The sequence below is a fragment of the Devosia sp. Micro-HW1 genome (genome assembly GCF_056341075.1).
This window is the reverse complement of sequence record NZ_CP094375.1, coordinates 1,873,816-1,930,664: the sequence shown is the minus strand read 5'-3', so window position 1 is coordinate 1,930,664 and position 56,849 is coordinate 1,873,816. Positions and strand designations below refer to the sequence as shown.

Annotated in this window: 54 protein-coding genes, 1 tRNA gene and 1 pseudogene (2 of these 56 only partly in view); 28 read left to right on the top strand and 28 right to left on the bottom strand. The window is 62.4% G+C overall.

Annotated features, from left to right (window positions below; genetic code table 11):
• The 5 genes from MQW79_RS09175 to MQW79_RS09155 all read left to right on the top strand — a co-directional run.
• Positions 1–1,066 carry the 3' portion of a hypothetical protein gene (locus MQW79_RS09175; protein WP_476588129.1) on the top strand. The gene continues 83 nt to the left of window position 1, outside the view, so the window shows 1,066 of its 1,149 coding nt (coding positions 84–1,149); the start codon falls outside the window, past its left edge; its stop codon occupies positions 1,064–1,066.
• A gap of 65 nt (positions 1,067–1,131) precedes the next feature.
• Positions 1,132–2,442, top strand: coding sequence for a Tol-Pal system beta propeller repeat protein TolB (tolB, locus tag MQW79_RS09170; RefSeq protein WP_476588128.1), 1,311 nt, complete (start codon positions 1,132–1,134; stop codon positions 2,440–2,442).
• A gap of 363 nt (positions 2,443–2,805) precedes the next feature.
• A complete protein-coding gene (locus MQW79_RS09165; protein WP_476588127.1) occupies positions 2,806–3,372 on the top strand; it encodes a fasciclin domain-containing protein in 567 nt (188 codons plus the stop codon).
• Positions 3,373–3,527: 155 nt separating this feature from the next.
• On the top strand, positions 3,528–4,016 hold the full coding sequence (gene msrB, locus MQW79_RS09160) for a peptide-methionine (R)-S-oxide reductase MsrB (protein WP_476588126.1): 489 nt from the start codon (positions 3,528–3,530) through the stop codon (positions 4,014–4,016).
• 47 nt (positions 4,017–4,063) lie between these two features.
• Positions 4,064–4,783, top strand: coding sequence for a type 1 glutamine amidotransferase (locus MQW79_RS09155; RefSeq protein WP_476588125.1), 720 nt, complete (start codon positions 4,064–4,066; stop codon positions 4,781–4,783).
• A 1-nt stretch (position 4,784) separates the two neighbouring features.
• Here the strand turns inward: MQW79_RS09155 and yihA are convergent, their stop codons facing one another.
• The 4 genes from yihA to rpmH all read right to left on the bottom strand — a co-directional run bounded on the left by yihA (position 4,785) and on the right by rpmH (position 7,878).
• Positions 4,785–5,429 carry a ribosome biogenesis GTP-binding protein YihA/YsxC gene (yihA, locus tag MQW79_RS09150; RefSeq protein WP_476588124.1) on the bottom strand — a complete coding sequence of 215 codons (645 nt, stop codon included), beginning with the start codon at positions 5,427–5,429 and terminating at the stop codon, positions 4,785–4,787.
• A 65-nt stretch (positions 5,430–5,494) separates the two neighbouring features.
• The gene (gene yidC, locus MQW79_RS09145; protein WP_476588123.1) at positions 5,495–7,327 is read right to left on the bottom strand and encodes a membrane protein insertase YidC; all 1,833 of its coding nucleotides are present in this window, start codon (positions 7,325–7,327) and stop codon (positions 5,495–5,497) included.
• Positions 7,324–7,728: a ribonuclease P protein component gene (gene rnpA / locus MQW79_RS09140; RefSeq protein ID WP_476588122.1), complete on the bottom strand. Its 405-nt coding sequence runs from the start codon at positions 7,726–7,728 to the stop codon at positions 7,324–7,326. The genes yidC and rnpA overlap by 4 nt, the downstream gene beginning before the upstream one ends.
• Before the next feature lie 15 nt (positions 7,729–7,743).
• Positions 7,744–7,878, bottom strand: coding sequence for a 50S ribosomal protein L34 (gene rpmH, locus MQW79_RS09135; RefSeq protein WP_086470424.1), 135 nt, complete (start codon positions 7,876–7,878; stop codon positions 7,744–7,746).
• Positions 7,879–8,095: 217 nt separating this feature from the next.
• Between rpmH and MQW79_RS09130 the strand changes: the two genes are divergently transcribed.
• From MQW79_RS09130 to MQW79_RS09120, 3 genes are all read left to right on the top strand, one after another.
• Positions 8,096–9,538 (top strand): FAD-dependent oxidoreductase, encoded by a 1,443-nt coding sequence (locus tag MQW79_RS09130; protein ID WP_476588121.1) that lies wholly within the window; start codon positions 8,096–8,098, stop codon positions 9,536–9,538.
• Positions 9,539–9,601: 63 nt separating this feature from the next.
• Positions 9,602–11,029 carry a sensor histidine kinase gene (locus MQW79_RS09125; RefSeq protein WP_476588120.1) on the top strand — a complete coding sequence of 476 codons (1,428 nt, stop codon included), beginning with the start codon at positions 9,602–9,604 and terminating at the stop codon, positions 11,027–11,029.
• Positions 11,030–11,153: 124 nt separating this feature from the next.
• A tRNA-Arg gene (locus tag MQW79_RS09120) sits at positions 11,154–11,230 on the top strand.
• Between the two features lie 502 nt (positions 11,231–11,732).
• Here the strand turns inward: MQW79_RS09120 and MQW79_RS09115 are convergent.
• Positions 11,733–11,939, bottom strand: a pseudogene (locus tag MQW79_RS09115) (recombinase zinc ribbon domain-containing protein); the annotation flags it as partial.
• The gene (locus MQW79_RS09110; RefSeq protein WP_476588119.1) at positions 11,936–12,322 is read right to left on the bottom strand and encodes a recombinase family protein; all 387 of its coding nucleotides are present in this window, start codon (positions 12,320–12,322) and stop codon (positions 11,936–11,938) included. The gene MQW79_RS09110 and the pseudogene MQW79_RS09115, both read right to left, overlap by 4 nt.
• Positions 12,323–12,598: 276 nt before the next feature.
• On the opposite strand from MQW79_RS09110, the gene MQW79_RS09105 reads away from it, so the two are divergent.
• From MQW79_RS09105 to MQW79_RS09095, 3 genes are all read left to right on the top strand, one after another.
• The gene (locus MQW79_RS09105) at positions 12,599–13,444 is read left to right on the top strand and encodes a sugar phosphate isomerase/epimerase family protein (protein WP_476588118.1); all 846 of its coding nucleotides are present in this window, start codon (positions 12,599–12,601) and stop codon (positions 13,442–13,444) included.
• Between the two features lie 94 nt (positions 13,445–13,538).
• Entirely contained in the window at positions 13,539–14,717 is a 1,179-nt protein-coding gene (locus MQW79_RS09100; protein WP_476588117.1) for an AraC family transcriptional regulator, read from the top strand.
• A 105-nt stretch (positions 14,718–14,822) separates the two neighbouring features.
• On the top strand, positions 14,823–15,935 hold the full coding sequence (locus MQW79_RS09095; protein ID WP_476588116.1) for a Gfo/Idh/MocA family protein: 1,113 nt from the start codon (positions 14,823–14,825) through the stop codon (positions 15,933–15,935).
• Positions 15,936–15,947: 12 nt separating this feature from the next.
• Here the strand turns inward: MQW79_RS09095 and MQW79_RS09090 are convergent, their stop codons facing one another.
• The 3 genes from MQW79_RS09090 to MQW79_RS09080 are packed head-to-tail and all read right to left on the bottom strand — an operon-like array spanning position 15,948 to position 19,472.
• Entirely contained in the window at positions 15,948–16,769 is an 822-nt protein-coding gene (locus MQW79_RS09090; protein ID WP_476588115.1) for an alpha/beta hydrolase, read from the bottom strand.
• Between the two features lie 10 nt (positions 16,770–16,779).
• Entirely contained in the window at positions 16,780–18,237 is a 1,458-nt protein-coding gene (locus MQW79_RS09085) for an NAD-dependent succinate-semialdehyde dehydrogenase (protein ID WP_476588114.1), read from the bottom strand.
• Positions 18,238–18,251: 14 nt separating this feature from the next.
• Positions 18,252–19,472 carry an iron-containing alcohol dehydrogenase gene (locus tag MQW79_RS09080; protein WP_476588113.1) on the bottom strand — a complete coding sequence of 407 codons (1,221 nt, stop codon included), beginning with the start codon at positions 19,470–19,472 and terminating at the stop codon, positions 18,252–18,254.
• 118 nt (positions 19,473–19,590) lie between these two features.
• On the opposite strand from MQW79_RS09080, the gene MQW79_RS09075 reads away from it, so the two are divergent.
• Positions 19,591–20,283 carry a GntR family transcriptional regulator gene (locus MQW79_RS09075; RefSeq protein ID WP_476588112.1) on the top strand — a complete coding sequence of 231 codons (693 nt, stop codon included), beginning with the start codon at positions 19,591–19,593 and terminating at the stop codon, positions 20,281–20,283.
• 77 nt (positions 20,284–20,360) lie between these two features.
• Positions 20,361–20,951 (top strand): DJ-1/PfpI family protein, encoded by a 591-nt coding sequence (locus MQW79_RS09070; RefSeq protein WP_476588111.1) that lies wholly within the window; start codon positions 20,361–20,363, stop codon positions 20,949–20,951.
• A gap of 127 nt (positions 20,952–21,078) precedes the next feature.
• Here MQW79_RS09070 and MQW79_RS09065 read toward each other — a convergent pair whose 3' ends face one another.
• The 9 genes from MQW79_RS09065 to MQW79_RS09025 all read right to left on the bottom strand — a co-directional run bounded on the left by MQW79_RS09065 (position 21,079) and on the right by MQW79_RS09025 (position 30,019).
• On the bottom strand, positions 21,079–22,146 hold the full coding sequence (locus MQW79_RS09065) for an ABC transporter ATP-binding protein (protein ID WP_476588110.1): 1,068 nt from the start codon (positions 22,144–22,146) through the stop codon (positions 21,079–21,081).
• Positions 22,146–23,255 carry an ABC transporter ATP-binding protein gene (locus MQW79_RS09060; RefSeq protein ID WP_476588109.1) on the bottom strand — a complete coding sequence of 370 codons (1,110 nt, stop codon included), beginning with the start codon at positions 23,253–23,255 and terminating at the stop codon, positions 22,146–22,148. The genes MQW79_RS09065 and MQW79_RS09060 overlap by 1 nt, the downstream gene beginning before the upstream one ends.
• Positions 23,248–23,445, bottom strand: a complete 198-nt coding sequence (locus MQW79_RS09055; RefSeq protein ID WP_476588108.1) for a hypothetical protein — start codon at positions 23,443–23,445, stop codon at positions 23,248–23,250. Before MQW79_RS09055 ends, MQW79_RS09060 begins: the two co-directional genes overlap by 8 nt.
• A 50-nt stretch (positions 23,446–23,495) precedes the next feature.
• Positions 23,496–24,455, bottom strand: coding sequence for a carbohydrate ABC transporter permease (locus MQW79_RS09050; protein WP_476588107.1), 960 nt, complete (start codon positions 24,453–24,455; stop codon positions 23,496–23,498).
• A 1-nt stretch (position 24,456) separates the two neighbouring features.
• Complete coding sequence (locus MQW79_RS09045; protein WP_476588106.1) at positions 24,457–25,359, bottom strand: carbohydrate ABC transporter permease; 903 nt, start codon at positions 25,357–25,359, stop codon at positions 24,457–24,459.
• Positions 25,360–25,419: 60 nt separating this feature from the next.
• Positions 25,420–26,733, bottom strand: coding sequence for an ABC transporter substrate-binding protein (locus MQW79_RS09040; protein ID WP_476588105.1), 1,314 nt, complete (start codon positions 26,731–26,733; stop codon positions 25,420–25,422).
• 232 nt (positions 26,734–26,965) lie between these two features.
• On the bottom strand, positions 26,966–27,709 hold the full coding sequence (locus MQW79_RS09035; RefSeq protein ID WP_476588103.1) for a TetR/AcrR family transcriptional regulator: 744 nt from the start codon (positions 27,707–27,709) through the stop codon (positions 26,966–26,968).
• A gap of 177 nt (positions 27,710–27,886) precedes the next feature.
• Positions 27,887–28,879 carry an Ldh family oxidoreductase gene (locus tag MQW79_RS09030; RefSeq protein ID WP_476588101.1) on the bottom strand — a complete coding sequence of 331 codons (993 nt, stop codon included), beginning with the start codon at positions 28,877–28,879 and terminating at the stop codon, positions 27,887–27,889.
• A gap of 909 nt (positions 28,880–29,788) precedes the next feature.
• Positions 29,789–30,019: a hypothetical protein gene (locus MQW79_RS09025; RefSeq protein WP_476588099.1), complete on the bottom strand. Its 231-nt coding sequence runs from the start codon at positions 30,017–30,019 to the stop codon at positions 29,789–29,791.
• A gap of 160 nt (positions 30,020–30,179) precedes the next feature.
• Between MQW79_RS09025 and MQW79_RS09020 the strand changes: the two genes are divergently transcribed.
• The gene (locus tag MQW79_RS09020) at positions 30,180–31,001 is read left to right on the top strand and encodes an HlyD family secretion protein (protein ID WP_476588098.1); all 822 of its coding nucleotides are present in this window, start codon (positions 30,180–30,182) and stop codon (positions 30,999–31,001) included.
• Positions 31,001–32,971 (top strand): glycosyltransferase family 2 protein, encoded by a 1,971-nt coding sequence (locus MQW79_RS09015; protein WP_476588097.1) that lies wholly within the window; start codon positions 31,001–31,003, stop codon positions 32,969–32,971. The genes MQW79_RS09020 and MQW79_RS09015 overlap by 1 nt, the downstream gene beginning before the upstream one ends.
• Positions 32,972–32,976: 5 nt before the next feature.
• On the opposite strand, the gene MQW79_RS09010 is transcribed toward MQW79_RS09015, so the two are convergent.
• Positions 32,977–34,056, bottom strand: a complete 1,080-nt coding sequence (locus MQW79_RS09010; RefSeq protein ID WP_476588096.1) for a cache domain-containing protein — start codon at positions 34,054–34,056, stop codon at positions 32,977–32,979.
• A gap of 190 nt (positions 34,057–34,246) precedes the next feature.
• Positions 34,247–35,194 carry a sodium-dependent bicarbonate transport family permease gene (locus MQW79_RS09005; protein ID WP_476588094.1) on the bottom strand — a complete coding sequence of 316 codons (948 nt, stop codon included), beginning with the start codon at positions 35,192–35,194 and terminating at the stop codon, positions 34,247–34,249.
• Positions 35,195–35,295: 101 nt separating this feature from the next.
• On the opposite strand from MQW79_RS09005, the gene MQW79_RS09000 reads away from it, so the two are divergent.
• The 3 genes from MQW79_RS09000 to MQW79_RS08990 all read left to right on the top strand — a co-directional run bounded on the left by MQW79_RS09000 (position 35,296) and on the right by MQW79_RS08990 (position 37,894).
• Positions 35,296–36,183, top strand: a complete 888-nt coding sequence (locus MQW79_RS09000) for a LysR family transcriptional regulator (protein WP_476588093.1) — start codon at positions 35,296–35,298, stop codon at positions 36,181–36,183.
• 216 nt (positions 36,184–36,399) lie between these two features.
• Positions 36,400–36,885 carry a TerB family tellurite resistance protein gene (locus MQW79_RS08995; RefSeq protein WP_476588092.1) on the top strand — a complete coding sequence of 162 codons (486 nt, stop codon included), beginning with the start codon at positions 36,400–36,402 and terminating at the stop codon, positions 36,883–36,885.
• Positions 36,886–36,919: 34 nt separating this feature from the next.
• Complete coding sequence (locus MQW79_RS08990; RefSeq protein ID WP_476588208.1) at positions 36,920–37,894, top strand: TerC family protein; 975 nt, start codon at positions 36,920–36,922, stop codon at positions 37,892–37,894.
• A 394-nt stretch (positions 37,895–38,288) separates the two neighbouring features.
• Here the strand turns inward: MQW79_RS08990 and MQW79_RS08985 are convergent, their stop codons facing one another.
• Complete coding sequence (locus MQW79_RS08985; RefSeq protein ID WP_476588091.1) at positions 38,289–39,446, bottom strand: HPP family protein; 1,158 nt, start codon at positions 39,444–39,446, stop codon at positions 38,289–38,291.
• Positions 39,447–39,721: 275 nt separating this feature from the next.
• On the opposite strand from MQW79_RS08985, the gene MQW79_RS08980 reads away from it, so the two are divergent.
• Entirely contained in the window at positions 39,722–40,459 is a 738-nt protein-coding gene (locus MQW79_RS08980) for a class I SAM-dependent methyltransferase (protein ID WP_476588089.1), read from the top strand.
• 339 nt (positions 40,460–40,798) lie between these two features.
• On the opposite strand, the gene MQW79_RS08975 is transcribed toward MQW79_RS08980, so the two are convergent.
• From MQW79_RS08975 to MQW79_RS08965, 3 genes are read right to left on the bottom strand one after another with little or no spacing between them, the layout of a single operon-like run.
• Positions 40,799–41,551: a hypothetical protein gene (locus tag MQW79_RS08975; RefSeq protein WP_476588088.1), complete on the bottom strand. Its 753-nt coding sequence runs from the start codon at positions 41,549–41,551 to the stop codon at positions 40,799–40,801.
• Complete coding sequence (locus tag MQW79_RS08970) at positions 41,544–42,536, bottom strand: Gfo/Idh/MocA family protein (protein WP_476588086.1); 993 nt, start codon at positions 42,534–42,536, stop codon at positions 41,544–41,546. Before MQW79_RS08970 ends, MQW79_RS08975 begins: the two co-directional genes overlap by 8 nt.
• Positions 42,533–43,504: a Gfo/Idh/MocA family protein gene (locus MQW79_RS08965; protein ID WP_126148574.1), complete on the bottom strand. Its 972-nt coding sequence runs from the start codon at positions 43,502–43,504 to the stop codon at positions 42,533–42,535. Before MQW79_RS08965 ends, MQW79_RS08970 begins: the two co-directional genes overlap by 4 nt.
• 118 nt (positions 43,505–43,622) lie before the next feature.
• On the opposite strand from MQW79_RS08965, the gene MQW79_RS08960 reads away from it, so the two are divergent.
• The 8 genes from MQW79_RS08960 to MQW79_RS08925 all read left to right on the top strand — a co-directional run bounded on the left by MQW79_RS08960 (position 43,623) and on the right by MQW79_RS08925 (position 52,369).
• On the top strand, positions 43,623–44,348 hold the full coding sequence (locus MQW79_RS08960) for a FadR/GntR family transcriptional regulator (RefSeq protein ID WP_067458795.1): 726 nt from the start codon (positions 43,623–43,625) through the stop codon (positions 44,346–44,348).
• Between the two features lie 20 nt (positions 44,349–44,368).
• Positions 44,369–45,955, top strand: coding sequence for an ABC transporter substrate-binding protein (locus tag MQW79_RS08955; protein ID WP_476588085.1), 1,587 nt, complete (start codon positions 44,369–44,371; stop codon positions 45,953–45,955).
• A 69-nt stretch (positions 45,956–46,024) separates the two neighbouring features.
• Positions 46,025–46,984 (top strand): ABC transporter permease, encoded by a 960-nt coding sequence (locus tag MQW79_RS08950; protein ID WP_126148576.1) that lies wholly within the window; start codon positions 46,025–46,027, stop codon positions 46,982–46,984.
• 1 nt (position 46,985) lies between these two features.
• The gene (locus MQW79_RS08945; protein ID WP_476588084.1) at positions 46,986–47,870 is read left to right on the top strand and encodes an ABC transporter permease; all 885 of its coding nucleotides are present in this window, start codon (positions 46,986–46,988) and stop codon (positions 47,868–47,870) included.
• 17 nt (positions 47,871–47,887) lie between these two features.
• The gene (locus MQW79_RS08940) at positions 47,888–48,805 is read left to right on the top strand and encodes a dihydrodipicolinate synthase family protein (RefSeq protein ID WP_476588083.1); all 918 of its coding nucleotides are present in this window, start codon (positions 47,888–47,890) and stop codon (positions 48,803–48,805) included.
• A gap of 2 nt (positions 48,806–48,807) precedes the next feature.
• Entirely contained in the window at positions 48,808–49,815 is a 1,008-nt protein-coding gene (locus tag MQW79_RS08935; RefSeq protein WP_476588082.1) for an ABC transporter ATP-binding protein, read from the top strand.
• Positions 49,815–50,783, top strand: a complete 969-nt coding sequence (locus tag MQW79_RS08930) for an ABC transporter ATP-binding protein (protein ID WP_126148580.1) — start codon at positions 49,815–49,817, stop codon at positions 50,781–50,783. Before MQW79_RS08935 ends, MQW79_RS08930 begins: the two co-directional genes overlap by 1 nt.
• A gap of 20 nt (positions 50,784–50,803) precedes the next feature.
• Complete coding sequence (locus MQW79_RS08925) at positions 50,804–52,369, top strand: putative N-acetylmannosamine-6-phosphate 2-epimerase (RefSeq protein ID WP_476588081.1); 1,566 nt, start codon at positions 50,804–50,806, stop codon at positions 52,367–52,369.
• A 253-nt stretch (positions 52,370–52,622) separates the two neighbouring features.
• Here MQW79_RS08925 and chrA read toward each other — a convergent pair whose 3' ends face one another.
• Entirely contained in the window at positions 52,623–53,990 is a 1,368-nt protein-coding gene (chrA, locus tag MQW79_RS08920; RefSeq protein ID WP_476588207.1) for a chromate efflux transporter, read from the bottom strand.
• Positions 53,990–54,811 (bottom strand): chromate resistance protein ChrB domain-containing protein, encoded by an 822-nt coding sequence (locus MQW79_RS08915; RefSeq protein ID WP_046110321.1) that lies wholly within the window; start codon positions 54,809–54,811, stop codon positions 53,990–53,992. Before MQW79_RS08915 ends, chrA begins: the two co-directional genes overlap by 1 nt.
• Before the next feature lie 387 nt (positions 54,812–55,198).
• Between MQW79_RS08915 and MQW79_RS08910 the strand changes: the two genes are divergently transcribed.
• Positions 55,199–55,300, top strand: coding sequence for a hypothetical protein (locus tag MQW79_RS08910; protein WP_407931798.1), 102 nt, complete (start codon positions 55,199–55,201; stop codon positions 55,298–55,300).
• A 6-nt stretch (positions 55,301–55,306) separates the two neighbouring features.
• Here MQW79_RS08910 and MQW79_RS08905 read toward each other — a convergent pair whose 3' ends face one another.
• Together MQW79_RS08905 and MQW79_RS08900 are read right to left on the bottom strand one after the other, a co-directional pair.
• Positions 55,307–56,491, bottom strand: a complete 1,185-nt coding sequence (locus MQW79_RS08905; protein WP_052732090.1) for an MFS transporter — start codon at positions 56,489–56,491, stop codon at positions 55,307–55,309.
• A 22-nt stretch (positions 56,492–56,513) separates the two neighbouring features.
• Positions 56,514–56,849, bottom strand: partial view of an ArsR/SmtB family transcription factor gene (locus MQW79_RS08900; RefSeq protein ID WP_046110301.1) — the 3' portion only. Its footprint extends 327 nt past the window's final position; the window shows 336 of its 663 coding nt (coding positions 328–663); its start codon lies off the right edge, out of view; the stop codon is at positions 56,514–56,516.

Here is a 56,849-nt window from a genome sequence, read left to right as displayed (position 1 = left end):
CCTGCAGCCGACGGTGCAGTCCATTGCCGTCGATCTGGTGCCCATTGAGGAATATTCCAATATCCGCCTGGGCCAGCTCGACAGCGAAGTGGTCGAAACCGATACGCCGTCGGTGGTGGAATCGGATGAGCCCGCTGAACTTGCCCAGCCCACGGGCAATACGCAGGATAACCAGGTGACGCCCTCGCCGGCGGATGTGCCAACGCCGGCCCCCGTTACCGAGACCGCGCCGGCCCCCGAGGCCGAACCAACGCCCGAGCCGGAGCCCGAGCCCGAGCCAACACCGGAGCCGGAACCAGTCCCCGAACCAGAGCCCACGCCAGAGCCGGCCCCTGCGCCGGTTGCGCTGCCGCAGACCCGTCCGCAGGATCTGGCCCCGGCGCCAGAGCCGGAGCCGGTTCCTGAACCTGCGCCCGTACCGGAGCCCACCCCTGAGCCCGAGCCGACGCCGGAACCAGCGCCGACGCCTGAGCCCGAGCCCACGCCGGAGCCGACCCCAGAGCCAACGCCGCCGCAGGTCAACGTGGCGCTGCCGACCTCGCGTCCGGCTGATCTGGCACAGGTGCGTGAACAGGCCCAGGCTGCCGAACGTCGTCGTCGCGAAGAGGAAGAGCGTCAGCGTCAGGCCGCAGCGGCCGCGCAGGCTGCGCCGCCGACCCAGATCAGCTCGGAAACGGCCGATGACATTTCCTCGATCATCAACAATGCGCCCACAACGGGTGCGACGACCGGTCAGGGCGGCTCGCCGACGCTGGGCGATACGACCGGCACGTCTGCGCGCTTGAGCCAGACGGCCATTGATGGTCTGGTGGCCAAGATCAAGACGTGCTGGAACCTGCTGCCGTCGGACTTCAATAGCGGCATGAATGTCACCCTGTCGGTGAGCATGAACCGCGACGGCAGCGTCAACGGCATCCCGCAGATCATCGCCAGCGACAGCTCGGCGGGCGGGCAATCGATTGCCCGTGCCGCCCAGCGCGCGGTGGTCCAGTGCGGACCCTATTCCATGCTCTCGGCCGACGCCTATGATGAATGGCGCCAGATCGAGATCGAACTCAGACCCTGACCTTGAATTCGCCTTTGTGCTGGCCAAACTGCGGCCAAACGGCAAGACCGGAGAGATCTAGACCCATGACCCTGATGACGCGACGCACCGCGCTCAAGCTTGGCCTGGCTGGCGGCGCTTTGCTGGCCACGGCCCCCATGTCCTTGGCGCAGCTGCGCATCGTGGTGGAGGGCGCCAATTTCCAGCCCCTGCCCATCGCGATTCCTGACTTCGCCTCGTCCGACCCGACTTTCGGGCGCGAAATTGCCGATATCGTGCGCAACAACCTGCGCCGGTCCGGCCTGTTCCTGCCGCTCGATCCGGCGTCGCTGCCGGTGCAGGTGGGCGACGTCAACGCTACGCCCGATTTCAACATCTGGCGCACGGCCAATGTCGATGGCGTGGTGATGGGCGCGGTGGAACGCGGCGGCCAGATTTCGGCGCAGGTCCGCGTCTGGGATACGCAGCAGGGCGCGCAGGTGGTGGGCAATAGCTATGCCACCGATCCCAATTCTGCCCGCCGCATCGGGCACCTGGTCTCCGACGCGATCTATTCGCAGCTTTCGGGCGGCACCGGCTATTTCGATACGCGCGTGCTCTACGTGGCCGAAAGCGGCCCCAAGGCCAACCGCGTCCGGCGCCTCGCCATCATGGATCAGGACGGGGCCAATGTGAGCTATCTCACCGATGGCCAGTCCATGGCGCTGACCCCGCGTTTCTCGCCCAATGGCGACCTCGTCACCTATATGAACTTTGCCGAAGGCAATCCGCAGGTTTATCTGCTGCAGCTTTCGACCGGGCAGCAGCAGCGGCTCGCAAATGTCGGCGCCATGACCTTTGCGCCGCGCTTCTCGCCCGATGGCGGCACCGTGGCTTTCTCGGTGGAGCAGGGTGGCGCGACCAATATTTATGCCGTGTCCACCGGTGGCGGTCAGCCCATGCAGCTGACCTCGGGCGCGGCGATCGATACGTCGCCTTCGTTCTCGCCCGATGGCAGCCGCATCATTTTCGAGAGTGATCGTGGCGGCTCGCCGCAAATCTACATGATGGGTGCGGGCGGCGGAAATGCGCAGCGCATCAGCTTTGGCCAAGGCAGCTATTCGACTCCGGTCTGGTCCCCCAGCGGCGATCTCATCGCCTTTACCCGCCAGTCGGGCGGGCAGTTCCATATCGGCATCATGGCCCCCGACGGGTCGGGCGAGCGCCTGCTCTATTCCGGCTACCACGCCGAAGGGCCGACCTGGGCCCCCAATGGCCGCGTGATCATGTTCTTCCAGGATCCGGGCGGCAATGACGGCCCGCGCCTGATGAGCGTCGACATCTGGGGCCGCGCCGCCCAGACTGTGGCGACCGAAAGCTATGCATCCGACCCGTCCTGGTCCGGCCTCAGGGGCTAGGCCGGGCAGGTACACGGCCATAGTTTTATGATGATCTAGACTTGCAAAACCCTCGGGCTATCCCGAGGGTTTTTCGATGAAGCGCATTGCCGGTTCAATTGTTTGGGCATTGGAACCAACGCTCGCTGAAGCGCTTCATACGTGCCCGGACTCACAATGGATCACTGCGGATTTTTTTGTTTGGCGAAGGCTGTGGTGCGGCTTCAAACCGTGCTTAGACCATTGTTCTAAAAGAATAAAACGCTGCCGAAAAAATTACGGTGCCATTGAAACCGGGCCCGAAACTGATTGCGCCGAGGCTCCGTATCTTCCTTCGACCCTACCGCGAGTAGGGGTGAAATTTACACAGGAAGGAACTCTCAGATGACTCTTTCGCTTCGTGCTCTCTCTGTTGCCGCCGTTCTCACTCTTGGTTCGCTGTCAGGTGCTGCCGTCATCGCCCAGGACGCTCCCATGGTAGGCGGCGCCGCCATGCCGGCCACCAACAACATCATCGAGAATGCCGTGAATTCGGCCGACCACACCACGCTGGTTGCTGCCGTGCAGGCTGCCGACCTGGTCGAGACGCTGTCGGGCGAAGGCCCGTTCACCGTGTTCGCGCCGGTCAATGCCGCCTTTGAAGCGCTGCCCGCCGGCACTGTCGAAGGCCTGCTGGCTCCCGAAGCCAAGGACCAGCTCACTGCCGTCCTGACCTATCACGTCATCGCCGGTGACATTCACTCGGCCGACCTCGTCAAGATGATCGAGGACAATGGCGGCGAGTACAAGGCGGCAACTGTCCAGGGTGGCGAGCTGACCTTCAGCCTCGACGGTGACAATGTGGTCATCACCGATGCCAATGGCGGTACTGCCACGGTGACCATTGCCGACGTGGACCAGTCCAATGGCGTGATCCACGTCATCGACGCCGTTCTCCTCCCGGCCATGTAACCAAAGCCTGCTCCGAACCGAATAAGCAGGCAAACGGGGCCTCCGCGTAAGGCGCTTCCATTATGCGGAGCCCCATCTCGACGTGACCTGGCGGGCCCTGGCCTGCTATGGTCACGTTGGCTTTTCTGTGATGCCTCAATTGGTGGAGATGCCAGATGCGCTTCAATCGTCGAAACGTGCTGATTTCGGGCTCAATGCTGAGCCTGGGCGCCCTGCTGGGCCTGGGGCGTGCTGCCCAGGCGGCAGAGGAGCAGTTTCCCTTCTCGCTCAGTGACGAGGAATGGCAGGCCAGACTTACGCCGGAGGCTTATCAGGTGCTTCGCCACGAAAATACCGAAAGGCCCTTCACCTCGCCGCTCAATGACGAAAAGCGGGCAGGTGTGTTCCACTGCGCCGGGTGCGACCAGCCGCTATTTGACGCCGCCACCAAGTTCGATAGCGGTACGGGCTGGCCAAGCTTTTACGATTATATCCCGGAAAGCATCGGTACCAAGGAAGACACCTCGCTATTCATGACCCGGATCGAAGTGCATTGCGCCAATTGCGGCGGGCACCAGGGCCATGTCTTCGAGGATGGCCCCGCCCCGACAGGCCTGCGTTATTGTATTAACGGGGTTGCGATGAGGTTCGAGCCCGCGGCTTGATTGGCTTCCTGCGAGTCCGATATGCCAGAAGCATAGAGGATTCCTAAATGAAGCTCACCATCATCGAAGTCGGCAAGGTTCCCGATCCGCTCAAGGACCGGTTCGTCCCCTACACAGTCATGTTCCGCGAAATGTTCGCCTCGACCGGCCACGCCTTTGACTATGAGGCCGTGCGGGTGCTGGATGGCGAGGCGCTGCCGGATCCGTCGACGCTGGAGGGCATTGCCATTACCGGTTCGTCTGCCGGCGTCTATGAAGACCATGACTGGCTGCCACCACTGCGCGACTTCATCCGCAAGGCCTATGGCGCCAAGACGCCGATGGTGGGCATCTGCTTCGGCCACCAGGTGATGGCTGACGCTTTGGGCGGCGATGTCCGCAAATCCGAGAAGGGCTGGGGGCTCGGCCGGCACAATTACCGTGTCGTCAACCGGCCCGACTTCATGAGCCAGGCCCCCGACAGCGTCAGCGTCATCTGCTCGCATCAGGATCAGGTGATCGTACCGCCCAGGGAGGCGCAGGTGATCCTGGCGTCCGATTTCACCCCCAATGCGGGCCTGCACTATGCCAGTGGCGCAGCGCTGAGTTTCCAACCGCATCCTGAATTCGACGATCCCTATGGTGCGGCGCTGGTCGAGTTGCGACGCGGCCGGGCCGAGGATGCCGTCATCGAGACGGCCCTGGGCTCGTTCACGGTGGCATCTGACAGTGCCCGGCTGCGAGATTACGTCGCCCGTTTCATGATCGAGGCGGACGCGCGGCGCTAGCTCAGCTTTCGAGCAATAGCGCGATCTCGGAGCGCAGATGGGTCAGGCCGTCGCCTTTTTCGCTCGAGGTCAGTATGACGTCGGGATGGGCGGCCGGACGCTTGGCAATCGCCGCGCGGGTCGCGGCAATATTGGTCTCGAGCTCCCTGGCCGAGGGCTTGTCGATCTTGGTGAGGACGATCTGGTAGCTCACCGCGGCGCGGTCGAGCTCGTTCATGACCGAGAGGTCGTTGTCCTTGGGGCCGTGGCGGCTGTCGACCAGCACATAGACCCGGCGCAGCGTGGCGCGACCGGTGAGATATTGGTGGATCAGCGCAGTCCAGGCCTTCACCTTGGGTTCGGGCGCCTTGGCATAGCCATAGCCGGGCATGTCTACGATGCGCAGGTTCTCGCTCTGGCTTTCGAAGATGTTGAGCTCCTGGGTGCGTCCGGGCGTATTGGACGTGCGGGCAAGGCCCGACGTGCCGCACAGGGCATTGATCAGGCTCGATTTGCCCACATTGGAGCGGCCGGCAAAGGCGATCTCGACCCGATCCATGGGGGGCAGGTCGGCGAGCTTGACGCAGCCTTTCACGAAGAGGAACGGCCGGGCGAACATCAGGCGTCCGCGCTCGAGGATGTGGGGCGAAAAGTCGGGCTGCGTCATGGTGTGTTCCCACAAAGAGGAAGCCCGCCGGCAGAGCGGCGGGCCTTTGGACTTGCTGGTGCGGCTTAGCTCTTGGTCGGCTCTGCCGGCTTTGGCTTGCGGCGGAAGCTGTCCATGATGTTGCCGAACAGGTTCACCTCGACCCCGTGGCGCTTCATGATGAACCATTGCTGGGCAACCGAAAGGGTGTTGTTCCAGGCCCAGTAGATCACCAGACCCGCCGGGAAGGTGCCCAGCATGAAGGTGAAGATGACGGGCATCCAGTTGAAGATGGCGGCCTGGGTCGGATCCGGCGGCGGCGGGTTGAGGCGCATCTGCACCCACATGGTGATGCCCATGATGACCGGCCAGACACCCAGGTGCAGGAAGCCACCGATCAGCGGCAGGGCGGTCGGATCCCACGGGATCAAGCCGAACAGGGTGAAGATATTGGTCGGATCGGGCGCTGCAAGGTCCTGGATCCAGCCGAAGAAGGGTGCATGCCGCATCTCGATGGAGATGAAGATGACGGTGTAGAGCGCGAAGAACACCGGGATCTGGATGAGGATGGGCCAGCAACCTGAGAGCGGATTGATCTTCTCTTTCTTGTAGAGCTCCATCATCGCCTGCTGCTGGGCAGCGCGGTCGTCCTTGTAGCGCTCCTGCATGGCCTTCATTTCCGGCTGCACGCGGCGCATGGCGGCCATGGAGGCATAGGAGCGGTTGGCCAGCGGGAAGAAGAGGCCCTTGACGATGACGGTCACGGCCAGGATGGCGAGGCCAAAATTGCCCAGAATGCCGTAGAGCGTGACCAGCAGCCAATGCATGGGCTTGGTCAGGAAGTGGAACCAGCCCCAGTCGATCAGGAGGTCGAGGCGGTCAAAGCCATAGCTTTCCTGATAGGCGTTGATGACATTGTCTTCCTTGGCGCCGGCAAAGACGTAGGATTCGTGGGTGACGGTGCCACCAGCAGGGACCATGACCGGCTGCGTTTCCACATAGCTGGTCTGGTAGACATTGGTGCCATTGGGCTGGCTGAACGAGAAGCGCGCATTGATCGCGGCGTCTGGCTTGGGCAGGACAGCAGTCGCCCAGTATTTGTCGGCCATGCCGAGCCAGCCGCTGGTGGACGCCCAGTCCACCTGGCGCTCGTTCTGCAGATCGGAATACTTGCGGGCCACATAATTGTTCGAACCCAGCACGCCGATCGGGCCTTCATGCTGGATGAAGAAGTTCGCCACCTGCGGGTTGCCATGGCGGACAACGCGCGAATAGGGGAACAGGGCCACGTCGCCGGTGCCGGTATTTTCAACCGACTGGGTGACGGTGAAGAGATAGTAGTCGTCGATGGCGAAGGTGCGGCGGAAAATGAGGCCGGCGCCATTGTCATAGACCAGGGTGACCGGGGTGGTTGCGCTCAGCGTGGCGTTGTCGCCTTCGACGGCCCAGACGGTCTGGCTGTCGGGCACGGCGACGGTCGAGCCGCTGGCAGCGGCCCAGCCCTGTTCGACGAAATAGGCGTCGGCGAGACCTGCGGGCTTCAGGAGCGTGACAATGGGTGAATCCGGCTCGACGGTTTCCTGATACTGGCGCAGCCGCAAATCGTCGATGCGCCCGCCGGTCAGGTTGATGGAGCCCTCAAGGTCGGCCGTGGCGATCGAAACGCGCTCGCTGGCTGCCAGGGCGGTGTCCACATCGGCAAAGCTCTGCTGTGCACCAGCGACCGGAGCGGCGGCAGTACCATCGGCATTGGTCGCGGGGACGGCCAACTGTTCGGCATCGGCCTGCTGCTGGGCGGCGATCTCGGCCTGGCGCTGGGCCTGTTCGAGCTGCGGTCCGGCAATGAAGAACTGCCAGCCGAACAGCACGATCATGCTGAGCACGACGGCGAGGATCACATTGCGATTGTCAGAGTTCATGGTCTCGGTTTCCGTTGGCCGCGGCCTGGGGTATTTCGATTGTCGCCTGACTTTGTGTCATGCACACGAGCGATGAGGCTCGAAAGATCAGCCACCATTCTGTCGAAGGGCTGGCTGAGGGCTTCGCGTCGCGCCAAGAGCACATAGTCATGTCCGGGCACAAAGTCACGCGCACAAGCTGCCGCAGCCGCGCGCAGGCGGCGCTTCATGCGATTGCGTTCGGGCGAATTGCCGACTTTCTTGGTGACCGTAAAGCCGACGCCCGGCTCTTGTTCGGGCGCGGCGATGGCCTGCAGCCCAAACGCAGAGCGCCCGGCGCGATTGCCCCGGGCGGCTCTCAAAAACTGCGAGCGCCGCTTGAGGCGGCGCAATGCTTTCGGTTGGGAGAGATCGGCCGTCATCCGGCCAGGTTTCCCTTAGGCCGAGAGCTTCTTGCGGCCGAGCGCGCGGCGGCGGTTCAGGATGATACGGCCGTCCTTGGTGGCCATACGGGCACGGAAACCGTGACGACGGGCACGCACGAGCTTGGAGGGCTGGTATGTACGCTTCATGACATCAGACCGCGCTACCGCACGGTTCCTCTAGTTTGGTGCTGCTTGAAAGCAGAATTGGTGACGACGGCGGACAGATGCACCGTCTTCCGGTTGGTGGCGTCTATAGGGAAAAGAGTCTCCCAAGTCAACGCGCCTTGGCACCCAGAACACGCGGGCGGGGACAGTTGTCAAGCACGGCTTTCCCCCGCATAAGAGCAGCATTGGTTCAGGCCCCATGGCGGATATGGCTGAGATATCACGACCCGAGCTCTGCATCGTGGGTGCAGGCGCGCTGGGAATAGCACTGGCGCAGCATGCTCGACGGCTCGGCGCTGGCGTTACCCTTGTCGATCGCGGTGCCGCCGAGCCGGGCGATGGGCCGCAGCGGGCCGTGCGAGTTGCCGCGCTGGTTGCCAGCGCTTCCCTCGCACAGGCGATGCGCTCTGGGCCGGCACTGGGCCTGGGCGCCGGCGATCCAAAGATCAGTCTCAAGGCCGTGCAGGAGCGGGCCCGGCAGGTTGCGGCCGAGCGTGCGCCGCTCGACAGCTGGGAGCGCCTGGCCGGCCTCGGAATCGATATTGTGTCCGGGCCCACGCATTTCAGTGATTCCTCTACCCTGGTGGTGGGTGATACAAGCATCAAGGCTGGCGCCTACATTCTGGCGGTCGGCAGCAATGCTGTGGTCCCAACGGTTCCCGGCCTCGACATGACCGACCATTTTACTGTGGACGGATTGCTCGACAATACCCGCAAACTGACGCACCTGCTGGTGATCGGCGCCGATGCGGAAGGGCTTGCTCTGGCCCAGGCCTATGCCCGGCTGGGTTCCGAAGTCACCGTGGTGCCGCAGGGCGACGCGTTGTCGGACTATGACATCGAAACGGCCAGCATCTTGCTGCAGGCCCTGGCCGACGATGGCATACGGGTGCTCGACGGTGCCAGGGTGCGCCATATCCAGCCGCGCTCGCAGGGCATCGGTGCCGCCGTGGACTTGGCCGATGGCGGCGAACTGGCGCTGGATCTTTCACATGTGCTGGTGGCTGACGGTCGCGCGGCGAGCCTTGGTGGGTTAGGATTGGAAGCCGCAGCCATCCGGCCGTTGCGCGGGCAGGTCGGCCGCTACGCTACCGGGACGACGGGACAGACGAGCAACCGCCGGGTGCGGGTCGTGGGAATGGCCGCCGGCATGGAGCAGTGGCAGCACGCGCTCTCGCACGGCCGTTCGGTCGTCGAAACCCTGTTGATCGGCGCGCCACGCCATCGCCCCTCGGCGCAGCCCAAACTCATCCTGACCGAGCCGGCACTGGCCCAGATCGGTCGATTGCCCCCGGATACGACCAAGCTGGCCCCGGGCCACGTGCTGACCCGGTGCGGATTGGGCGAGAATGACATGGCACGGGCGCGTGGCGACACTCGTGGCCTGACCAAGGTGCTTACGGACGCAAAAGGGCGTATTCTGGGAGCCAGTCTGGTGGGGCCAGGTGCCGCAGACATGGCAGGCATGCTCGCTCTGGTCATGGATCGCGGCCTGCCTCTGGACGCGCTGGCCGACGTGCCGCTGCCCCATCCGAGCATGATGGCCAGCATTGTTGCGCTGGGGGAAAACCGCCTGGCCGGGCGCGCCGTATCTTCCTGGGAACGGCGACGCGGGGCCATAAGGCGGCTGGTTGGTTTCTAGAGGGCGCCCTGGCAAAGCAGATTCTGCCTGACGGCGCGCGGCGAACGGCATAGGATTGGGGCAATGAAAGATCAGCCCATCGTCATGACCGGTCGGTTTTCGGGCCTTTCGAGCAAACTGATCGCCACGATTATCGGGGTCATCCTGTTTGTCGAGGTCGTGGTCTATCTGCCCTCGCTCGCCAGTTTCCGCACCAGTTGGCTGGAGGACCGCCTGCGCGTCGGTATCGTCGCCGCGCGTGTGCTCGACGCCGTGCCCGACGTCATGGCGCTGCCGCGCAACCTCACCGACCGCTTGCTCAATTCGGCCGACGCCTATGCCATCGTCTATCGGCGCGAAGGCCAGAGTCAGCTGATCGAATTGACCGATCCGGTCATACCCGACGACGTGGTGACCGCCGACCTGCGCCTCAGCGACCTGCCCACCCAGATCTGGGGCGCGCTCGACACCCTGTTTGCCGGGCCGGGACGGACCTTGCGGGTCGTGGGGGCCGGCGACATGGACGAGAGCCTGGTCGAGCTGTTGATGTCAGAAACCCCGTTGCGGCGCGACATGCTGGATTACTCCCGGTCCATCGCCCTCGTGTCGCTCGGCATCGCGGCCGTGACGGCCTTTGTGCTTTATGTCCTGGTGAGCCGCCTATTCATTGATCCGGTGCTTCGCCTGACCGGCAATATGCTGGCTTTCCGAAAATCGCCGGAAAATGCGGCGCTGATCCTGGCGCCGTCGAGCCGCCGCGACGAGATCGGCATTCTCGAGCGCGAGCTGTCGGCCATGGAAAGCGATCTGTTTTCCATGCTGCGCCAGCGCCGGCACCTGGCCGATCTCGGGCTGGCCGTGGCCAAGATCAACCACGACCTGCGCAACACGCTTGCCTCGGCGCAATTGCTCTCCGACCAGGTGGCGACGCTTGATGATCCAAAGGTCCAGCGTCTGGCGCCGCGCCTTGTCAACACGCTCGACCGGGCCATCGGCTTTGCGCAATCGGTGCTCGATTATGGGCGGGAGACCGCTGCCGTGCCGCGATTCGCGCCGGTTGCGCTGCGATCGGTGGTGGAGGAGGCGGCGTTTGAGGCGCGCGTCGCCGGCAATCCCGCTCTCGAATTCACCAATGCGGTGGACGAGGACCTGATCGTGGACATCGATGCGGGGCAGATGGGGCGCGTGCTGGGCAATCTGCTCAAAAATGCCCGCGAAGCGCTGGAAGCGGCACATGCCGATACCGGCGGACCGGCCATAGAAGTCAGCGCCACGAGCGACGAAAACCAGGTTGTGCTCTCGGTCAGCGATAACGGGCCAGGCCTGCCAGCCCGGGCCCGCGACAAATTGTTCGTGGCTTTTGAAGGCTCGGCGCGACCAGGAGGGACCGGGCTGGGACTGGCCATTGCGCGGGAAATCGTTGAGGCGCACGGAGGTGAGCTGGTTCTGGGCGAACAGAAGCAGGGGACGCGATTTGACATCCTGCTGCCGCGTTATCGGGCTTTGACATGATCCATACACAAAATTCGTCAGGACCCGCTTGCAATGGTCAGGACGCCCATGTATGGGTTGCCCCGCTTCGATCGGAAGCGCCAGACGCACCGATCCAATGAAGCCTGCCGCATAGTCGGCCTGCGCGCCCGTAGCTCAGCTGGATAGAGCACCAGACTACGAATCTGGGGGTCAGGAGTTCGAATCTCTTCGGGCGCGCCATTCCTGTATAAAACTGCGAACACTGTTTGCTGAAAAAGTGCCCTCCGCGATTGAGCGATGGAGGCTGTGGGTGCTGCCCACGACAATGACGCGTTTTTCTCCCACGATAACCCACGGTCCTAAGGTAGTTGCGGCGCAGGACAGGGTCGGCATTCCGCAACTTCTCCTTGAGAGTCCTCGAGAATGCCTCGATTTTTTCGGGATGGAGGTGAGCAACAGGAGCAGCTTGCGCCTCCGCCCGTGCGATTGTGGCGTCGATCTTGGTTTTCTGGGCCCGCAGCTCCTGAATGCGTGCCGAGAGGCTCTCATCGATGCCCAGGTCACCCGTTTCGGCAAGGCGATAGAGGTTGCCGATCGCCGACTCGATCTTTGTGCGCTCCGATCGCAGGGTGGCTAACCGATCATCGACATTGCCAGCGAACGCAGCACGGCGTGCGATTAGCTTATCCAGCAGAATATGGATACGCTCGGGCGGCAGGACGCGCTCCTCCACCGCATCAAGAATGAGACTATCCAGATGCGGCATCGCGATGCGGATGCCCCGGCAGGCGCTGGTGCCCTTTTGCGCCCGGTTCGCACAGGCGTAGTAGGTGTAGACCTTACCGCTCTTGGACGTGCCGGTGGACATGGTCATGCCCCCTCCGCAATGCTCGCAAGTGGCGAGGCCGGTGAGAAGGACCGGACCAGTGACGGCGCGCGGCGGCGTCACCCGCGGGTTGTTATCCACCAGCCTTTGCTGCACCGCCTGGAACTGGCTCTCATCAATAATAGCCGGACCTTGAACTCGACGATCTCGCCCTTGGCGTGCTTGCCCCCGTTAGCGGAATTGCGGATCGAATAGCGGCCTCGGCCGATATAGATCGGATTGGTCAGCAGCTTGTGGAGCGGGCCGACGCCAAACTGTCCGCCCCTACGGGTCTGGTAGCCGCGCTGGTTGAGCCAAGCGGCGATGGCGGTGACGCCAAGTGGTGGGGTGCCGCCTGCAGGATTGCCTCGGAGGTAGAGATCAAAGATCAGCCGGACGAGTTCGGCTTCCACCTCGTCGACGGCCAACACCTTCTTGATCTTAGCGCCACGCTGTTCTGCAGCCACTGCTTTGTACCCAACCGGGGGGGGTGGAGCCGTTCCAGAAGCCCTGCTGCGCGTTCTCGCGCATGGCTCGCGTCACGTTCTTGGCGTTTTCAACCGACGTGTGCACAACCGTCCAACAGTTGTTGATGATGTGGGCCGGCATGGGCGCCCAGCACCCGGTCACAAATCTCATCTTTTTTGCGCGAATACTCATTTACTGCGCGTGCCACGAGCGACAGACAGGAGAAGCAGGGACGCCATTCTGAGCGGCCACCTGTCTAAGCGGGAGGAACGACAGTGAAGATCGGTGCGAACACCTTTATTTGGGCCTCGCCGTTTGCGACTCGCGACTTCGGTCTGATCCCCAAGATCAAATCCATGGGCTTCGACATTGTCGAGGTCGCAGTGGAAGACGCGTCACTGATAGATGTCCCGGAGTTGCGCAAGATTGCCGAGGGCGAAGGGCTGTCCATCACTATCTGCGGCGCCTTTGGCAACACACGCGACATCTCCAGCGATGACCCCGATATCCGTCGCAATGGGGCAGCGTATATTGCGGAGTGTCTTCGACTGACGGAGGCGGCAGGGAGTTCTCTATTTGCCGGGCCGGTTTACTCGGCGGTCGGCAAGACCCGCGTCGTCTCTGCGGAGCAGAAGGCCCGCGAACGGGACTGGTGCGTGAAGACCCTGCGGGATCTGGGCCAGATGGCTTCCGATGCCGGAGTGACCATCGGTATCGAACCGCTCAACCGGTTCGAGACGGACATGATCAATACTGTCGATCAGGCCCTGGCATTGATCAGCGAGGTCGGCCATCCCGCCTATAAGGTGCATATCGACACGTTCCACGCCAATATCGAGGAAAAAAGCATCCCTGACGCCATCCGCCAGGCGGGCAATCTGCTGGGTCACTTCCACGCCTGCGAAAACGACCGTGGCACACCGGGAACCGGGCATGTCGATTGGCACGGTATCCGCGATGCATTGCGGGATGTGGCCTATGCCGGTCCTGTCGTCATCGAGTCCTTCGCGCCCGGGAACGTGGAAATTGCCAAGGCGGCGGCGATCTGGAGACCGCTGGCTGCTTCCCAGGACGATCTGGCGCGCGATGGGGCCCGTTTCCTGCGCCAGCTGCTTGGCTAAGCCCGGCGTGAAACGGGTAGGCATTTGACCCATCCGGCGTATAGTGCGCCGTGCTGGGGCGTCGGCCTCATGCCGGTCGGGGGGCGAGGGAAGCTTGGTCGACGAGATCAGCGTGGCGGTGATTGTCGAGACATCCAACGGCTATGCTCGCGACATCCTTCGCGGCATTCACGACTATGCCCGGTCGCGCCGATGGTCACTGTACCTGACCGAGCATGGCCGACACGAAATCGACGAGTCCTTTGCCGGCGGCTGGCAGTTCGACGGCATCATCGCGCGAATTGAAACGGAAAGCATGGCTCGGATCATCAGCGCCATGGGGGTGCCCACCGTTGATGTCAGTGCAGCGCGGCTAGTCCGCGGCATTCCCTGGGTCGAGACCGACGACGAGGCGATCACGCGCCAGGCGCTTGAGCATCTGCGGGACTGCGGACTGCAGAACTTCGCCTTCTTCGGAGACCCTTTCTACAACTGGTCGATCTGGCGGCAGGAGGCTTTCGAGCGCATCCTGGGCCATTCCGATCCCTCGAGGTCGTCCATCTTCAACCTGCCGGTCCGGACAGAGCCGGCGGTACGCTGGTGGACGCAACGGGAGGCCATTCGGGCCTGGCTCGACAGCCTGCCAAAACCGGTCGGCATCTTTGCCTGCTATGATGGCTGCGGCCAGCAATTGCTGGAAATCTGCCGGTATTACGAGATCAGGGTCCCCGACGAAGTTGCCGTCGTGGGCGTCGACAATGACGAACTGCTGTGCGAGCTCACCACGCCCCCCATGTCCAGCATCGTGCCCAATGCGTTTCGAACCGGGGTCCATGCGGCCAGTGTCCTTGACCGCATGCTGAATGGGGAAATGGTGCCCGCGCACAAGCATTCCATCGCCCCGGTGGGGGTGCGCAAGCGGGTGTCGACGGATGTGCTGGCCGTCACCGACAGGCATGTTGCCGAAGCGGTGGCCTTCATTCGCGAGAACGCGCACAAGAATATCGGGGTCGATGACGTGCTCAGTTGGGTACCGCTTTCGCGCCGGGTTCTCGAGGCCCGCTTCCGCAAGGCGCTCAACCGTTCGCCGCATCAGGAAATCCTGCGCGTCCGGACGAACAGGGCGCGCGAACTCCTGCTCGAGACCGACATGCCCCTGTCCGAGATCAGCGCTGCGCTGGGCATCGAGCATCCGGAATATCTCAGCGTCTTCTTCAAGAAAGAAACCGGCCTCACGCCCCGAGAATATCGCGATCAGGTCCGGGCCCGCTCTGTGCCCAGGAGCCCCGACTGACGGCCGGCCGGTTGCGACCGGGAAATATCTCAAGAATTTTGCGCGAATGCTCATGGTCACGCCCGGCGCGGCGGCAATACTGGCCGCCAGCAAAGGGAGGGGATCATGGACAAGGTGCGCGTAGGGCTGATCGGGCTTGGGTTCGGGGCGGAGTTCATCCCAATCTACCAGGCCCATCCCAGGGCCGAGATTGCCGCGATATGCCAAAGATCAAGGGCCAGCCTTGACGAGATCGGGGACCGGTTTGGCATTGCGACCCGCTATACCGATTATCGCGAAGTATTGGCCGATCCCAATGTGGACTTCGTCCACATCAACAGCCCCATACCGGACCATGCGCCCCAGTCCATCGCGGCCCTCAAGGCCGGCAAGCATGTCATGTGCACCGTGCCGATGGCCACCAGCGTGGAGGAAGCGAAGGAAATCGTCGGCCTGGTTCGGGAGACCGGCCTTAAATACATGATGGCTGAAACCGTGGTCTATAGCCGCGAATACCTGTTCATCAAGGACCTTTACGACAAGGGCGAACTGGGCCGCATCCAATACCTGCAGGCATCACATCCGCAGGACATGGAGGGGTGGCCGGACTACTGGAAGGACATGGTCCCGATGCACTATGCCACCCATGTCGTCAGCCCGCTGCTGGCGCTGGTCGGCGGCATGGCGGAGTATGTCAGCTGTTTCGGCTCGGGCACCGTCAATGACGAGATCGCCCGCCGCTCCGGATCCCGTTTTGCCGTCGAAAGCTGCCATATCAAGATCCGCGATTCCGATGTTGCCGCCCATGTCTGGCGCTTCCTGTGGGACACGGCGCGGCAGTATCGCGAGAGCATAGATGTCTATGGCTCCAGGAAGTCGTTCGAATGGGAACTGATGACCGGAGAACAACCGGTGCTCCACACAGCCAAGCGGCCGGAACCCGAAATCGCCGAGCGGGTCGAGGTACCCGATTTTGCTCATCTGCTGCCCGAGGAAATCCGCAAGTTCACGCGGGCCTTCGTCGATGCGGACCACCTCTCCTTCGTTCAGGGTGGAGGGCATGGCGGGTCACATCCGCATATGGTCAATGAGTTCGTCAATGCGCTGTTGGAAGACCGCGATCCGTTCCCGAATGCGGAACAATCGGCGAATTGGACATCGGTCGGCATCTGTGCCCACCAGTCCGCGCTCAATGGTGGCCAGATCGTTCAGGTGCCCGACTTCGGCAAGCGCCAGTAGCCGTTGCAGGCGCTAGCGTGTGCCGCCCAGCAGCTCTGCAAGGTAGCGGCCAGTCAATGAATAGGGCACGCCCAGGTCACGAACGCTGTCCATGTGGTTACGGTTGACCACGATCCGCTGGGACACCGCCAGCCCCTGGGCGGACAGCTTTCGCGAAAAGCTGTTGGCCTGTTCGTGGAAGGGTGCGGTCTCCTTGGCGCCGACCAGCACGGTGACATTCGTCGCAGCGTCGAACTGCTTGTTCATGGGCGTGAAGGACACAACCTCTTCATTGGTCAGGGCAATCTCGTCCTTGAGGAATGACTTCTGCAGCGGTTTGAGATCATAAAGCCCCCCCAGCAGCAGCGCAGAACGAACCCGACTGGGACCCCGATCCTGCATGAACAGGGTGGTCGCCAGATGTGCGCCCGCTGAATGACCACTGATGGTCAATCGATCCGGGTCGCCGCCATGCCGGTCAATGTTGTCCAGTACCCATTGCTTGGCGCGGCCGACCTGGTCCACCAGGGTTGCCATGCGCACGGACGGCATCAGGACGTAGTCAACGATGACAGCGATGGCGCCAGCGGCGGTGACGGTATCGGCAACCAGCGAATAGTCGTTCTTGGAAAAAGCGCGCCAGTAACCGCCATGGATGAACATGTGGACTGGACGCCCCGTCGCATTGCCCGCCGGAAAAAACAGGTCGAGCTTTTCCGAGGGCCCGTTGCCATAGGCGATATCGGCCTGCATCGGGACCCTGGCGCGCGTAGCGGCACTGCGGGCGACAATGTCGGCGACGATGTCGTCGAAGTTGGCGACATGCCCACGTATTCGAAATGCGTCGGTCTCCATGGCCCTCTTCCTAGAAACTGGTGGCGATGTATTTCGCCTCCATGAACTCAGCGATGCCGTGATGCTGTCCACCTTCGCGCCCAAGTCCACTTTGCTTCACCCCGCCAAATGGAGCGGCTGGGTCAGAGACCAGGCCGCGATTAAGTCCGATCATGCCTGCTTCCACGGCGCCCGCCACGCGCAGGCCCTTCGAGAGGTCACGCGTGTAAATGTAAGCGGCGAGCCCGTATTCGGTGTTGTTCGCCCGCGCGACCACCTCCGCCTCGTCGGCGAAGCGATAGATTGGCGCCACGGGCCCGAAGATCTCCTCGACGGCCATTTCTGCATCGTCGGTGGCATTGGCCAGAACCGTAGGCGGGTAGAAGAAGCCGGGCCGATTGGGCCGCACGCCCCCGGTCACGACCTCAGCGCCCTTGGCAATGGCGTTCTCGACCAAGCGCTCGATTTTTTCCACGGCCTTGCGCGTGATCATCGGCCCGCATTCGGTTTCGGTCGCCGCGCCAGGGCCGACATGCAGGGCCTGCATGCGCTGTGACAGACCAGCAACGAAGGCGTCGTAGATGCCCGATTGCACATAGAGCCGGTTGGCCGCCGTGCAGGCTTCTCCGGCATTGCGCATCTTGGCGACCATCGCGCCATCGAGCGCGGCATCGAGATCCGCATCGTCGAAAACAATGAAGGGTGCGTTGCCGCCCAGTTCCATGGCGCAGGAAATGACGTGCTTGGAAGCCTCCGCCAGCAGCGCGCGGCCCACGCCGGTCGACCCGGTAAAGGACAGCTTGCGCACGCGCGGATCGGCAAGGATGGCCGCGGTCAGCGGACCGGGCGTGGTGGTGGTCAGCACGTTGACGACACCAGGGGGGACGCCTGCCTCCTCGTAAAGCTGCGCCAGCGCATAGGCCGTCAGCGGCGTTTCGGATGCCGGCTTGAGGATGACAGTGCAGCCGGCGGCGAGCGCCGGCGCGATCTTGCGTGTGGCCATGGCGGCCGGAAAATTCCAGGGCGTGATCATCAGGCAGATGCCGATGGGCTGGTAGTCGACGACGATACGATTGGTGCCTGCAGGCGCGGTGCCGAACTCGCCAGTGATGCGCACCGCCTCTTCGGCGTTCCAGCGGAAGAACTCGGCGGCATAGGCCACTTCCCCGCGGGCGTCTCGTAGCGCCTTGCCGTTTTCCAGCGATATGAGAGTGGCGAGCATTTCAGAGCGTTCGGTCATCAGGTCGAAGCACCGACGCAGGATTTCCGATCGCTTGCGGGGCGGTGTATTGCGCCAGCCGGGTGCAGCCTTCGCCGCGGCGGCGACCGCAGCCTCGGCGTCAGCCAGTGTCGCATCCGGCACCGAAGCAAGGACGGTTTCGGTAGAGGGATCGATGACGTCGATTGTCGCTCCGCCACTGGCATTCCGCCATTGCCCGCCTATGTAGAGCCCGCGGGAAGCCGCCTTGAGGTCTGGTGTGGTATTCATGTGCGTTGTTTCCGTCATGCCGCTGCACCCGCCATGTCGCCATCAAAAGCGGCGCGGAGCAGGGTCTTCATGCTCTGCAAATCGATCGGCCGGGCGTTGTTCTTGATGAGGCGATCAATACCGAGGGCCTGTTCGGCAGCCCAATCGAGCTTGTCCTCGGGCAGGCCCAGCCTGGACAGCGTCGGGGCGATGCCGATGGCACCAAACAGGCGCGCAACGGCGTCGACGGCGCCTTGAGACCGCTCTTCTACCGTGCCCCCGTCAATGCCGAGGGCGGTGCCGATTTCGGCCATTTCGGGCAGGCTCGCGGTGCGGTTGTAGGTCATGACGTAGGGCAGCACGCAGGCGACGCCCAAGCCGTGGGCGGTATGAGTGAGGGCGCCAACGGGATATTGTATGGCATGTGCCGCTGCCGTGCCGGCTGTGCCAAAGGCGCAACCGGCCGCCATCGCGGCCAGCATGACATCGGCACGGGCCTCGGCATTGCCACCGTCCTTGACGGAAGCTTCGAGGCTGCGGCCGAGCAGCCGGATGGCCAAGAGGGCATAGTGGTCGGTGAGCGCATTCTTGCCGATGAACACGTGCTGCTGGGCCAATGCGGCGCTTGCGGGCCGGCGCACCGCCGTGAACGCTTCAATGGCGTGCGTAAGCGCATCGGCTCCGGCGATTGCCGTCAACCCAACCGGGCAGGTCAGCGTGAGGTCGGGGTCGCAGATGGCAGCCGTGGCGATCAGATGTGGGCTCGAAATGCCCACCTTGAGTGTCCGCGCGGCGTCCGAAATCACTGCGACGGGCGTCACCTCGGAACCGGTGCCCGCGGTTGTCGGCACGGCAATGATGGGCAGTACCGGGCCGGGAACCTTGAACTCGCCGTAATAGTCGGTCAGCAGCCCGCCATGGGTCAGCAGCAGGGCGGCACACTTGGCCATGTCCAGACAGGAGCCGCCACCTATGCCGATCACCATGTCGGGGGCAAAGCCACGTGCGGCCTCGACACAGGCGGCAACGGTCTCGCTGGGAACGTCGGGCTGAACCGCGTCATGAATCAGCGTCTCGATCCCCGAGGCGCGCAGGTCCGCCATCATCTCGGCGAAGTTGGACGTGGATGCAAAGCGTTCATCGGTGCAGACCAGAGCCCGCCGGCCCGACTTGGCGGCAACCGCGCCCAGCGCATGACGCTGTCCAGTGCCAAACAAGATTTCCCCCGGCAGCCTGAGCACGCCAAACAGCCCCATGACACGGTCCTCCGCCCGACCCGCCCTATTCCCGATATAGGATCGTATAAGATATAGTATTGTCGGCTCGACACCATCCTGCTAGATCATCGGTCATGTCAAGAGGCGAGCCGCAGTCATGAAATCGACGGAGATCAATCAACCAGGCCTGGCACCGGCAGGGTTCTCACGCCCCAGCAGCCTGGCGGGCAATGTCTATGACGCGATCTTTGCGCAGCTCATGTCCCTCAAGATCGCGCCCGGGGCCCGGATTACCGTCGACACACTGGTGCGGGAGTTCAATGTTTCGCACACCCCGATCCGCGAGGCTCTGGGCCGGCTGGAGGGCGAGGGCCTGGTCGTGCGCGCCCACCTCGTGGGCTATCGCGCCGCGCCGCAGGTCAGCCGGGAACGCTTCGACGAGCTCTACGAACTGCGCCTGATGCTGGAGCCGGAAGCGGCGGCCAAGGCGGCGGCACACATGGATGAGGCGGGCCTGAAAGCATTGCAGCAACTCGCCGGGGTCATGGCGGACGACGACGGGGCCGATGAACAGCTGCGATATTCCGATTTCGCGCGGCAGGATGCCGAATTCCACGACAAGATCCTGGAGATGGCCGGCAATGGGCTGATGCGTGATGTCCTGCGCATGCAGCACACGCATTTTCACATCTTTCGCCTGATGTATCACCGGCTGGTGACCGTGGAGGCCCTGGACGAGCACGAGGCCCTGCTGGACGCGTTTCGGCGCGGCGATCCTCAGTTGGCGCGCGAAGCCATGCTTGTTCACATCCAGAATTCGAGGACCCGGCTTCTGCCGGCTTTCGCCTGACCTGACCAGATATGCATCACACCTTGCGATGCACACACTGCGTTTGCCGAATGATCTGAAACAAGGAGGAACAGAGAATGGCTGGCAAGAAGATATTGATGCTGACCGGTGAGTTCACCGAGGAATATGAAATCTTCGTCTATCAGCAGGGCATGATGGCGGTCGGCCATACGGTCCATGTGGTGTGCCCGGACAAGAAAGCCGGCGACCGCATCAAGACATCCCTGCACGACTTCGAGGGCGACCAGACCTATACCGAAAAGCTGGGACACTACGCCGACATCAACAAGACCTTCTCCGAGGCCTTGGCGCAGCTTGACCAGTATGACGCGGTTTATTGTGCCGGCGGGCGCGGGCCGGAATATATCCGGACCGACAAGCGCATCCAGCAGATGGTCAAGCATTTCCACGATACCAAGAAGCCCATTTTCACCATCTGCCATGGCGTGCAGATCCTGATTGCGGTTGATGGTGTGGTGCGCGGCAAGCGGGTGGGCGCGCTGGCCGCCTGTGAGCCGGAAGTCACCTTGGCCGGCGGCACCTATGTCGATCTGTCGCCGACGGACTCGCTGATCGATGGGAACATGGTATCCGCCAAGGGCTGGACGGCACTGGCCGCGTTCATGCGAGATTGCCTCAAGGTTCTCGGCACTGAAATCCGGCACTGACCTTCCACCAGCGACCAACATGTCGTTCGGCTCCCCGGTGGTTTCCATCGGGGAGTTTCATTTGTTCTGAATATTGGCGCAGAGAGCGCGACCGGCCCGCCCGCAGGCGGCGCCGGCCTTTTCGACATCAGCTCGCGTGGCGCAGATTGAGGCCGCTCTGGGCGTCGAAGAGCACCACCTTGTCGGCATTCCAGGAGAAGCGGACCTCGTCGTCGATGGCCAACTGGGTCTGACTTGGCACGGTGGCGTGAACCAGGTTGTCCCCCGAGCGCAGGGTGACAATCTTGGCAACGCCATGGTTTTCTACGTCATGGACGCGTGCCGAAACGGGAGCCCCGGATTCGAGGAACACGTCTTCGGGGCGAATACCGAAGGTGAGCGGCTGCGATGCCGCCATGCCGGCAGCATAGGGCAGACGCTGGCCGCCGGCCATGATCGCCGAACCATCGGCCAGCGTGCCATGGAGCAGGTTCATCGGCGGTGAACCGACGGCCCTGGCCACGAATGTGTTGACCGGATTGTTGTAGATCTCATGCGGGGTGCCGACCTGGACCAGGTGCCCATTGTTGAGCACGCCGATCTTGTCGCCCATGGACATAGCCTCGGTCTGGTCATGCGTGACGAAGAGGAAGGTCGCGCCGAGCTTGACCTGCAGGTTCTTCAGTTCCGTCCGCAAGGCCTCGCGGAGCTTGGCGTCGAGTGCTGAGAGAGGCTCGTCCATCAGGAAGACACGCGGCTGCCGCACGATCGCCCGACCGATCGAGACACGCTGCATCTCCCCGCCCGAGAGGCGGTCGACCTTGCGGTCCAGCAGGTGTTCGATGCGAAGCGTCTTGGCGACACGGGCAATCTGCGCATCGATTTCGGCCTGCCCCACCTTGCGGATGGGCGACTTCAGCGGAAAGGCAAGATTTTCCCGCACCGTGTAGCGCGGATAAAGTGAATATTGCTGGAGCACCAGCGCCACGTCGCGCTCGGCTGCGCCCCATTCCCCCACGTCCTGACCATCGATGAAGATCTGTCCCGCCGTCGGCTTTTCGAGTCCGGCCACCAGACGCAACGTCGTGGTCTTGCCGGCGCCGGTCTGGCCCAAAAGCACGAAGAATTCGCCATTGGCGATTTCGAGATTGAGGTCCTTGAGGGCAGCGTGGTTTCCAAAGGACTTGGAGATGCCCCTGAGTTGAATATGTGCCATCAGAACCTGATCCCCAGCGAACGTCCGGTTTTGGTGTCGAAGAAATGCGCCTGGGCCGGATCGATGCGGACCCAGACCTTCGCGCCCGATCCGGGAACGAAGCCGCTGTTGGTCCGAGCGCGCAGCACGACGTCGCCGGCATCGAGATCGACAATGTCATGCGAGCCGAGCGGCTCGATGATACCGACGGTTACCTCGGCATAGCCTGGCTGCGGGTCACGCGAAAGCAGCACACCCTCGGGACGGACGCCTAGCTTGAGGCCGTTCCGGTCGGCTCCGGCTTCGGCCAGTTTGCCCGACAGGGCCGCCGGGAAGGCGAACTCAGGCCCCGACCCTCCAAGGCGGATGCTGATTTCAGCTGTGTCGCCCATTACGGTCGCGTCGGCGATATTCATCACCGGGCTCCCCACAAACTGCGCAACGAACAGGTTTGCCGGATAGCGGTAAACCTCGTCGGGACTGCCGACCTGCTGGAGCAAGCCCTCATTCATGACCACGATGCGGTCAGCCAGGGACATGGCCTCGACCTGATCATGGGTCACGTAGATGGACGTGGAGCCATTCTCGACATGAAGGCGCTTGAGTTCCACGCGCATGGTTTCGCGCAGCTTGGTATCGAGCGAACCGATCGGCTCGTCGAGCAGGATGGCCTTGGGCCGGCGCACCAGTGAGCGGCCGATGGCCACGCGCTGCATGTCGCCACCGGATAGTGCCGAGGGCCGCCGGTTGAGCAGACCGGTGATCCCCAGTGACGCCGCCACGGACTTGACCGTCGCGTCGACCGAGGCCCGGCTTTCGCGCACTGCACGAAGCGGGAAGGCCATGTTTTCGTAGACCGTCAGATGCGGATAGAGCGCGTAGTTCTGGAACACGAAGGCCACGTCACGCTCGGAAGCATGGATGTTCTGCACCGCTTTGCCATCGATCAGGATTTCGCCCGCGTCGATGTCTTCCAGCCCGGCAATAGCCCGCAGCGTCGTGGTCTTGCCGCAGCCCGATGGCCCGAGGAACACGACGAACTCGCGATCCTTCACCGTCAAGCTCACATCGCGGATCACGTGGACGGGGCCGAAGTGCTTGTCGATATTGCGCAATTGTATTTCAGTCATGTGCACCACCTGAGGCCACGGCCTGGGACACGGAAACCGGTCCGGTGTCGTCCTCGTCCACTGCCGGCTCCGGCGGTGGAATGTGAACGGATACGTTGAACGCGATCAGTCCCACCAGCATCACCAGCACGCTCCAGGCATGCAGGAAGCCGATCCAGGGCTGGCACAGGAATAGGATACCAGCCACCATCAAAGCGATGGATCCAGGACCAAAGTACTTTTTGTTGAACTCTCGGCTGATCATTTGCGAATGGCACCAAAGCTCATCCCGCGCAGCAGATGATTGCGGAGCAGGAAGGTGAAAATGGCGACCGGCAGGAGGAACAGCACAGTTCCGGCCGCGATCACGGTCCAATCCTGCAGGCCGGTACCGACCTGGCTGGGAATGAACGGAGGCGCGGTCTGGGCCCTGCGGTTGGTCAGGATCAGCGCGAACGCATATTCGTTCCACGCCGTGATGAAGCAGAATACCGCCGTCGCCGCGATGCCGGTGGCGGCTTCGGGCAGCACGATCTTGAAGAAGGCCTGCATGCGCGTATAGCCATCGACCAAAGCCGCTTCTTCGTATTCCTTCGGGATCTCGTCGATAAAACCCTTCATCAGCCAGACGGCGAATGAGACGTTGAAGGCGGTGTAGAGGATGATGAGACCGATATGGGTGTCATTGAGCCCGACCGCCCGATACATCAGGAACATCGGAATGGCGACCACGATGGGTGGCAACATTCGGGTCGACAGGATGAAGAACAGAAGATCGGCCTCTCCCTTTACCCTGAAGCGCGAGAAACCGTAGGCAGTGATCGTCCCCATGGACACGGCCAGCAAGGTCGAGGTCACTGCGATGATGAGCGAATTGACGAAACGGTCCGGATAGGCGGAGTAGACCACTTCGCCATTGCCGTCGCGCGACAGCCGCTCGCCGCCGTCGAGGATCAGCTTTTCCCACCAGGGCGCCGCCTCATAGACTTCCGGATCGACCGGCGTGGTCAACTGGGCCCGCTTGGTGAACAGCTTCACGAAAGGCGCAATTGTTGGCTCGAACGACACGGTGGGTGGCACCGACGTCGCCAGGACAAGCGGCTTGAAGGCTGTCGAAGTGATCCAGTAGATCGGCGACAGAAAGATCAGTGTGACGACGATGACGGCTGCGATTGCCAGGCGATTGCCGAGCCGTCCGGCCTTTGTTGAAACGACGGCCATCCTAGCGCTCCTTCGCCTTGTTCAAATACTTGACGTAAATGTTGGTGATGCACAGCACCATGATCAGGATGATGTAGGCCAGGGCCGAGGACGGACCGGTCTGCCACTGCTGGAAGGCCATCTTGTAGAGGCGGGACGAGATCAGCTCAGCCGCCGGCTGGCCGGTCATGACGAAGGCGATGTCGAAGGTCTTGAAGGCCTCCATGGTGCGGAAGATCACAGCGATCAGCAGGATCGGGGCGACCAGTGGCAAGGTGATGCGGAAGAAAGTGTAGAGCTTGCCGGCCCGGTCAATGGACGCCGCTTCATAGAGATGCTTGGGCACGGCAGAGAGACCGGCCAGCGACAGGAGCATGACGAAAGGCGACCACATCCAGATGTCGGTGATGGCCACCGCATAAAGCGCCAGATTGGCATCGCTGAGCCAGGCCACGGGGCCCAGGCGCAGGGCATGGTTGAGAATGCCCCAGGACGGGTCGTAGATCAGCTTCCAGAACAGCCCCACCACGACCGGCGAGAGCATCATCGGCAGCATCAGCAGCGTGGTCAGCAGGCCCTTGAAAGGCAGCGGCCGGTTGAGCAGCAGCGCCAGGCCGAAGCCAACGACGAACTGTCCGGTCACCGAGACGATCACGTACCATAGCGTTGTCGAAAAGGTCCGCCAGATCACCGGGTCGGCGAGAACATCCATATAGTTCTTCAAGCCGACAAAATTGACCTCTGCCTTGCTCGATGCCCGGAAGTCCGTGAAGGAATATCCGAGCGAATAGAGCAACGGAAAGACGTTGAATATGATCAGGAATGCCACCGTGGGAATGACGAAGACGTTCCGGATGGTGGTATCGCTCCATCCACGAGACGCGGCACGTGATTTTGGATCGAGCGTGGTAATGAGAGTGGTCAAAGCCGGGTCCCCCGATGGGCAATGACCGGGGGGAGGTTGCCGATCCCCCCGGCAGATCGCTTACTTGGCGTCGTAGCCAGCCGCCTGCAGGGTCTCAACCCAGGTCGCAGACAGGTTGTCCATGACTGTCTTGGCGTCACCTTCGCCGTTGACCACATAGGGGTAGAAGGCGTCGGCGGCTTCGGTCAGCAGCTCGGCATATTCTGGCAGAGCCCAGAAATCGCGAACCTTGAACATGGTCTGGAAGAAGGCTTCGTTGAACGGCGTCGCGTTGCGGAACTCTTCCGATTCAAGGATGGCGGCGTGGGCCGTGTAGCCACCCAGTTCGGCCCAGCGCTTCTGGGTGTCTTCCTTGACGAACCATTCCAGGAATTTCATCGCCTCTTCCTGGTTCTGGCTGTAGGAGATCAGCGAGATACCCTGACCGCCCAGAGCGGCGAAGTCGTCGCCACGCGGACCGGGCGGGTTGGCAAAGAAGCCCATGTTTGCCGCATGCGGATTGGTGGCTTCGTTGACCAGAGAGGGGAAGAACGCGAAGAAGTTCATGCCCATCGCCACCTGGCCCTGTGCCATGGCGGTGTTGACCTCGGCAAAGAACGAATTGCCCCAGCCCGGAGGGCCGAAGGTGAAGAGCTTGCGATAGTCCTCCAGCGCTTCGATGGACTCCGGCGAGTTGACCAGGCCGGTGACCTGGAAGTCTTCGTAGTCACCAAAGGACCCGCCATAGGCAAAGACGGAGTTCTCGACCCCCATGACGATGGCGTCGCCCTGGTTCTGCGAGTAGATGGCAGCGCCGTAGCGGTTTTCATCGGGACGATGGAAGAATTCAGCAATGTCGATCAGTTGCTTGAAGTCGCTCGGGACAGCCAGGTCGTATCCGTACTTTTCCTTGAAGGCGGCCATTTCGGCCGGGTCTTCGAACCAGTCCTTGCGGTAGGCCCAGCCCAGCGCATCGCCCTCCAGCGGCACCGACCAATAGGTGCCCGACCCGCCCGGATATTCCGAATAGTACTGCATGGTTGCCGGAGCCATGACTTCGGTCAGGTTGTGCTCGTTGATAAAATCGGTCAGGTCCACATAGTGGCCGCCGGTCGAGGCAGCACCCAGGAACTGGCTGTCGCCGACAACCAGGTCATAGGCCGAGCCCTGGGCGTTGAGTTCGGTGAAGAGCTTGGTTTGGAAATCGGGCCACGGCACCGTCTCGACGGTGACGGCCACGCCGGTTTCGGCCTGGTATTCGTTCACCAGTTCCTGCAGATAGCTCGCCGGGTCCCATTCAGCCCACAGGATCGTGAGCTCCTGGGCCTGGACGGCAAAGCCGCCCATGGCCGTCAGGCTGACGCCGGCCAGTAGTCGAACCATAGTCTTGCGCATTTATGATCTCCCTCACATGCACAGTTCTCGCTCGTGAGCCAGCAGAGTGTTCCGCGTCTCACCGGATGCCGATCGATCTGAGCCTCATGCCCCCCCTTGATCGTCATCCCCTCCCTCACTGGGTCGCAGGCTGGCACCGATGTCTCGGACCCTCATGCCTCCCCGTCATCTGCGCTCCAGCATTGGTCAGGCTGCCCCGCCATTGCGGTGCAGGAGCCGCTGTGTGCACAAATTAGTCGCCCGTCTTCCGGACGGGTGTTGCTGACACATCTTGCGTGTGTTCGGCTGTCTTGTTCGCGGTCGACGACTTCACCGCCCCTTCCGCTTCAGCGGCATTGACCAGCGCTTTGGCGGCCCATTGAGCCACGTCCTCCGCCTGGCTTTGGTCGAGCCCCCAGATGTCCTTGAGGACGTTCAGGACCTCGACACCGAACACCAGGGACAGGGCTTGGGCCAGTCGCAGCTGACGATCATGCGGCAGTGTCTCTCCAAGCGGTGCCGTCGCCTGCATCAGCAGGTCCACGCGATGGCCACGCGTAAACTGGGGTTCGCTGCCCAATGTGCCCGCGCGCCTTTGCGCCCATTGTTCGAGCGAGAGCCGCAAGGCAGCCTTGAAGGTGGCCTCGAATTCCTCGATGCGGGGCATCGCTGTCCTGAGCAAATCGGCGACCCGATCTTGGACGCCCGTGCCGCGTGGCGCCCATTGCAGGATCGGACCGATCGCCTCGTCCACAACGGCATGAACCAATGCTGCCTCGCTGGGAAAATAGCGATAGGCAGTCGCTCGAGATACGCCTGCACTCTTGGCCACCCCCGCCACCGAAGGCGTGTGGCCGGATTGCATGAGGTTGACCGCAGTATCGAGCATCAGACGTCGCGTACGCGTCTTCACACCGCTTTCGGCGGCGGTGGGCGCTACATTTCTGGCTCTGGGCGGTTGTGAGACGGTCATATCAATATGATACACGCGTCGCATTTTTAGGCAATTGTCTATTTGCGTGGCTGAACGGCACGACCTTCAGGCGATGAGACTGCTGGGTCGAGGCCGGTTTTTCCGATCATTGCCCAGGTTCGCCTAAGCGTATGGTGCGGCCGACGCGGCTTTACTCTACCCCGGCAGCCAGGGTGGGCCGGCGCCCTTTGGCCACATTTGCTATGTGCCGATGTGGAGCGACATACTTTGCAGGTCCTGCCAAACGCTGTCGGCAAGTTGGATGCCATTGCGGAGTCGATCAGCGCGGCAGGCCCTGCCGCGTTCCCCCGGTATCAATACGCGATCGAAACCCGCCGCCGGCTCAGCGTCACGCAGTTGCCTGAGGTAGTCCGCCAGCATTGCACTGGGACCATCAATGACGATGAACAGGTCGCCCTTGTTGCAAAATTCGTTGGAATCTAGTGTGCCGTGCACGGACCGCCCCAACGCGGCACCAGCAAGACTCGATGTAAGGAGTCCAAAGGCCAAGCCGAGTGCATAGCCTTTGGCACCGCCAAATGGCGCGAGAGACCCAGACTTTGCGGCTTCCGCATCGGTCGTCGGTTCACCACGTCCATCCAGTGCCCATCCCGGCTCCAGCGGCTCGCCGCGAAGGGCGCGGTCGTGAACCTCGCCCATGGAGACAATGCTGGTGGCCGTGTCCATTACAAAAGGCTCACCCCCTGTTGGCACGCCAATGGCAATAGGGTTCGTGCCCAAAAGTGCTGCACGCCCGCCCCAAGGATGGACAAGGGCCTCGCTCGTAGAGAAGACCAGGGCCGTTTGGCCCGCTTTTGCCACCCGCTCTGCATAGAAGCCGAGCATGCCGATGTGATTTGAGTTGCGCACCGCCGCCAAGGCGATTCCCGTGCGACGCGCCCGCTCCGTAATCAAAGTCAGGGCCTGCTCAGCAACGACCGGGCCAAGGCCATTCTGCCCATCGACATCAAGAAACGCCTCCCGGCGCCACGAATGCCTGCCCGCCGACTGGGGGTCGATGACACCATTCTCAATGCGCTCGATGATCCGCCGCAGCCGCAACAGTCCATGCGAGGGCACGCCGCGCAATTCTGCCTCCATCAAGACGTCGGCCTGCAGGTACGCCGAATGCTGTGGGACCCCGACATTCTCCAGGATGCCGGAACACATCCGGTGCAAAAACTCGGAATCCAAATGCGGCACCTGATATCCTATAGGATATTGGATAATTTCCGATAGTGGTGGCGCGCGGACCGCGATGTCAAGCTGAAGCGCATTCCCAAGCGGCGACTATCCAACTGTCAGTCGGGCCGGAACATTGACCCCCTATCGGCATCCAATGTTGCACTCCTCATAGCGATGACGAGCGACACGCACGCGCCCAATCCTCGTTGAGATGGCAGCTTTCTGGAAATGCAAACTCTGGTCTCAATGTCTGGTATGGGGCGCGTTTCTGCCTGGGAGGTGTCGACCCGTTCTCGTCATTCGCCCGAGTCTGGGCGAATGGCAATGTCTGGCCCAGAACTGCTAGTCAAATTACGATCCCAATTGCCCGATTGCCCCGGCAAAACCAACGTGTCGGTACTGCACACGCCAGCAGTCATACTTCCTGATATTGCGTATTTAAGAATCGCCGACTCTTGGTGAAGGATGCGACGACGCTTCTTTCCAACTCACCGTACCAGACCTCCTTGCGGAAGTGTTCCACGCGGTCAATGTTCAGGGTGAGAATGTACTGCCGGTCGTCCTCGAAAGGCGCACGAGTGAGTAGGGACTCGAGACTGCGCTGGAGGGTATCGTTGTCCACGTCGAAGATGTTGTCGTGCACCAACAGGCCGGGATGCCTTCCATCAGTCCGGGTGGACTCGGTTTCTGGCGTGGCAGAGCTATTGGGATTGTCACGCGTATTTGGCGCCTAGGGTTAACGGACATCGGGGATCGTCAGTTAAGAGCGCATTCGCAGGTCATTCCAGACCATCCTGTTTGCGCCCCAATTCAGCCATTGGAGGCCTTGAACAGGCAGCCCAAAACCGGACGCTAAATCAGCTGGCGGCAACAATAGCGGCCGGCAGTGCTGCGCTGATCAGTATTCCGGAACTGCGGCTAGGAGCTTTCCTCGGTCCGCGTCGTCCGAACGGCGCGCCAGCAGATTTCAGCGATTGCGGCCGCGATGGTGACTCCGGTCAGCTTGAGGAACACCCCGAATTCTTGGCCTTCAAGCCACTCCGGGCCGCCGCTAGACGCCACGCGGAGACACAGGGCGCCGAAGACAGCCACGATGATGGCCGCGAGAATGCAGGTCATAAGGAATTCGGACTTCTGGACACGCGGCAAGACGGACTACTCCCAACAGCCCGCTCACTCTGTCACTGGCGGATTGCCGGTCCATCAAATGGATTGCTCCAATTTTATCAGTGTCTGCAAGTCATCGTTCAATACCCCTTGCGAGGGTGGCACGGGGCTCGCAGGACAGAATCAGTCAAAGGAGACTGCCTTGAAGTACGCGCTGCGTATCGTGGGCCTGTTGGCCATTATTTTCGCCCTCTACATCATTGTGGGCGAGCAATTGGTGGGGTCCAGCGGCAACGCTTATGTCAACACGCGGCTTGCCACCTTGCGAATGCCCCTAGAAGGTACAATTCAAATTTCGACAGCCCCAGTCGGCGGCCGGATTTCTGCGGGTGAGGTTGTTGGTACGGCAACACAACAACGAAACGACAATAGTGAAATCGCCTGGATTCTCGATGGCCGGCTTCAGGCCGCTGCCGATCTGCGAGCCTATGAGGCGGATCCAGAAATCTCACCTGTGGTCCTTGATCAGGCGCTTGAGCGGTTGAAGGCATACGAAGAGGCTCGGGAGGCTATGCGCGGTCAGCAGGTTGCCGCCAGCTCTGCCGCACTACGTTCGCCGGTCACGGGTGTAATCTGGAGCCTGGCCGCTCATAGTGGAGGGTATTTGCCCAGAGGCGAGCCTTTCGCGCGAATTGCCGACTGCGAGGCGTTATTCGTTCACGCCACGGTCGATCAAAGGCTCTACAATCAGTTGCAGCCGGGTGACGTGGCACAGTTCCGATTTCATGATGGCGGCGTTGCGGAGATGACGATCAGCCTGCTCGCCGGCACGGGGCCGCGAACCGTCTATGAAACGCTCGCGGTTAATCCGACCATCCGCCAAATGGAGGGATACGCGGTGTTTCTTGAGGGCGTATTGCCTGGCTCTGGCGGTTCTTGCCCCATCGGCAAGAGTGGTCGCGTGGTCTTTAGCGAGGGTCCAGCAAACTGGCTCGGTGAGCTTCTCAGCGGGATCGGCCTCTGATGCCCGTCCTGCCCGAATGGCTCGTTGTTCTTGCACCCAGCATTCTGCTGGTGGGTGTGGCTGTCAGTATCTTGCCGTTCTTCCGCCGTGAACTTGTTCCTGTTCGCATTATTGTCGCGATTGCGGCTATTGGGTTCAGTCTTCGCTATCTGTTCTGGCGCATGACGGAGACCTTGGCAGACCCAGGATGGACACTCGATGCGTTCGCCAGTTGGTCGTTCTTTGCCATCGAGGCGGGCACGGTTGTCTCGAGCATTTCCGCCTTCATCCTTTTGTCGCGGCACCGCAACCGCACACCCGATGTCGACGCATTGTTGGCCAGCTCTACAGCACCTACGGAAGAAGTGGCCGTCTTCATTGCCACTTACAATGAGGAATGGGCGGTTCTTGAGCGGACGATCATTGGTGCGATGGCCTGCGATCATCCGAACAAGACCATCTATGTTCTCGATGACGGCCGGCGTGAATGGCTGGCGGAGGCTTGCCGCAAGGCTGGGGTCATTCATATCACGCGGCCGGACAACCGGGATAGCAAGGCCGGCAACATCAACCATGCCCTTGGCATGTTACGAGCCGGAGGTTGTCCGCCGGCCTTTGTCGCCGTGCTGGATGCGGACTTTGTCCCTCATCGCGATTTTCTGCGACGAGGTCTGGCGCTTTTCGCCGATGCAAAGGTCGGACTGGTCCAGACGCCGCAGCACTTCTTCAATCCCGACCCCATCCAGCACAATCTTGGTATCAGCCGATCCTACCCCGACGAGCAGCGCTTCTTTTTCGATTACATGCAGCCCTCGCGCGACGCCTGGGGGCTAGCCGTGTGTTGTGGTACCTCCTCGATCGTGCGCTGGTCTGCACTCGAGGAGATCGGCGGCTTTCCTACCGCGAGCGTCACTGAAGATTACCTTCTGACCTCCACCCTTGCTTTGCATGGATACGCCACGGTCTATCTCAACGAGCCGTTGAGCGAGGGCCTTGCGCCGGAGGGGCTGAAGGAATACATCACGCAACGGGCTCGCTGGTGTCTTGGGTTGATGCAAATCGTCCATAGCCACGCCGGCCCATTCAGTCGCGAAAAACTGCGCTGGCGAGACCGCTGGAGCATTCTGGATTCGGCGGCCTACTGGCTGACCACGTTCCCATTCCGGCTAGCCTGCATCCTGTTTCCACTGCTCTACTGGTACTTTGGCGCCATCGTGGTGGACGCCAAAATGACCGACATCATCTACTATTTCGTGCCCTATTATCTTGCGACGATGATCTTCCTGAACTTTGTCTCGGTGGGCATGTTCGTCCCTATCGTCAATGACATCAGCCAATTGGTCGGCGCCTGGGACATCACCCGCGCCGCCCTAACCGGCTTGGTCCGGCCTCGTGGTCATGCGTTCAAGGTAACGATGAAGGGCGGAGCCCGAGGGGGCATAGTAGTGCAATGGACCATTATGCGTCGCTTTGTTCTTCTCTTTGCCCTGACGGTAATTGGGCTTTTGATTGGCCTGGTCTCAAATGAACTGTTTGATGCACGCGCCGGTGAGGGGAAAGCGGTGATCCTGTTCTGGACGCTCTACAATCTCTTCGTTCTGGCGGGCACCATGTTGGTCTGTGTGGAACTCCCACGAACCTCTTCGATCCTGCGCATGCGGCCCGAACGCGTGCTTGTCAAAGCTGGAGACCGAGAATGGAACACTTGGCTCGAGGATATTCATCAGGAAGCAGTTCGCCTGCGCGGCTTGACGCTACCTCTGGACACGGAATTCCAGATGAGCGTTGCCGGGGTGGGGCAATTCGGTGCGCGCGTCAGGCAGTCGATTGGCGCGACAGTGGAGGCCGACATATCTATGACCGCCGACCAGCGGGAATTGCTGGTGGAAAAGCTGCACACGCAAAGCGGCGCGCCTGGTACGGGTGCGGTGACAATGGCGGGCATGGGCGCGGGGCTGCTCAGGCGCGTGATTGCTGGTACGATCCGATAGCGAAATCAGCGCCGGTCAGTGGCCGCATCCGACTGCAGCCGTGCGAGAACTTCTGAAAGCGTCTGGACTTCCTTGAAGCGCCGGTGTTCACGGACATAGTCGGTTGGCTCGCCCTTGACCTCCGCCAACAAAGCGCCGGCGATGCGGCGCAACGGACGGATGATGCCACCCGAAATCAATGAAAATAGTGTTGCGATGAACAGGGTGGCGAGCACAGCACCCAGCGCCAGTTGCGTCTGGAAGCGTTGCTGCGGGCCAGAAAGCAGGGCAGGGTCGAGGCGTGCGACGAGGCCCCATCCGAATGGTGGAAGCGAGCCGTAAGCGAGGTCCGGCACCGTGAAGGATTGGTACTCCTGCCCGTCCGGCCAGGTTTCCTCAAACACCGCACGGACACCCCGTCGCGCGGCCAAAATGGAATTCATCTCTGCCGTCCGCTCCTCGATGGCCGCAGTAGAAAGGACGATCGTACCGTCGCGGTTGACGATAAACACGTCGAGGTCGAGCAGCTGTGCAGCCTCCTCAACCAGCGTCCTCACCCAGCGCCAATTTACGTGCGCCCCCAGCACGGCGATGACTTCGCCGTCCGCGCTGCGGATCGGCGCAGAAAAGTCGACGAACCGAAGCGGTTCATCGCCTTCCGGCTGCATAAGCCGTGCCAGAAGGACCGCTTCATGCACGTCACCCGCAAACGGAGCGATCAGTCCCTGCTGAAACCATGGTCGCTGCGCAACATTTTCTCCGAGCAGCATGCCTCGGCTACTAGCGAGAATGGTTCCATCCGCCGCAGCCACGCCGAGCCAGGACAGTTTTTCGTCCGTGCTGCCCATGGCATCTATCATTTGCTGCAGTTTGTCCGCGTCGCTGAGGTCCTGGATGGTCTCAGCTGACCTTTCAATCTGCCGCCACTCCTCGTAAAGACTGCGCGCCAGGAAAGCTCCAAGCGCCTGTGATCTGACCCTGACCGCTGTTTCCGCCGTCTCTGAGCGATAGGTATCGAGATTTGCTGTTGCCGCCAAGGTGAGCACTGTGAGCGCCAGAGCCGAAAGCAGGCCCACGATCAGGGTAAGCAAGGTGCGCAACTGCATCGGCGATTCTCCTTTGCCATCTGGACAATGTCTCAACCGAACCCGGCAGGACAAAGGGCGCAGGCCGCGCTTGGTTAGCAAAGAATGAACGCCGTTTAGTGCTGTCAGAAACGCGCCCCAAATTGGACGTTCATAACCCAGTAGAGCGTGCCTGAAATCAGCCGCTCCGAATCCTGATCATCGTGGACCTTTAAGGTAGAAATCCTGCGAGTCCGGTTAGCAGCGGAATTGCAACAAGAACGTTAAAGGGGAAGGTGACGGCAAGGGACATGGTAAGAGGCATGCCGGGATCGACCTCAGGCAGTGCCATCCTGATGGCGGCCGGCGCTGCTATATAGCTGGCGCTGCCCGCAAGGATGGCCAGCGCGGCGGCAGAGCCGGCATCGAGTCCGATGCCCATGCCGATCAAAAGGCCGACCATGCCATTGGTAACAGCGAGCGCAATTGCTAGGACGACGAGCCTTGGCGAGACGCCGCCGGTACCTGCCAGATGTCGCCCCGCTACGAGGCCCATGTCGAGCAGAAACAGGCAGAGTATGCCACCGAACGCTCCCTCGAAGACTGGGCGAACCGGCTCGAAACCTGTGGGCCCCGCAATGAGCCCAATGATGAACCCGCCCGCCAGCAGCAGGATCGAGCCATCGCGCAGGGTGTGGGAGACGTGCTGCCCCAATCCATGCGTCTGGATGCTCGAGGCGCGCCGGGCCAGCCACAGGCCAACCAGAATGGCTGGAGCCTCCATGAGGGCCAGCACCGCAACCATGAAGCCGGCGACCTCAAGTCCGGCCGCTTCCAGTGCTGCAACACCGGTCACGAAGGTGACCACAGACACGGACCCATAGTGCGCGGCGACGGCCCCGGCGTTCATCCTGTCGAGCCGGCCCAGTCGCCTTACGGACCAATATGCCGGAAACGGAAGAAGGAGGCTGAGCGCCAAACCCGCGATGCCGGCCAAGATGAGTTGGGGCGTAAAGCCACTGTCGGCTACCTGCACCCCACCTTTGAGGCCAATGGCCGCCATCAGGTAGATCGCGAGCGCCTTACCGATTGCTTCGGGGATTTGCAGATTGCTGCGGAGCAGCGCCGCAAACAGGCCCAGAGCGAAGAACAGGATTGCGGGCGAGAACAGACTTTGCATGACGAGACCGGACGTGGGTTCAGGGTGGGAGCCGCTCTAGCGCAAAGCTTTCGTTCGATAAAATTCATTGAATAAATAGAAGCATTCTCTAAAACCGAACTATGTCCTCGCTGAACTTCCATCATCTGCGTTATTTCCTGGCCGTGGCCAGCGAAGGCAACCTGACCCGCGCGGCGCATAACCTGTCCGTGTCGCAGTCTGCACTATCCACGCAGATCCAGACGCTTGAGGCCCGACTAGGTCACGCCCTGTTCGAGCGAGTGGGACGGCGCCTGGTGCTGACAGAGGCGGGGCGGATCGCCCGCGACCATGCCCAGGCCATATTCGACATGGGCGAGGACTTGCTGACAACGCTGCGAGTGGGGTCCGGGCGCCGTCAGGTGCTAAGGGTGGGTGCCCTTGCGACATTGTCGCGCAATTTCCAGATCGACTTCCTGCGACCCTGTCTCGGCCGTCCTGACCTCGAGGTCGTGCTGACATCAGGCAGCCTGGTGGAATTGACCGGCATGCTGCGCCGGCTGGATCTCGATGTTGTCCTCTGCAATACCGCACCCGGTACCGGCTATGCCGATGGCCTTGTGGCCCATCGGCTGGCGCGGCAGCCGATCAGCCTCTTCGGTTCTCCGGCAATTGTCTGCGCGGCGACAACCCCTGCCGAGGCGCTCAGGGCCCATGGTGTGATCCTGCCGACCGGTGCCAGCAATATCCGCACCGAATTCGATGCGCTCTGTGCCCGCCTCGATATCTTGCCGTCAGTGGTGGCCGAGGTGGACGACATGGCCATGCTGCGCCTCATGGCCCGCGAGGCCATCGGCCTTGCTCCCCTGCCGGCAATCGTCGTGCGCGACGAACTCGATGCCGGCAGCCTGCGCGAGGTCGTCCGCCTGCCGGGCATCGAAGAAACCTTCTATGCCCTCACTTTCCAGCGACAATTTCAGAGCCCAGTGGCCGAAGAGCTGATCGCCGCCGCCTCGCCTTGGCCGGCGTGACGAAAAATTTTGCGTCGCCCTCTTGTTGCTTCAACGGGTCGCACCAATCTCGATGGCGTGACCGGGCCCCTCTGGCGTCGGCGGCCATGCCGCCCCGCGATGTCGGATCACCTCGGCAGGGCCCGCGGGCATCTGCGTGTGGTGCCCGATGGTCGTCCAAGGTCTCCATGCGCACTCCCTCAGCCCTTTCGAGCGGCACTTTGAGAGGAGATATGCATGAGCAAGAACAGATATACTGACAAGGACGATCTTTTCCTGCGGGGCGCCCGCCTCCGGGCCCGCCAGGACGCCGATGCACGCGATATGCATCATGATGCGGGCCGCGCAAGAACCGAGGCGTTCTTCGAAGCTCTCGTCGCTTCCGTCGCTGTAATCGCCCATGCCGATGCCCGGCTTGAACTGGCCGAGCGGCGCACGCTGGTGGAAGCCTTCATCACCAGTCCGGCCATGACGGGTTTCTCAGTCGCCGAACTCGCACAGGAATTGGCCGAGCATAGCCGGGCCTATGGTTACGATCCCGTCTCCGCCGACCAACGTGCCCTAGCGAGCCTCTCGGCGAGCACCATCAGCATGGAAGAGCGCCACGCCATCCGCCAGATTTGCCACCAGGTGATCACGGCCGATGGGCTGGTGCATCCGGTCGAACTGGGTGCGCTGCACCGTGTCGAAAGTGCTCTCGGTCTACCGGGGGGCGCATCGTGAGCCTCAGGTCGCTTGAAGCCCGCAGCGGGGAGGCCTGTCGATGGATATCCTGACCAGCCTGTTTCTTGGCCAGCCGCTCTGGATGTGGCTGGGATTCCTCGGCCTTGTCGTGGCCCTTCTGGCCTTTGACCTGGGTGTATTGCATCGGGACGGGCACGAAATCGAAGTGCGCGAAAGCCTGCTGCTCTCGGGCTTTTACATCGCCCTCGGCCTGGCCTTTGGCGGTTTTGTCTGGTGGCAGCTCGGCACCCAGTCGGGCGTCGAATACCTCACCGGTTTCGTGGTCGAGAAAAGCCTCGCCATGGACAATGTCTTCGTCATCGCCATGATCTTCGGCTATCTCGCCATCCCCCGCCACCTGCAGCATCGCGTGCTGTTCTGGGGCATTCTGGGTGTCATCGTCCTGCGGGCGATCATGATCGGCTTTGGCGCCACGCTGGTGTCCGAGTTCGGCTGGGTGCTCTATATCTTCGCAGCCTTCCTCATCTTCACCGGCGTCCGTATGCTGATGGCTGGACACGAGGAGACCGACCTCAGCCGAAATCCGGTCCTGCTGTTCATGAAGAAGCGCTTCCGCGTCACCGAAAGCCTGCACGGCGATCGCTTCTTCGTGCGCCAGCTCGACCCCAAGACCGGGCGGATGGAGCGGTATATGACGCCGCTCTTTTTGGCCCTTGTCATGATCGAGATTGCGGACGTGATTTTTGCGGTGGATTCGGTGCCGGCCATCTTCGCCATCACTACCGATCCCTACATTGTATATACGTCCAACATCTTCGCGATCCTTGGCCTGCGCGCGCTCTATTTCGCTCTGGCCGCCATCATCCACCGCTTCGCCTATCTCAAGCAGGCGCTGGCGATCCTGCTGGTCTTCATCGGATCGAAGATCTTCGTGGCGGACTTCCTGGGCTGGGAGAAATTCCCCGCTGAGTGGTCACTGGGTGTTACTGCGGTGATCTTGGCCAGCGGTGTCTTCTATTCGCTTTGGAAGACAGCACCACCTCGGTGACAAGGCGTGGGGACGCGTTCACCTGCGTCCCCAAACGCCCCATTCCTGCCGTTCAGCGCTGTCACACCAAATCCCAAAAGCGGACATGCCCATCGGCAAGGGCAGACGTCTAATCGGGGGTGGCTTGCGGACGGTCCGGTTTTGGGCGCGGGGATGCAGATCGCGGACATACTGAAGATGGCTCGTTTCTTGATGTGCTCGCCGGTACGGTCCAAACGGCCAAACAGTCCGTCAGGCTGGCCAGCTTGAAACAGACGTCGGGCAGAGGCTGATTCACTCTGCCCTAGCTGTCCAACTAAAGTCCCACCACACACCTCATAGCCGCGTCCCCAAGTCGCCCTCCCTTAACGTTCAACTGGTCGAACAAAGCAAATGGCTGCAATCTTCGGGTGCTTCAGGCTGACAGTGCCAATTCGGACTGATTGACCCTAAAAAGCGCGGCAACGACGTCTGACTGGGTGACCATCCCAGCGAGCACGCCTTCGCTATCCACGACAGGAACGTGATGGTGGCCGGTTTCGGCCATGACCTGCACCACCCTCGCGATTGGGGTCGAGGTAAGGACGCAATGCACATCGCTCGTCATCACGTCGCGCGCCTTGCCACGCAGCGGACGGTCCGAATTGGTAACCGAGTGTAGGCGCCAGCCGAGACCGGATCCGGTAGCGGAGGGGCCCCAATCGGCTTTGTCTAGAATATCGGTCTGGGTGACGATGCCGACGACTCGGCGACTGGCATTGACCACAGGCACGGCTTTGACACCATTGCTGCGCAGCAATTTAAGCGTGACCCGGAGGGAGGTGCCGGGGCCAACAGAAGCAACACCCTGCGACATCACAGCGGCAGCGATAACATCGCCGGAACGGCGATTAAAGGCCAGGACTTCGGCACGCTGCAACATATCTTCGAGGTCTTGTGGATCGACGGGCACAACCTCGTCGCGCTCGCGAATGGCACTCGTGAGATCCGCGACGGTGACGCCGAGACCGCCAGATTGGCCAGCTGAAACGACTAGAGGATTGGCCGGGACGACGTGCGGATAGACCTTGCCCGTCAACCGATTATAGGCGACCGCTGCGAGCAACAGGGCGAGCGAACCGACAAGAACGGGCCAGAGAACGTACCAATATCCCAAGTCCTGAAGCGCAGGGCCACCAACCACAGCGGTAAGCGCTACTGCGCCACTCGGTGGATGTAAGCATCGAAGCGTAAGGAGCAGGCCGATGCTGGTGCCAACAGCGAGCGCGGCAGCAACGGAGGGCTCGGGCACGAACAGGCTACAGGTAACGCCAACCACAGCGGCGATCACGTTACCGCCGAGGACGGACCAGGGCTGCGCCAGCGGACTGGCCGGCACGGCAAACAAAAGCACAGCAGAAGCGCCCAGGGGAGCGATAAGCAGCGGCGCACTGGGCGCCGGCAGCGTCAGCATGCCGATAATGCCTACGATCAAAATACCGATCGCGGCACCACCCGCGGCGCGAAGACGTTCAAGCGGGCTGACCGTGACGAGATGAGGCAGAAGGCGAGCGAGGGGAGCAGGAAAGTTCATGCATGGCTAATAGGCCCGGCAGGCGCTTTAGCCAAGTGATCACACACCATAAGCTACAGCTGGTAAGACCCCCCCAGCAGGCAAGCGCCCCAGTCCGGCCATCCCGACGCATAAGAAAAACCTAATAACCGATTGAGCTCCCGTCTCTCCAATGGCTAGGTCGGGGTGGTGAGGGGACAGTCTGCATTTACTGATTGCTGCAGCCAAAAGCGGCCGTGATTAACCGCACTCTCCCTGATGCGGTTATCGTCTTCTCGAAGCGAGGGAGAGGGACGATGCCCGGACTCTATGACGATGCTGACCTTTACGATCTCGTCTCACCCAGAGATGAATCAATGGAACGCTTTTACGTCGACATCGCCGGCGGACCTGGCAGGACAGTGTTGGAACTGGCATGTGGATCAGGTCGGCTCACCATTCCTCTGACCGAAAGTGGTGCGCAGACTACTGGCGCAGACTTGTCCGAAATAATGATCGAAAAGGCTGAAAGCCGCGCCCTAACCCGGGGGCTCGACGTGCATTTCGTCAAACTCGATATGCGGGACTTGGAGCTCAATGCGCTTTTCGACTGCGTCATCGTCGCCGCCAACTCTCTCCTGCACCTGCACACATCGGAGGATTTTGCGCGGGCATTCGCCGCCATTCGCCGCCACCTGGCTCCTGGCGGTCTCCTGGCCTTCGATATTTTTGTCCCGAGCGCTTACATGTTGAGCAGGCATCCCGATGAGCGCCAGCACGTTGGCAAGTTCTCGCATAGCCTGCTCGGCGAAATCTCTGTTGAAGAGACGATCCGCTACAACCCCATCACGCAAGTAAGTCATGCCGACTGGTACTGGTCCACCGTCACCGAACCCGAGTTTCGTCACACAAGCGTGGATATGCGGCAGATATACCCTCAGGAGTTACCACTCCTTCTTCAGCATAATGGCTTCGAGTTGCTGAGCAGATACGGGGACTTCGACAAAGTGGCATTCGATGTGGAGAACTGGCGTCAAGTCTGTCTATGCAGATAGCCTCGTATCGCCATTTGCCCAACTTCCGCTTCCGAGAATTCGCTTTGACGCTGCTTTCAGGCATTCGGGCAGCCTCGGACCGTCGTCTAATGCTCGGTCACGGGTACGACAACACCGAAGTCGGGCTGAGGCCCGGGACCGGCACTAGGGGTGCGCAATATTATTTCAACCCGTCCGAGCAATGAAGGAACCTGAACTTGGCGGCACCGGCGGATCGCCGTGGTGTCGCCACCGTGCGGGCAATGCCCCCCTCATTGTCGCTTGACGAAATTGAGAGCGTCCGGAATTGCTTTGATAGCAAAGAACCGTCGGCTAGTAGATGCACTGAGCGGCGCGATATCAGGATAGGGTCAATGAGACCGGATCGAAATCGCCCAGTTGCAGCGCAAAGGTGCCAGTTGGCGAGACCTCGATGAGCGGGCATAGGGAGCCCGTGGTGACAACCATGCCGGCGCGCAGTCCGCCGAAATGGTCGAAGGGGGCGCTGGCATAGGCGATGATGGGCTCGAGTACACCGCCAAAGGGGAGTTTGGCCGGTCCAAGTTGGGTGGTGCCGGCGGTGGTTTCCAGCGTGATCAGCAGACCATCGACTTCGGGCAGGGTAGGGATGACCTGTGCCCCCGTCACATAGCCCGACGTCACCATGAAATCGGAGAGCGAGCCATACGCGCCAGCGTGCTTATATTGGTCGATACGGGTGCCGATCAGCTCTATGCCGACGATGAAATGGTCGATCGCCGCCAGCACGGCCGTCTTGCCCTGGCGCGCAATATCGGGCGTGATATCGCTTTTGAGGACGGCGGCGATCTCGATTTCGAGACCCATCATATTGCGGCCATTCAGTTGCAGCGTGCCGCCGCTTCTGGTGACCCAGCTATCGATGATCGGCGCGGCCAGGGCTGGGCCCCCGGCTGGCGCGGCGACCTTGGCCACCGAGGCGGTCTCGCCCAATTGCCGCAGCACTTCGCCCTGCACCGCCATGGCGCCGGTGGCGTCCAGCGCCTGCAAGGCGGCGGCCGGCACCGGCTTGCTCGGGTCGCGATGCGCCGCGATATAGGCTCGGGCGAGCTGCCCGGTCGATTGGCTAGCCATGGCCGATCCCGATTTCCCGCTTTTGGTCATTGGCCTGATGTGCCGCTTCGATAATTCCCACAATCTGGCGGGCATACGCACCGTCAACGGGCACGGGCGCGATGCCGGCTATGGCGTCGCGCATGGCCCGCCATTCGCGCACCACCGCGTAATGCATCCAGTCGGCCTCGATCGAATCCGGCACCGGCGTCCAGACGGCGTCGCGCCCGATCGAAACGCCTTTGTCGAAATCGATGCGCAGCGTGCCGCTTTCGCAGACCAGGTCCATGGCAAAGCCGACCGCGCCATTGCGGTAGCCGACGCTTTGCACCTGGCCGATGCCGCCATTGGCGAAGCGCAGCCCGATCAGCGCGCTGTCATCGGCCTGCTGCTCGTGAAAGAAGGTGCCGGCCAGGGCGTTGACGCCCACCACGTCCTGCCCCATCAGCCAGACCAACCGGTCCAGCGCATGGATGCCGGCGGTCATCAGCATGCCGCCGCCTGAGGCGGTATTCTTGTGCCAGTCGCGACGATTGCTCTCCATCCACAACTTGATCATCCAGCTCGATCCCAGCACCGGCTTGCCGATCACGCCGGAGTCGAGGACCTCCTTCGCCTTGAGACAGGGCAGGGCAAAATGCATCACATGGCCGACCATAAGCTGCACGCCCGCTTTGGCGACAGCCGCATTGATGGCATCGCAGGCACGGGTGGTCGGCGCCATCGGCTTTTCCAGCAGGATATGCTTGCCGGCCTCGGCCGCGCCGATCGCGATCTCTTCATGCAGGTGGTGCGGCGTGGCAATGACTACGGCATCGACTTTGGGATCAGCGAGAAGCTGGCGCCAGTCGGAATAGGCACTGCCGCCATGCTCCTGCGCGAACTGCTCGGCGGCTGCCCGGTCTTCCCGGCAACTGGCGACGAGCTGCACGCCGTCGACCTCGGCCATTGCCTTTGCATGCACCGCGCCGAAATGTCCGGCCCCGATGATACCAATTCCAATCATGATCTTGCCTTTGTATATGCGGCATCGATGAGGGTCATCGCCGCGAGATAGTCGTTGAGGGTGATTGCCGGTGGGCGGCCGTCGCGCAGGCGCTGCAGTGTATCGGCCATGAACAGCCGATAGCGGGTGGCTGTCGGTTCGGGCGGCAACGCGCGCGTGCTCGCGTCATCCAGCGTCACGCTACTGGCATTGTCGCCTCGGTCCACCAGGGTGGCGTTCGCCGTGACCAGCCGCCATTCGAATTCGCCGCCGGGCGCCATCGAGGCATAGGTATAACCGGCCTCGACGGTGAACAGCGTGCCGGCCGCGTCGGTCAGCACCAAGAGGGCATGGTCGTCCACGGCCTCGTCATGGATGCGATTGCCGACACTGGCCGAGACCAGGGTCACCGGCCCCTGCGCCAGGCTCAATACGGCATCGACGCCGTGAATGCCCAGATTGCGCAGGGCGCCACCGCCGCCAATGGCGGGGTCGAGCAGCCAGCCCACGGCATCCTGCCGATATCGCCCCGGCGGGCCATTCACCAGCCGGAAACTGGCATGGGCGAGCCTGCCGGCGCGACCGGCTTCCTGCAATTGACGATGAGCATGGAAAATCGGCCCGAAGCGGTTGGGCAGCGGCACCCCGACAAAGCCTTTTCTTTTTGCGGCCAGTTGCGCCAGGTCCGCGATGGCCGCTGTGTTGCTGGCAGCGGGCTTTTCAAGAATCAGGGGAATGCCGGCTTCGATCAGTGCCTGCGCGCGGGCGGGCAGGGTGGTCGGATGACCCATAAGCACGACCAGGTCCGGCGCCAGGATCAGGCCGTCGCTCATATCCTCCACCGTCGGCAGGGCATGTTTCTTTCCAAAGGCAGCCGCATGGGCGGGGTTTTCGTCCCATACGCCGACCACCGACGCCCCCGCCGCGCGGGCTGCGTCCAGGTGCATTTCCGCGTGCCAATGACTGGTCCCGAACAGCGCAATCTTCATGCTTTGGCCACCTATCCAATATCGACTTGCAGGATATCCCATATGTCGCTATACAACAAGCGTTGACGGTGTTGATCTGTGCTGCCCAGAAAGCTGGAACAGATAAACGAGGACCACGATGTCGAATTTGAAAGCGATGACGCCGTTGAGCCGGGCCCCTCTCCTTCACGTCACAGTGCAGGAGAGTCTCAAGGAATATATCGAGGCCAACCAGCTCAAGGCCGGCGATCCTCTGCCGCCCGAAACTTTCCTGGCCCAGCAATTGGGCGTCGGGCGCAATTCCATGCGCGAGGCGATCAAGGCACTGGAATCGCTGGGCATCCTTGAGACGCGGCGCGGCATCGGCGTCTTCGTCAAGGAATTCTCCTTCAAGCCGCTGCTCGATAACCTGGCCTATGGCTTGCAGGACTCGCTGCGCGACGTCGAGGAATTGCGCGAAATCCGCCGTGTGCTCGAGACCGGGCTGATCGGCAAGACCATCGCCATGATCAGCGAGGCGGATCTGGCCGCTTTGCGTGATGTCACGGCGCGCATGAAGGTGCGGGCGGAGCGGCAGGAGAGCTTCGCCGAGGAGGACCAGCGCTTCCACCAATTGCTGTTCCGCTGCCAGAACAATCACATGTTGAGCGCGTTGATCGACATCTTCTGGACGGCCTTCAACAAGGCCTCCAACTTTAACGATCTCGACAACCCTGAACCGCTCGATACGTGGCGGGACCATCACGAAATCGTCGAAGCGGTCGCTCGCAAGGACGTGGAGCAGGCGCGCAAGCGCCTGGACGATCACTATCGCGGCATCCAGCAGGTCATTGCCAGGAACCGCACCGAACCATCCAAAGCCTGATCTTTCCGGGGAGGAAAACCATGCATATCAGGACGATCACGCAAGCTCTGGCCATTGGTGGCCTGCTGCTTGGTGCCACTGCACTCACCACGCCGGCCTTCGCGCAGGATGGGAAGACCATTACCGGCGGTTTCGATGTCGGTCCTGGCGGGTTCCCCAAGAACTTCAATCCGCTCGCCGCCACCGGTGGCTTTACCTGGCTCAACACCTATTTCGAGCCGCTGGTAATCTATAATGCGGAACTGAACGCCATCGAGGGCGCTCTGGCCACCGATTACACCGTCAGCGAAGACATGCTGACCTATACCTTCAACCTGGCCGAAGAGACCTGGCACGATGGCGAGGCCTTCACCGCTGCCGACGTCAAGTTCACCCTCGACCTGATCCGCGATGCTGCCTCGGGCAGTGTCTTTACCGGTCGCCTGGGCAAGGTCGCCAATGTCGAGGCGCCCGATGATCGTACTGTCGTCGTGACGCTGTCGGAGGCCGATGGTGGCCTGCTGTCGGTGCTGGCCCAGGTCATGATCCTGCCCGAGCATGCCCTGGCTTCGGTCGCGCCCGAGAGCATCGCCACCAGCACCTGGTGGTCGACCACCCCGATCGGCACCGGCCCCTTCAAGTTCACCAAATATGTCACCGACCAGTATGTCGAACTGGCGGCCGACGAGGACTATCGTGGCGGCGCGCCCAAGGTTGACCGGCTGATCAACCGCTATTTCGAGAACCCGGCTGCCGCGGTGGCCGCGCTGCGCGCCGGTGAAATCCAGTTCACCTATGTCGAACCGGAAGATGCTGCGACCTTTGCCGGCAACGAGGCCTTCAGGGTCATCGAAGGCGACTCTTATGTGGTCAACTATATCGGCTTCAACCAGAAGGTCGATCTGTGGAAGGACGTTCGTGTCCGCCAGGCCTTCATGTATGCCATCGACCGTGCCGCGATCGTGGAAAGCCTCTATGGTGGTGCCGCCAAGCTCGCCAATTGCGGCTATGTCGCGCCCCATCTGGTGCCCGACGGTCTCAATGATTACGCCTATGATCCGGAAAAGGCCAAGGCGCTGCTCGACGAAGCCGGCTGGGCTGAGATCAACGGCGACAAGCCGATCACCTGGCTGACCTATTACGGCTCGCCCCAGGCCGCCAATGTGATGGCTGCAGTGCAGGCCATGCTGGCCCAGGTCGGCGTCAACGTCGTGCCGCGCGTGGTCGACGTGCCGACCTATAACGGCACCGTCTATCAGGAGAACAACCCCGACTGGAACGAATTCCCGCTGATCTATGCGGGCCTGCAGAACGGGCCCAACCCGGCGGGGATCAATGTCGGCCTCAACAAGTCGCAATTGCCGCCAGCCGGCGCCAACATCATGCGCATCGAGTTCGACGATCTGAGCGCCGCCTTCGATGCCGCCATCGGCGAGACCGATGCCAGCCAGGTCGATGCCCGCTGGCAGGACGTCTGCAAGGTGATGAACGAGCAACTGCCCTGGGCCACCATGTGGGTCGCCAACCGCTATGGCGTGGCATCTGCCGACCTGGTCGACTTCGTCTGGACGCCGGCGCCGGCCGGTGGCCCCTTCGCCGCCCATCCTGAACTCTGGGATATCAAGTAAGCGCGGTTCTCCTCTGCGCATGGCGGCGCGGACGATCCGCGCCGCCTTCCATCCACACCGGACCTGGTCATGTTGAACTACATCGCACGCCGTATCGGCATCGGACTGTTGATGCTGGTCGCTCTCAGCGTCCTCGTCTTCGTGCTGTTGCGCCTGGCACCGGGTGATGCCATCGACGCCTATATCAATCCTGCCGCGCCGCTCTCGATGGATGAACTCGCTGCCTTGCGGGCAAGGCTCGGGCTCGACCAGCCGCTGCCGGTGCAATATTTCGGCTGGCTGCGGGCCGCCATATCAGGCGATTTCGGCTTTTCCATCCAGCGCGCCGGCGTGCCCGTGCTGCCGCTGGTCCTCGAGCGCATCGGGCCGACGGTGCTGCTGATGGGGACGGGCATGCTCCTCGCCATCGTGCTGGGCATCGCCGCCGGTATTGTCAGCGCCGTACGCCGCAATTCGGCGACCGATGTCGCCCTCTCGGTCGCCTCCTCCATCGGCATATCGAGCCCGGCCTTCCTCACCGCTTTGCTCGGCCTCTATTTCTTCTCCGTACAACTGCGCTGGGCGCCTTCGGGCGGCATGTTGACGCCGGGTGCCCCATTTTCCGTGTCCGACCTGCTGTCGCATCTCATCCTGCCGGCCTTCCTGCTCTCCATCGGCCATGCCGCGCTGATCATGCGCTATATGCGCTCATCGCTGCTCGAAGTGCTGAACCAGGACTATGTGCGCACCGCCCGCGCCAAGGGCGTCCGGGAATTCTGGGTCATCATCAAGCATGCCACGCGCAATGCGCTGCTGCCCGTGGTCACCCTGATCGGCTCGACCATCGGCATTGCAGTCGGTGGCGCTATCTTCCTCGAAAGCGTCTTCAACTGGCCGGGCATGGGCCTGCTCTTGGTCAATGCGGTCAACACGCGCGACTACCCCGTCATCATGTGCGCCACCTTGATCGTTGGCGCTTGCGTGATCGCGGTGAACCTGCTGACCGATATCACTTACGCCGCGGTCGATCCGCGCATCCAGGTGGCCTGACATGACCGATGCAGCGACCGCCCCCATCGAACGGACCAAGGGGCCGACCCGCCGCTCCATCGAGCGCTTCTTCGGCAATCGCGCGGCCATGGTCGGGCTGGCGATCTTCCTGCCCATCCTTGTGGCCATCATCACCTATGACTGGTGGTGGGGCTCGGGGCCAAATGAGATCGACCTGCGCGCGCTCAACAAGGGGCCGTCGCCCGAACATTGGTTGGGCAGCGACGGCGTGGGCCGCGATGTTATGGCGCGGTTGTTGCAGGGCGGCCGGGTCTCGCTGATCGTGGCCGTCGTCTCGGTGGCGATTTCCACCGTCATCGGTTTCCTCGTCGGCTCCTTTGCCAGCTTCGGTGGTCGGATCGTCGATGCCTCGCTCATGCGGCTGGTCGATCTCGCCATGACCCTGCCGCCGGTGATTTTCCTGCTGGTCCTCGCCTCGATTGCCGGCACCGGCATCACGCCGACGATTCTGGTGATCTCACTACTGTCCTGGCCCACTTTGTCGCGCATGGTGCGCGCGCGTCTCCTCGAACTGCGCGAGCGCGATTTCGTCGTGGCGGCGCGCGGCATGGGCGCCGGCGTGCCCCATCTGCTGTTCAAGCACGGCCTGCCCAATTGCATCGACATCCTGGTGGTCTACGCCACGCTGCAGGTCGCCAATGCCATCCTGCTGGAAGCGGGCCTGTCCTTCCTCGGACTGGGTATCGCGCCGCCCGAGGCCAGTTGGGGCAATATGCTCAACCTGGCGCGCTCCACCGTCGTGCTCGAACAATATCCCTGGCAATGGATGTTCCCCGGCGCGGCCCTGGTGCTGACCGTGCTGGCCATCAATTTCATTGGCGACGGCCTGCGCGACGCGTTCGACCCTCGCTCCGCTCTCAACTGACCCTGAAGGTTTCTGAAATGCCCTTGTTTACCGGCGTCGTCCCTCCTGTCGTAACGCCACTCAACGCCGATTTTACCGTGGACTATGCGTCCTTTAGCCGGGTGCTCGAAAACCTGATCGATGCCGGTGTCCACGGCCTGTTCGTGCTCGGCTCGACCAGCGAAGTGGTGTTCCACGATTCAGAAACCCGCCAGGCCATTGTCGAACACGCCATCAAGGTCACCAATGGCCGCGTTCCGGTGTTGGTCGGTACGATCGACCCCACCACGGACCGTGTCATCAAGCATTCGCGCATCGCCAAGGCGGCCGGCGCCGCTGCCGTGGTCGTGACCGCGCCCTTCTACACGCGGACCAACCAGGCCGAGACCGTGGACCATTTCCGCTACATCAAGGATGCGGTGGACTTGCCCGTCATCGCCTATGACATTCCGGTATGCGTGGGGCTGAAGCTCGACCGCAAGACCACGGTGACGCTGGCCAAGGAAGGCGCCATCGTTGGCCTCAAGGATTCGAGCGGCGACGACGGCAACCTGCGCTATGTGTTGGCCGACATGCAGGACGATGCCGATTTCTTCGGCATGACCGGCTCGGAAATCGTGGTCGATAGTGTGCTGGCCATGGGCGCCCACGGCGTCGTGCCTGGCCTCGCCAATGTCGATCCGCATGGCTATGTCAAATTGTGGAACCTGGTGCAGGCAGGCGATCTCGCAGGCGCGCGTGCTGAGCAGGAGCGGCTCTGCAAGCTGTTCGAGATTGTCTGGATTTCGACGGCCCGCACCAGCGCCGGTTCGGCCGGTGTCGGTGCCTTCAAGACCGCGATGCGCCAACTCGGCATCATCGCCAACAACACCATGGCGCGACCGCAGCGCCACCTCAATGACGAAGAAACGGCCAAGGTCGACGCCGTGCTCAAAGCCGTCGGACTACTCGGCTGACCATGGGCGCCCCGATTCTCGACATTGCTGGACTGCGGACCGTGTTCCGGATCGGCGGTGCCGACATTGCCGCCGTCGAAGACATGGAACTGACCATCGCCGCTGGTGAAACCGTGGCGTTGGTCGGCGAATCCGGGTCGGGGAAATCGGTGACGAGCCTGTCGGTGATGGGCCTGCTGCCCAAGCGCGTGGGCCGCATCGCCGCCGGCAAGGTCATGCTGTCGCGCAAGAGCGGCGAGGTCGTCGACCTTGCCGCCATGTCCGACGAAACCCTGCGCCAGATTCGGGGCAATGACATCGGCATGGTGTTCCAGGAACCCATGACCAGCCTCAATCCCGTCTATACCGTGGGCGAGCAGATCGCCGAGCCGATCCGCATCCATCTGGGCAAGCCGCATCGCGAGGCGGCGGCCGATGCCGTGCGCCTCCTGGCCGATGTCGGCATTCCCGACCCCGCCCGCCGGGCGCAGCAATATCCGCACGAGCTTTCTGGCGGTATGCGGCAGCGGGTGACCATCGCCATGGCGCTGGCTTGCGATCCGCGCATGCTGATTGCCGACGAGCCGACCACGGCGCTCGACGTGACGATCCAGGCCCAGATCCTCGATCTGTTGCAGAAGCTGCAGCGCGAGCGCGGCATGGGCATCCTGTTCGTGACGCACAATCTGGGTGTCGTGGCCGAGATCGCTGACCGGGTCGTGGTGATGTATGCTGGCCGGATCGTCGAGTCGGGGCCAGTGGCGGAGGTCTTCGCCCATCCTCGGCACCCCTATACCAAGGGCCTGCTGCGCTCGGTGCCCCGGCTGGGCCAGGCGGTCGAGCTCAAACGCGCCGGCACGCCCCTGCCCACCATTCGCGGCAATGTGCCGTCACTGCGCAACCTGCCCAAGGGCTGCGCCTTTGCCAATCGCTGCGACTACGCCATCGCCGCCTGCAGCGCCGCCATGCCGGCTTTGGTCGAGACGACGCCGACGCAGAAAAGCCGCTGCATCCGCTGGCAGGAACTCTGATGACGCAACAGCCCTATCTATCGGTCAGAAACCTCTCCAAGCATTTCAAGCCGGCCGCCTTTTCCCGGGGGGCGGTGGTCAAGGCGCTGCAGGATATTTCCTTCGACATTCCCCGCGGGCAGGTGGTCGGCCTGGTCGGCGAATCCGGCTCCGGCAAGACCACGATCGGCCGCTCGGTGCTGCGCTTGATCGAGCCGACCAGCGGCCAGGTCATGCTCGACGGCGTGGATGTCACCACGCTCTCGGGCGCGCAATTGCGCCGGCAGCGGCGCAAGATGCAGTATATCTTCCAGGACCCCTTCGCGAGCCTGTCGCCCCGCATGACCATCGGCCAGGTGCTGACCGAAGGGCTCGACATCCAGGGCATCGGCACGCGAGCCGAGCGGCGTGCCCGCGCGGAAAAGGCGCTGATGGCGGTGGAACTGCCGGTCGACGCCTTCGACCGCTACGCCCACGAATTTTCCGGCGGCCAGCGCCAGCGCATCGGCATTGCCCGGGCGTTGACGCTCGAGCCGGATTTCATCGTGGCCGACGAGCCGGTCTCGGCGCTCGACGTGTCGATCCAGGCGCAGGTCATCAACCTGCTGCGCGACCTGCAGACCCGCCTGGGCCTGACCATGCTGTTCATTTCCCATGACCTGGCGGTGGTGGAATATATCTGCGACACGGTGATCGTGCTCTATCTCGGCCGCATCATGGAAATGGCGCCCGCCGCCGATCTCTATGCCAGGCCCAGCCATCCCTATACACGGGCGCTGCTCTCGGCCATTCCCTCGCCCGATCCGGCGACGCGCCCGCAGCGGCAGATCCTGACCGGCGATATTCCGAGCCCGGCTAATCCGCCGTCGGGCTGCGTGTTCCGCACGCGTTGCCCGTTTGCCATCGGGGCCTGTGCCGGCGAGGTTCCGGCTTTGCGCGAGGTTGCGCCGGGGCATCTGCGCGCCTGCATTCGCGACGACATTCTCTGACGCCTGAAGGACAGCGATCCGTGCCGCACAATGCCCAATTCCTGACCGATCTCCAGGGTGGCCTGATCGTTTCCTGCCAGCCGGTCGATGATGGTCCGCTCGATACCATCCCCGCTATCGTCGCCTTCGCTCAGGCCGCCCGCAATGGAGGCGCCCGTGCCCTGCGCATCGAGGGTGCGGACAATGTGGCGGCCGTGGCCAGGGCCTGCGACCTGCCGATCATCGGCATTATCAAGCGCGACCTGCCGGATAGCGCGGTGCGCATCACCCCGTTCATCGATGACGTAAAGGCGCTTGCCGCGGCCGGAGCGACGGTCATCGCCGTTGATGGCACCGACCGGGTCCGTCCGGTGCCGGTGGCCGACCTGCTGGCTGCCATCCACGCCGCCGGAGCTCTTGCGATGGCCGACCTGGCGACGGAAGCGGAAGCCAGGATCGCCAGCCGGCTCGGCTTCGATATTCTGGGCACCACCATGTCGGGCTATACCGGCGGGCCGGTTCCGGCCGGGCCCGACCTCGATTTCGTGGCGGCTTGCCGCCGGCTGGGCGGTGTGGTCGTGGCGGAGGGACGCTACAATACCCCCGCCGCGGCAGCTTCGGCCATTGCAGCAGGCGCCAGTGCGGTCTGTGTCGGCTCGGCCATCACGCGCACCGAGCACGTCACCGAATGGTTCCGTATTGCCGTGGATGAGGCGGTCAGCGGCAGCAAGACCACGGTGCTGGCGCTCGATGTCGGCGGAACCAAGACGCTGGCGGCGCTGGTCCGGAACGGGAAAATTCTCGAACGGCAGACGATAAAGACGCCGCAGGGCGTTGGGACCGATGCGTGGTTCAGCACGATCGGTTTGTTGGCTTCCAACTGGCGGGGGCGCTACGACGCGGTCGGCGCCGCCGTGACCGGTGTGGTGCAGGATGGCCATTGGTCAGCCCTCAATCCGCGCACGCTGGCCATTCCCGAGCGCACGCCGCTGGTCCAGCGGCTGACCACGCTGTTCGATGCGCCGGCCATCGCCCTAAACGATGCGCAGGCCGCGGCCTGGGGCGAGTATCGCCATGGGGCCGGGCGCGCGCGGGACATGGTATTTGTCACCGTGTCGTCGGGCATTGGCGGCGGGATCGTGTTGCAGGGCAGGCTGCTGCAGGGCGCCAATGGCCTCGCCGGCAGCCTGGGTCAGATCAGAGGTGCGCCGGCGTCGGAACGTCTCGAAGCGCGCGCTTCGGGTTTCGGCATGGTCGCGTCGGCAGCCGCTCTGGGCCATGCCGCCACGACGCATGAGATTTTTGCCGGCGTCGAAAATGGCCTGCCATGGGCCGTCGCGCTGCTCGATGAAGCTGTCGGGGATCTGGCCGTGGCCTTGGGTGACATGCAAAGATTGATCGATCCGCAGGTCGTGGTGCTGGGCGGTGGCATCGGCATGCTGCCGCAATTTCGTGATCGGCTGGTCGCAAGATTATTGCTGGAGCCCAGCCACCTGCGTCCTACGATCAGGCCGGCAGTTTTGGGCGCAGACGCTGGAATTATCGGCGTAGCCGATGTGTCTATGGCGCGCGCACATGCCGCAGCAGAAAGGCATAGCAGCTTTTAGCTCGGTTTGGACTATGCCTGAATGTCCGAAATGGGGTCGGGAGAGGCCGGTCGGCAAGGCGCCCCAGAACGGTCATTCCCGCCGCGTTTTCTGTTTCCGGTAAGCTGCCATTCCTGCCGCGGTCGACCGCCGGCATTTTTTCGGGGTGATGGGGTGGAAAGCCCTAAAGGCAATACGCGGACGCTTCGATTAGGCAGATGTAAGGGCTCCCAATGAGCCAGAGGCAGTATGCCCCATCATCAAGGATCATGAATTACACCATCCCAGCGAAGTGCAATACGAGACCGGCTATCGCGCAGCCTGCCAGCACAGTAGCGGGGCCAATCTTGAAGCGAAACACCGCGACAAGCGCGGCCAGCACCAGTGCCGCAGCCGCCAGATTTATCGACGACCAGACGGGCACATCGAGATGGAGGACGAAGGTCGTGATTGTCCTGACTTCCTCGAAGATGACGTGCAGGCCAAACCAGACGGCAAGGTTCAGGATGACACCCACGACGGCGGCCGTGATCGCGGTCAGGGCTGCTGTTAGCACTTTGTTGTCTCGCAAGCGCTCGATGAACGGGGCACCTAGGAATATCCAGAGGAAGCAGGGTGTGAACGTCACCCATGTCGTCAGCAGCCCGCCCAGCGTTCCCGCCATCAAGGGTGATATGCTGCCCGCATCGCGAAAGGCTCCCATGAAGCCCACGAACTGCGTCACCATGATAAGTGGCCCGGGCGTGGTCTCGGCCATGCCGAGCCCGTCCAGCATCTCGCCTGGAGCAAGCCAGCCGTAGTTCTGCACCGCCTCTTGGGCGATATAGGCCAGCACCGCATAGGCGCCGCCGAAGGTCACCACAGCCATGACGCTGAAGAAGCCCGCGATCTGGGCAAAGACATTGGCCGGACCGAACACGGCGAACAACAGGGCGACAGGAGCCAGCCAGAGCAGGAGGAACACTGCCGATATGCGGAACGCCCAAGCCCGGTTGACCTGCGTGTGATCCGGCGACTCTTCGCCCAGCAGGGTATCGGCGTCATCGACCTGGACGCTACCCACCTTGCCGTGTCCGCCGCCACCATGGAATGCTGGCAGACCCGCACGCGCGCCAAAAAAACCGATCAGGCCTGCAACGAGGATGATGAGCGGGAACGGAATGGCGAAACCGAAGATCGCCACGAAGGAGGCGGCGGCGATGGCGACCATCGCCCCGCTCTTGAGCGCACGCGAGCCGATGCGAATGACCGCCTGCACCACGATGGCCAGCACCGCGGCCTTGAGCCCGAAGAACAGCGCCTCGACCGGGCCGACATTGCCGTAGAGCGCATAGATCCAGCTCAGCGCCATGATCGCCGCGACGCCGGGCAGCACGAAGAGGACGCCCGCGATGATGCCGCCGAGGGTGCGATGCATCAGCCAGCCGATATAGACGGCGAGTTGCATGGCTTCCGGTCCCGGCAGCAGCATGCAGTAGTTGAGCGCGTGAAGGAACCGTTTCTCACCCAGCCAGCGCTGCTCTTCGACGAGGATGCGGTGCATGAGCGCGATCTGGCCTGCTGGACCGCCAAAGCTCAGCAGGCCAATGCGGGCCCAGATACGGGTAGCCTCCGCCAGGGTGGGGTACGCCCTTTCCTGCATCATTCTGCCTTCGGCTTGTTGGATGGCCAGTTGTGAGTCTCGTCGCTGGCATCCCGCGCCCATCGATAGAAGGCGTCGTATAGAAGCATCCCGGCTTCGAGCTGTTCCAGATCGTCGGAATACATCCTCGACAGACCGAGTGAAGCGGCAAGAAGCCCTGCCGCCTCGGGCGCAATATCCAACCGAGCTGTATCGGCCCCGCGCACGATGGCTGCGAGCCGATCGAGGGCGGGAATGCTCAAGCCAAATTCGGCCAGAATCACGTCGAATGTGCAGAGCTCGCCTCGGTGGCTCCAGAAGACATCCTCGATGTCGAAGGGCGCCGCATTGTAGCGTTCGGCGACACCCACCACCTCGGCGGGCGCCACGAACAGGATGACGGCGCGTGGGTCGAGAAAGCGACGGATCACCCAGGGGCACGCGATGCGGTCGATCTTGGGCCGCGAGCGCGTGACCCACATGGTGCGGCCCTGCGCGTCGCGCGCAGGCAGCTTCGCCGGATCGATCAGCGGCTGCCCGGCAGAGCGCCAGGCCTCGAACCCGCCCTCGAGATATTCGGACGGGCAACCTTCGGCGCGAAGCAAGGCGGCAGTGCCCTGACTGCGCCTGTGACCGGTCTGACAAACTGCGATCGACGGCTGCCCGCCGAGTTGTTCCGCAAGGGCGGCAAGGGCCTGGTCATCTACCCGCGTGGCACCGGGGAGCAACCTGGGATCGGCCGCGAAATCTTCTTCCGACCGCACATCGAACACGTGGGGTGCGCGCGGGGTTCCGATGATGCGGGTGAGTTTGTCGGATGAAATGGCATTGGGCGCAGGCATTTGCGTTCCTCCGTCGCCGGGGTTGAAAAGGAACGCGATCTTCAGCTGGCGCCTCGTGGGGAGCTCGCAATCCCCATGGGCTGCAATTACCGACATCCGGGGCTGATCGTCAACATGGCATAGCAGCCAAAAACACAGATCGCCTCCACCGTATGGCAGCTGCCCGAGCGAGAAATGAGAACTGTTTGGCGACAGAGATGGTGTCGGCAGCAGCCGAGCGGCATCGCGCCCCATTCAGGCCCCTTGATCGGCCCTGGCGACCTCCTAGAAGCCGTCTGTCCGCGAGTGCAGCCGCGACGACAGGCAGCGCGTGCCTATTAGCGATTGTCCCAACATGCGGACTTAGTGTCTCGATGAGGCGGCATTCCCCCACCGTCCCTGCTTTGGTTGTCGTTGGCGGAGGGGCATGCCCCGGATCGCTGGGACCTGATTGGCGGAGCACTGGCGTTGGTCGCCGCCGCCATCATTGTATTTGCGCCGAGGGGCTGAGCCCGCTCAGGCGCGAACGGCGGCGCCCCTCGGGGACATCTGCAGCCAGAGGATCGCTGCCGCCGCCGCAGCCAGCCAGGGCAGAAGCCATACGTTCAACGCCTGCCAGCCGATGGTGTTCTGCAGCACCCCGGCGCTGAGCGATGCCGCCAACCCCACGACAAAGATGGTGAGGTCGTTGGTCGCTTGCGCCTTACCTTTCTCGGCTGTCGTGTAGGTCCGGGTCAGCAGGTTCGTGCCACCGATATAGAGAAAGTTCCAGCCCACGCCGAGAAGGATCAACGCGGCGGTGAAGCTGTAGAACCCGGTCCCCGACAGGGCTAGCAGCACGTGAGCGGTGAGCAGGACGATGCCGGCAAGCATTATCCGCAAGACACCGGATCGCGCGATCAACGATCCGGTGAAAAACGACGGCAGAAACATGCCGAGCACGTGGAGTTGGATGACCGTCGCAGTCGCTGTCAGGTCGTGGTCGTGGTGTGTCATCGCCAGGGGAGTGGCAGTCATCGCCAGGATCATGATGCCATAGCCGGTGACCGCGCCGAAGAGGGCTACCAAATACGTTGGCTGGCGCACGATATCGCCGAGGGGCCGGACCGCAGCACGCTCATCGGCAGTATCCACTGTCCTCGGGACGTTCACCCCCATCAGCACGCCGACTGCGATGGCCGACGTTGCCGCTAGGAACAGAAATGAAGCGGTGTACATTGGCTGCATCAGTTCGCCGCCCCACCGGGCCAGCAGCGGACCGACCAGGGCTGCAACCACTCCGCCAGCAAGCACAAGCGAGATGGCCCGGGGCCGGAAACGATCGTCCGCCACTTCACCGGCAGCGAAACGATAAAACTGCGCGAAGCCCTGGTAGCATCCCGCCAGGAACGTGCCGGCGCACAGCAGCGCGATCGACGAGGTCATCATCCCACCGGCTGCCAGCAGGCCGCCTAATGTGCCCAGGCTTGCTCCGGAGACGAAGCCGATCTTGCGACCCACACGTGTCATCCACATCGAGGCGGGAACGGTCGATACCGCCGTGCCCAGGAACATGGCTGCGATGGGAGCGGTGGCGAGTTCGGGCGATGGCGCCAGAATGCTGCCAGCAAGGCCGCCGATGGTCATCACCAGGACGGAGACGATCTGGAACAGGGCCTGCGCGGTTGCCAGCAGGAAGACTTGTCGGTGCATGGGCTGCATGGTTGCGGTTCCTCGGTCCCAACTATGACGACGCGACGGCATTGCCCGCCGCCACCCATTCGGGCATGCCGTCTTCAAGGCGCCGGGCACTGAACCCTTGTGCCCGAAGGCGCGACACAGCCTCAAAAGACATGACGCAGTATGCTCCACGGCAGTAGGCGACGATGTCCTTTTCGGGGTCGAGCGTCGCCAGGCGGGCGTCGAGTTCGGAGAGCGGCACGTTCAACGCTCCGGGCACATGGCCCAGCGCGAATTCGTCGGCAGGACGGACGTCGAGCACGGTGACCATACCGTCGCGCAGGCGACCGCTCAGCTCCTCGCGGGTGACCGGCTCGAGGCTATCGCGCTCTTCGAAATA

Bases quoted from the DNA above. Each gene is read 5' to 3' on its own strand.
- MQW79_RS08960 (WP_067458795.1), top strand. From the start codon at position 43,623: ATGTCGAATTTGAAAGCGATGACGCCGTTGAGCCGGGCCCCTCTCCTT.
- MQW79_RS09050 (WP_476588107.1), bottom strand. From the start codon at position 24,455: ATGGCCGTCGTTTCAACAAAGGCCGGACGGCTCGGCAATCGCCTGGCA.
- MQW79_RS09085 (WP_476588114.1), bottom strand. From the start codon at position 18,237: ATGAATACCACACCAGACCTCAAGGCGGCTTCCCGCGGGCTCTACATA.
- MQW79_RS08985 (WP_476588091.1), bottom strand. From the start codon at position 39,446: ATGAACTTTCCTGCTCCCCTCGCTCGCCTTCTGCCTCATCTCGTCACG.
- MQW79_RS09155 (WP_476588125.1), top strand. From the start codon at position 4,064: ATGAAGCTCACCATCATCGAAGTCGGCAAGGTTCCCGATCCGCTCAAG.
- MQW79_RS09080 (WP_476588113.1), bottom strand. From the start codon at position 19,472: ATGGGGCTGTTTGGCGTGCTCAGGCTGCCGGGGGAAATCTTGTTTGGC.
- yihA (WP_476588124.1), bottom strand. From the start codon at position 5,429: ATGACGCAGCCCGACTTTTCGCCCCACATCCTCGAGCGCGGACGCCTG.
- MQW79_RS08950 (WP_126148576.1), top strand. From the start codon at position 46,025: ATGTTGAACTACATCGCACGCCGTATCGGCATCGGACTGTTGATGCTG.
- MQW79_RS09000 (WP_476588093.1), top strand. From the start codon at position 35,296: ATGTCCTCGCTGAACTTCCATCATCTGCGTTATTTCCTGGCCGTGGCC.
- MQW79_RS09130 (WP_476588121.1), top strand. From the start codon at position 8,096: ATGGCGGATATGGCTGAGATATCACGACCCGAGCTCTGCATCGTGGGT.
- MQW79_RS08905 (WP_052732090.1), bottom strand. From the start codon at position 56,491: ATGCAGCCCATGCACCGACAAGTCTTCCTGCTGGCAACCGCGCAGGCC.
- rpmH (WP_086470424.1), bottom strand. From the start codon at position 7,878: ATGAAGCGTACATACCAGCCCTCCAAGCTCGTGCGTGCCCGTCGTCAC.
- MQW79_RS09035 (WP_476588103.1), bottom strand. From the start codon at position 27,709: ATGCGACGCGTGTATCATATTGATATGACCGTCTCACAACCGCCCAGA.
- MQW79_RS09055 (WP_476588108.1), bottom strand. From the start codon at position 23,445: ATGGTGGCTGGTATCCTATTCCTGTGCCAGCCCTGGATCGGCTTCCTG.
- MQW79_RS09065 (WP_476588110.1), bottom strand. From the start codon at position 22,146: ATGGCACATATTCAACTCAGGGGCATCTCCAAGTCCTTTGGAAACCAC.
- MQW79_RS09165 (WP_476588127.1), top strand. From the start codon at position 2,806: ATGACTCTTTCGCTTCGTGCTCTCTCTGTTGCCGCCGTTCTCACTCTT.
- MQW79_RS08940 (WP_476588083.1), top strand. From the start codon at position 47,888: ATGCCCTTGTTTACCGGCGTCGTCCCTCCTGTCGTAACGCCACTCAAC.
- yidC (WP_476588123.1), bottom strand. From the start codon at position 7,327: ATGAACTCTGACAATCGCAATGTGATCCTCGCCGTCGTGCTCAGCATG.
- MQW79_RS08975 (WP_476588088.1), bottom strand. From the start codon at position 41,551: ATGGCTAGCCAATCGACCGGGCAGCTCGCCCGAGCCTATATCGCGGCG.
- MQW79_RS09125 (WP_476588120.1), top strand. From the start codon at position 9,602: ATGAAAGATCAGCCCATCGTCATGACCGGTCGGTTTTCGGGCCTTTCG.
- MQW79_RS08980 (WP_476588089.1), top strand. From the start codon at position 39,722: ATGCCCGGACTCTATGACGATGCTGACCTTTACGATCTCGTCTCACCC.
- MQW79_RS09015 (WP_476588097.1), top strand. From the start codon at position 31,001: ATGCCCGTCCTGCCCGAATGGCTCGTTGTTCTTGCACCCAGCATTCTG.
- MQW79_RS08970 (WP_476588086.1), bottom strand. From the start codon at position 42,536: ATGATTGGAATTGGTATCATCGGGGCCGGACATTTCGGCGCGGTGCAT.
- MQW79_RS09070 (WP_476588111.1), top strand. From the start codon at position 20,361: ATGGCTGGCAAGAAGATATTGATGCTGACCGGTGAGTTCACCGAGGAA.
- MQW79_RS09095 (WP_476588116.1), top strand. From the start codon at position 14,823: ATGGACAAGGTGCGCGTAGGGCTGATCGGGCTTGGGTTCGGGGCGGAG.
- MQW79_RS09040 (WP_476588105.1), bottom strand. From the start codon at position 26,733: ATGCGCAAGACTATGGTTCGACTACTGGCCGGCGTCAGCCTGACGGCC.
- MQW79_RS08915 (WP_046110321.1), bottom strand. From the start codon at position 54,811: ATGCCTGCGCCCAATGCCATTTCATCCGACAAACTCACCCGCATCATC.
- MQW79_RS08955 (WP_476588085.1), top strand. From the start codon at position 44,369: ATGCATATCAGGACGATCACGCAAGCTCTGGCCATTGGTGGCCTGCTG.
- MQW79_RS08930 (WP_126148580.1), top strand. From the start codon at position 49,815: ATGACGCAACAGCCCTATCTATCGGTCAGAAACCTCTCCAAGCATTTC.
- MQW79_RS09010 (WP_476588096.1), bottom strand. From the start codon at position 34,056: ATGCAGTTGCGCACCTTGCTTACCCTGATCGTGGGCCTGCTTTCGGCT.
- MQW79_RS08945 (WP_476588084.1), top strand. From the start codon at position 46,986: ATGACCGATGCAGCGACCGCCCCCATCGAACGGACCAAGGGGCCGACC.
- rnpA (WP_476588122.1), bottom strand. From the start codon at position 7,728: ATGACGGCCGATCTCTCCCAACCGAAAGCATTGCGCCGCCTCAAGCGG.
- msrB (WP_476588126.1), top strand. From the start codon at position 3,528: ATGCGCTTCAATCGTCGAAACGTGCTGATTTCGGGCTCAATGCTGAGC.
- tolB (WP_476588128.1), top strand. From the start codon at position 1,132: ATGACCCTGATGACGCGACGCACCGCGCTCAAGCTTGGCCTGGCTGGC.
- MQW79_RS09005 (WP_476588094.1), bottom strand. From the start codon at position 35,194: ATGCAAAGTCTGTTCTCGCCCGCAATCCTGTTCTTCGCTCTGGGCCTG.
- MQW79_RS08965 (WP_126148574.1), bottom strand. From the start codon at position 43,504: ATGAAGATTGCGCTGTTCGGGACCAGTCATTGGCACGCGGAAATGCAC.
- MQW79_RS08995 (WP_476588092.1), top strand. From the start codon at position 36,400: ATGAGCAAGAACAGATATACTGACAAGGACGATCTTTTCCTGCGGGGC.
- MQW79_RS09075 (WP_476588112.1), top strand. From the start codon at position 19,591: ATGAAATCGACGGAGATCAATCAACCAGGCCTGGCACCGGCAGGGTTC.
- MQW79_RS09060 (WP_476588109.1), bottom strand. From the start codon at position 23,255: ATGACTGAAATACAATTGCGCAATATCGACAAGCACTTCGGCCCCGTC.
- MQW79_RS09090 (WP_476588115.1), bottom strand. From the start codon at position 16,769: ATGGAGACCGACGCATTTCGAATACGTGGGCATGTCGCCAACTTCGAC.
- chrA (WP_476588207.1), bottom strand. From the start codon at position 53,990: ATGCAGGAAAGGGCGTACCCCACCCTGGCGGAGGCTACCCGTATCTGG.
- MQW79_RS08935 (WP_476588082.1), top strand. From the start codon at position 48,808: ATGGGCGCCCCGATTCTCGACATTGCTGGACTGCGGACCGTGTTCCGG.